This window comes from Scytonema sp. PCC 10023, assembly GCF_963920835.1.
Taxonomy (GTDB): Bacteria; Cyanobacteriota; Cyanobacteriia; order Cyanobacteriales; family Nostocaceae; genus Kalymmatonema.
The window spans coordinates 173,014-227,406 of sequence record NZ_CAWUDP010000003.1; the positions used below are offsets into that span (position 1 = coordinate 173,014).

At 43.3% G+C, this 54,393-nt stretch carries 45 protein-coding genes, 1 tRNA gene, 1 pseudogene and 1 CRISPR repeat array (1 of these 48 only partly in view); of the genes and pseudogenes, 23 read left to right on the forward strand and 24 right to left on the reverse strand.

The annotated features are described in order from the left end of the window. Positions 1-2,541: the 5' portion of a chemotaxis protein CheB gene (locus ACM0OZ_RS03375; RefSeq protein ID WP_414581408.1), read on the reverse strand. 447 nt of this gene lie to the left of the window's left edge; the window shows 2,541 of its 2,988 coding nt (coding positions 1-2,541); it begins with the start codon at positions 2,539-2,541; the stop codon falls past the left edge of the window. Between the two features lie 277 nt (positions 2,542-2,818). On the opposite strand from ACM0OZ_RS03375, the gene ACM0OZ_RS03380 reads away from it, so the two are divergent. Further along, complete coding sequence (locus tag ACM0OZ_RS03380; RefSeq protein WP_414581409.1) at positions 2,819-3,883, forward strand: chemotaxis protein CheB; 1,065 nt, start codon at positions 2,819-2,821, stop codon at positions 3,881-3,883. On the opposite strand, the gene ACM0OZ_RS03385 is transcribed toward ACM0OZ_RS03380, so the two are convergent. Next, a complete protein-coding gene (locus ACM0OZ_RS03385; RefSeq protein WP_414581410.1) occupies positions 3,880-4,542 on the reverse strand; it encodes a hypothetical protein in 663 nt (220 codons plus the stop codon). The two genes, ACM0OZ_RS03380 and ACM0OZ_RS03385, sit on opposite strands and share 4 nt — an antisense overlap. Before the next feature lie 347 nt (positions 4,543-4,889). On the opposite strand from ACM0OZ_RS03385, the gene ACM0OZ_RS03390 reads away from it, so the two are divergent. Beyond that, entirely contained in the window at positions 4,890-5,804 is a 915-nt protein-coding gene (locus ACM0OZ_RS03390; RefSeq protein WP_414581411.1) for a CheR family methyltransferase, read from the forward strand. 131 nt (positions 5,805-5,935) lie between these two features. On the opposite strand, the gene ACM0OZ_RS03395 is transcribed toward ACM0OZ_RS03390, so the two are convergent. The 4 genes from ACM0OZ_RS03395 to dndC all read right to left on the reverse strand — a co-directional run bounded on the left by ACM0OZ_RS03395 (position 5,936) and on the right by dndC (position 11,682). After that, positions 5,936-7,399: a DNA phosphorothioation-associated putative methyltransferase gene (locus ACM0OZ_RS03395; RefSeq protein ID WP_414581412.1), complete on the reverse strand. Its 1,464-nt coding sequence runs from the start codon at positions 7,397-7,399 to the stop codon at positions 5,936-5,938. Between the two features lie 71 nt (positions 7,400-7,470). Continuing rightward, the gene (gene dndE, locus ACM0OZ_RS03400) at positions 7,471-7,860 is read right to left on the reverse strand and encodes a DNA sulfur modification protein DndE (RefSeq protein WP_414581413.1); all 390 of its coding nucleotides are present in this window, start codon (positions 7,858-7,860) and stop codon (positions 7,471-7,473) included. Between the two features lie 55 nt (positions 7,861-7,915). After that, on the reverse strand, positions 7,916-9,907 hold the full coding sequence (dndD, locus tag ACM0OZ_RS03405) for a DNA sulfur modification protein DndD (protein ID WP_414581414.1): 1,992 nt from the start codon (positions 9,905-9,907) through the stop codon (positions 7,916-7,918). A gap of 104 nt (positions 9,908-10,011) precedes the next feature. Continuing rightward, the gene (dndC, locus tag ACM0OZ_RS03410; protein ID WP_414581415.1) at positions 10,012-11,682 is read right to left on the reverse strand and encodes a DNA phosphorothioation system sulfurtransferase DndC; all 1,671 of its coding nucleotides are present in this window, start codon (positions 11,680-11,682) and stop codon (positions 10,012-10,014) included. 306 nt (positions 11,683-11,988) lie between these two features. Here dndC and ACM0OZ_RS03415 point away from each other — a divergent pair, with 306 nt between their 5' ends. The 3 genes from ACM0OZ_RS03415 to ACM0OZ_RS03425 all read left to right on the forward strand — a co-directional run bounded on the left by ACM0OZ_RS03415 (position 11,989) and on the right by ACM0OZ_RS03425 (position 16,346). Next, positions 11,989-13,587 carry a DGQHR domain-containing protein gene (locus ACM0OZ_RS03415; RefSeq protein WP_414581416.1) on the forward strand — a complete coding sequence of 533 codons (1,599 nt, stop codon included), beginning with the start codon at positions 11,989-11,991 and terminating at the stop codon, positions 13,585-13,587. A 74-nt stretch (positions 13,588-13,661) separates the two neighbouring features. Next, positions 13,662-14,342, forward strand: coding sequence for a GIY-YIG nuclease family protein (locus tag ACM0OZ_RS03420; protein WP_414581417.1), 681 nt, complete (start codon positions 13,662-13,664; stop codon positions 14,340-14,342). Between the two features lie 6 nt (positions 14,343-14,348). Beyond that, positions 14,349-16,346: a hypothetical protein gene (locus tag ACM0OZ_RS03425; RefSeq protein WP_414581418.1), complete on the forward strand. Its 1,998-nt coding sequence runs from the start codon at positions 14,349-14,351 to the stop codon at positions 16,344-16,346. A gap of 52 nt (positions 16,347-16,398) precedes the next feature. On the opposite strand, the gene ACM0OZ_RS03430 is transcribed toward ACM0OZ_RS03425, so the two are convergent. The 7 genes from ACM0OZ_RS03430 to argF form a co-directional block, all read right to left on the reverse strand. Continuing rightward, entirely contained in the window at positions 16,399-16,860 is a 462-nt protein-coding gene (locus ACM0OZ_RS03430; protein ID WP_414581419.1) for a DNA phosphorothioation-associated protein 4, read from the reverse strand. A gap of 146 nt (positions 16,861-17,006) precedes the next feature. After that, complete coding sequence (locus ACM0OZ_RS03435) at positions 17,007-17,576, reverse strand: Uma2 family endonuclease (protein ID WP_414581420.1); 570 nt, start codon at positions 17,574-17,576, stop codon at positions 17,007-17,009. Positions 17,577-17,859: 283 nt separating this feature from the next. Then, entirely contained in the window at positions 17,860-19,932 is a 2,073-nt protein-coding gene (locus ACM0OZ_RS03440; protein ID WP_414581421.1) for an AAA family ATPase, read from the reverse strand. Further along, positions 19,929-20,117, reverse strand: coding sequence for a hypothetical protein (locus ACM0OZ_RS03445; protein WP_414581422.1), 189 nt, complete (start codon positions 20,115-20,117; stop codon positions 19,929-19,931). The genes ACM0OZ_RS03440 and ACM0OZ_RS03445 overlap by 4 nt, the downstream gene beginning before the upstream one ends. A gap of 360 nt (positions 20,118-20,477) precedes the next feature. After that, entirely contained in the window at positions 20,478-21,956 is a 1,479-nt protein-coding gene (locus ACM0OZ_RS03450) for a DNA phosphorothioation system restriction enzyme (RefSeq protein WP_414581423.1), read from the reverse strand. 261 nt (positions 21,957-22,217) lie between these two features. Further along, complete coding sequence (gene lexA / locus ACM0OZ_RS03455) at positions 22,218-22,823, reverse strand: transcriptional repressor LexA (protein ID WP_414581424.1); 606 nt, start codon at positions 22,821-22,823, stop codon at positions 22,218-22,220. 161 nt (positions 22,824-22,984) lie between these two features. Further along, on the reverse strand, positions 22,985-23,911 hold the full coding sequence (argF, locus tag ACM0OZ_RS03460; protein ID WP_414581425.1) for an ornithine carbamoyltransferase: 927 nt from the start codon (positions 23,909-23,911) through the stop codon (positions 22,985-22,987). 384 nt (positions 23,912-24,295) lie between these two features. Between argF and ACM0OZ_RS03465 the strand changes: the two genes are divergently transcribed. Then, positions 24,296-24,367: transfer RNA gene (locus ACM0OZ_RS03465), tRNA-Thr, on the forward strand. 371 nt (positions 24,368-24,738) lie between these two features. Next, a CRISPR array of direct repeats spans positions 24,739-25,208; the repeat unit is 38 nt; unit sequence CCTTTCAACCCGCCCTACACGGGGAGGGTTATTGTTAC. Between the two features lie 769 nt (positions 25,209-25,977). On the opposite strand, the gene cas12k is transcribed toward ACM0OZ_RS03465, so the two are convergent. Both cas12k and ACM0OZ_RS03475 read right to left on the reverse strand, forming a co-directional pair. Continuing rightward, positions 25,978-27,903: a type V CRISPR-associated protein Cas12k gene (cas12k, locus tag ACM0OZ_RS03470; protein WP_414581426.1), complete on the reverse strand. Its 1,926-nt coding sequence runs from the start codon at positions 27,901-27,903 to the stop codon at positions 25,978-25,980. Between the two features lie 128 nt (positions 27,904-28,031). After that, on the reverse strand, positions 28,032-28,235 hold the full coding sequence (locus tag ACM0OZ_RS03475) for a hypothetical protein (protein ID WP_414581427.1): 204 nt from the start codon (positions 28,233-28,235) through the stop codon (positions 28,032-28,034). A gap of 39 nt (positions 28,236-28,274) precedes the next feature. Here ACM0OZ_RS03475 and ACM0OZ_RS03480 point away from each other — a divergent pair, with 39 nt between their 5' ends. The 6 genes from ACM0OZ_RS03480 (at position 28,275) to ACM0OZ_RS03505 (ending at position 37,242) form a co-directional block, all read left to right on the forward strand. Then, entirely contained in the window at positions 28,275-29,777 is a 1,503-nt protein-coding gene (locus tag ACM0OZ_RS03480; RefSeq protein ID WP_414581428.1) for a type I restriction-modification system subunit M, read from the forward strand. A 106-nt stretch (positions 29,778-29,883) separates the two neighbouring features. Beyond that, positions 29,884-30,213, forward strand: coding sequence for a type II toxin-antitoxin system RelE/ParE family toxin (locus tag ACM0OZ_RS03485; protein ID WP_414581429.1), 330 nt, complete (start codon positions 29,884-29,886; stop codon positions 30,211-30,213). Further along, positions 30,206-31,312: a helix-turn-helix domain-containing protein gene (locus ACM0OZ_RS03490; protein ID WP_414581430.1), complete on the forward strand. Its 1,107-nt coding sequence runs from the start codon at positions 30,206-30,208 to the stop codon at positions 31,310-31,312. The genes ACM0OZ_RS03485 and ACM0OZ_RS03490 overlap by 8 nt, the downstream gene beginning before the upstream one ends. Before the next feature lie 7 nt (positions 31,313-31,319). Further along, positions 31,320-32,489: a restriction endonuclease subunit S gene (locus ACM0OZ_RS03495; protein ID WP_414581431.1), complete on the forward strand. Its 1,170-nt coding sequence runs from the start codon at positions 31,320-31,322 to the stop codon at positions 32,487-32,489. Continuing rightward, complete coding sequence (locus ACM0OZ_RS03500; RefSeq protein WP_414581432.1) at positions 32,486-35,455, forward strand: type I restriction endonuclease subunit R; 2,970 nt, start codon at positions 32,486-32,488, stop codon at positions 35,453-35,455. Before ACM0OZ_RS03495 ends, ACM0OZ_RS03500 begins: the two co-directional genes overlap by 4 nt. Positions 35,456-35,751: 296 nt before the next feature. Beyond that, entirely contained in the window at positions 35,752-37,242 is a 1,491-nt protein-coding gene (locus ACM0OZ_RS03505) for an ATP-binding protein (RefSeq protein ID WP_414581433.1), read from the forward strand. Positions 37,243-37,463: 221 nt separating this feature from the next. Here ACM0OZ_RS03505 and ACM0OZ_RS03510 read toward each other — a convergent pair whose 3' ends face one another. From ACM0OZ_RS03510 to kdpB, 8 genes are all read right to left on the reverse strand, one after another. After that, entirely contained in the window at positions 37,464-37,961 is a 498-nt protein-coding gene (locus ACM0OZ_RS03510) for a hypothetical protein (protein WP_414581434.1), read from the reverse strand. Further along, the gene (locus tag ACM0OZ_RS03515; protein WP_414581435.1) at positions 37,951-38,715 is read right to left on the reverse strand and encodes a helix-turn-helix domain-containing protein; all 765 of its coding nucleotides are present in this window, start codon (positions 38,713-38,715) and stop codon (positions 37,951-37,953) included. The genes ACM0OZ_RS03510 and ACM0OZ_RS03515 overlap by 11 nt, the downstream gene beginning before the upstream one ends. 400 nt (positions 38,716-39,115) lie before the next feature. Continuing rightward, positions 39,116-40,372 (reverse strand): DNA cytosine methyltransferase, encoded by a 1,257-nt coding sequence (locus ACM0OZ_RS03520; protein ID WP_414581436.1) that lies wholly within the window; start codon positions 40,370-40,372, stop codon positions 39,116-39,118. Positions 40,373-40,654: 282 nt separating this feature from the next. Further along, positions 40,655-41,815, reverse strand: a complete 1,161-nt coding sequence (locus tag ACM0OZ_RS03525) for an anhydro-N-acetylmuramic acid kinase (protein WP_414581437.1) — start codon at positions 41,813-41,815, stop codon at positions 40,655-40,657. 48 nt (positions 41,816-41,863) lie between these two features. Further along, on the reverse strand, positions 41,864-43,063 hold the full coding sequence (locus ACM0OZ_RS03530) for a universal stress protein (RefSeq protein ID WP_414581438.1): 1,200 nt from the start codon (positions 43,061-43,063) through the stop codon (positions 41,864-41,866). Positions 43,064-43,453: 390 nt separating this feature from the next. Next, a complete protein-coding gene (gene kdpC / locus ACM0OZ_RS03535; protein ID WP_414581439.1) occupies positions 43,454-44,050 on the reverse strand; it encodes a K(+)-transporting ATPase subunit C in 597 nt (198 codons plus the stop codon). Positions 44,051-44,107: 57 nt separating this feature from the next. Then, entirely contained in the window at positions 44,108-44,380 is a 273-nt protein-coding gene (locus tag ACM0OZ_RS03540; protein ID WP_414581440.1) for a potassium-transporting ATPase subunit F, read from the reverse strand. Between the two features lie 58 nt (positions 44,381-44,438). After that, entirely contained in the window at positions 44,439-46,535 is a 2,097-nt protein-coding gene (gene kdpB, locus ACM0OZ_RS03545) for a potassium-transporting ATPase subunit KdpB (protein WP_414581441.1), read from the reverse strand. 190 nt (positions 46,536-46,725) lie between these two features. Between kdpB and ACM0OZ_RS03550 the strand changes: the two genes are divergently transcribed. Beyond that, positions 46,726-47,142, forward strand: a complete 417-nt coding sequence (locus tag ACM0OZ_RS03550) for an RNA-guided endonuclease InsQ/TnpB family protein (protein ID WP_414581442.1) — start codon at positions 46,726-46,728, stop codon at positions 47,140-47,142. 224 nt (positions 47,143-47,366) lie between these two features. Here ACM0OZ_RS03550 and kdpA read toward each other — a convergent pair whose 3' ends face one another. Further along, positions 47,367-49,076, reverse strand: coding sequence for a potassium-transporting ATPase subunit KdpA (gene kdpA / locus ACM0OZ_RS03555; protein WP_414581443.1), 1,710 nt, complete (start codon positions 49,074-49,076; stop codon positions 47,367-47,369). Positions 49,077-49,896: 820 nt separating this feature from the next. Here kdpA and ACM0OZ_RS03560 point away from each other — a divergent pair. The 10 genes and pseudogenes from ACM0OZ_RS03560 to ACM0OZ_RS03605 all read left to right on the forward strand — a co-directional run bounded on the left by ACM0OZ_RS03560 (position 49,897) and on the right by ACM0OZ_RS03605 (position 54,345). Further along, positions 49,897-50,112: a hypothetical protein gene (locus ACM0OZ_RS03560; protein ID WP_414581444.1), complete on the forward strand. Its 216-nt coding sequence runs from the start codon at positions 49,897-49,899 to the stop codon at positions 50,110-50,112. A gap of 125 nt (positions 50,113-50,237) precedes the next feature. Beyond that, entirely contained in the window at positions 50,238-50,384 is a 147-nt protein-coding gene (locus ACM0OZ_RS03565; RefSeq protein ID WP_414581445.1) for a hypothetical protein, read from the forward strand. Between the two features lie 132 nt (positions 50,385-50,516). Continuing rightward, complete coding sequence (locus ACM0OZ_RS03570; RefSeq protein WP_414581446.1) at positions 50,517-51,005, forward strand: hypothetical protein; 489 nt, start codon at positions 50,517-50,519, stop codon at positions 51,003-51,005. 32 nt (positions 51,006-51,037) lie between these two features. Next, the gene (locus ACM0OZ_RS03575; protein ID WP_414581447.1) at positions 51,038-51,451 is read left to right on the forward strand and encodes a DUF4432 family protein; all 414 of its coding nucleotides are present in this window, start codon (positions 51,038-51,040) and stop codon (positions 51,449-51,451) included. 252 nt (positions 51,452-51,703) lie between these two features. Continuing rightward, complete coding sequence (locus tag ACM0OZ_RS03580; RefSeq protein ID WP_414581448.1) at positions 51,704-52,246, forward strand: type I restriction-modification system subunit M N-terminal domain-containing protein; 543 nt, start codon at positions 51,704-51,706, stop codon at positions 52,244-52,246. Then, the gene (locus tag ACM0OZ_RS03585) at positions 52,239-52,463 is read left to right on the forward strand and encodes a hypothetical protein (protein ID WP_414581449.1); all 225 of its coding nucleotides are present in this window, start codon (positions 52,239-52,241) and stop codon (positions 52,461-52,463) included. Before ACM0OZ_RS03580 ends, ACM0OZ_RS03585 begins: the two co-directional genes overlap by 8 nt. After that, positions 52,456-52,875, forward strand: a pseudogene (gene vapC, locus ACM0OZ_RS03590) (type II toxin-antitoxin system tRNA(fMet)-specific endonuclease VapC). The gene ACM0OZ_RS03585 and the pseudogene vapC overlap by 8 nt, the downstream one beginning before the upstream one ends. After that, positions 52,875-53,444: a restriction endonuclease subunit S gene (locus ACM0OZ_RS03595; protein WP_414581450.1), complete on the forward strand. Its 570-nt coding sequence runs from the start codon at positions 52,875-52,877 to the stop codon at positions 53,442-53,444. The pseudogene vapC and the gene ACM0OZ_RS03595 overlap by 1 nt, the downstream one beginning before the upstream one ends. 17 nt (positions 53,445-53,461) lie before the next feature. Beyond that, positions 53,462-53,689: a DUF4351 domain-containing protein gene (locus tag ACM0OZ_RS03600; RefSeq protein WP_414581451.1), complete on the forward strand. Its 228-nt coding sequence runs from the start codon at positions 53,462-53,464 to the stop codon at positions 53,687-53,689. A 155-nt stretch (positions 53,690-53,844) separates the two neighbouring features. After that, a complete protein-coding gene (locus ACM0OZ_RS03605; protein WP_414581452.1) occupies positions 53,845-54,345 on the forward strand; it encodes a type I restriction endonuclease in 501 nt (166 codons plus the stop codon). Positions 54,346-54,393 lie beyond the last annotated feature (48 nt).

Genomic DNA, 54,393 nt, shown 5'->3' on the forward strand with positions numbered 1-54,393 from the left:
AATCGTCCGATAGGGGCGAATTCGCATATCATACCAATGCCCATCTCGGTCTTGAATTTCCTGAGCCTTCAAGTTGAGCGTACGAATCACCTCTAAAATCTGTTGCTCTAAGTTAGGCACATTCAGCTTGTGATTAATATCGCTCAACGGTCGCCCTACATCGCTTGAAATCAAGTTGAAGATGCGTTCAACCGATGGCGTAAACTGCCGAATTTGCAAGTCGCCTCCCAGCATCAAAATGGGGATATTGATACTGCTGAGCAGATTCTGCAAATCGTTGCTCACCTGAGTCGCTTCCAGCGTGCGTCGGCGCAGTTCCTCATTCACCGTGTTCAGTTCTTCATTCGCCGCCTGAATTTCTTCTTTTGCCGTTTCCAGTTCCTCATTCGTACTTTGCAACTCTTCATTGCTCGACAAAATCTCTTCGTTGGCGGCTCTCAAGTCCTGGTTCGTGGCTTGCTGCTCCTCAATGATCGATTGCAGATGTTCTCTTGTCGTTGCCAGTTCCTGCTGGAGCCGAGCAATCTCAGTCGCTTCCCTTGTCTTGCGCTTAGAGGGGCTGCTGCCATCATTGGTTCCCTGTGGCAACGCCGGGATGAGCGGAGCATCTTCAAATAAAACTAAGAAACACTCTTGTGCGGCGATTTGGAACGGAATGACATTAATGGTAATCTGCCGGATGCTATCGCCGTGTCTCACCTGTAAACCTTCCCGTTTTATCGGCAGCTTTTGCTGTTTTGCCTGATAGATAGCAGTCTGTAGCTCTCGCCGCAATTCTTCTTTTGCCATTTTCAGCAGATTCAAGCTCGCCTTACCAGGAGCCGGTTCCAGATAAGGACTGGTTTGTCCCCGAAATTGCAGAATCTCCAGGTTGGTGTCAACCACGACGCCAGCCGGGGCATATTGATTCAACACGATCCGGTCTGCCTCTCGCTGCAATTCCACGTCGCTTGGGTTCTGCTCGCTCACAAGCGGTTGAGGGTGGATGATGATCGGAGAATAGGGACTGGCAGTCAACTCAATGTTGGGTCGAGTCGCTGTCAGCTTTTTGGCATAAATTTTGTTCTTTTTGTCGTGTAGGGTAAACAAGTCTGAAAAGTCACCCACCGTTTCCGAGGTGCCTAACATGAGAAAGCCCGTGGACTTAAGACCGTAGTGGAAGATTGGCAGGAGCTTTTTCTGCAAAGGGGTTCCCAGATAGATCAGGACATTGCGACAGGTAATTAAGTCCAGCCGAGAAAACGGAGGATCGCCAATCAGGTTCTGTCTGGCAAAAACGCAAACTTCGCGCACGGACTTACTGATTTGATAGCCCCCCTCAACTTGGACAAAGAACCGATACAGACGTTCAGGGGAAACATTCGCGACTTGGCTGGGCGTGTAGATGCCGTTGCGGGCATGCTCGATTACTGTTTCACTGATGTCGGTTGCATAAATCTGAATCGGCACTCGGGCAACCTGATCGGCTAAAAACTCTAGCAAGCAGATGGCAATCGAGTAAGCTTCTTCGCCTGTGGAACAGCCGGCGACCCAAATTCGGATAGGTGTCCCTGGCGATTTATCTTTAAAAATGACGGGAAAGACTAGGCTTTTTAGTGCCTCGAAGCTTTCGGGGTCGCGGAAAAAACTGGTGACATGAATCAAGGCATCATGATATAATGCCATCACTTCTGCCGGGTTGCTCTGCACATAGCGGGCATAATCCTCCAGTTGTTCCAGCTTGTACAACAGCATCCGCCGCTGAATCCGTCTATTTAAGGTGGTTTGTTTATAGTAAGTAAAGTCAACTCCTGTCCCCTTCCGCAGTAAATCGAAGATAATGGCGAGCGCATCTTGGCTTGCAGGCGAGGTGGGGCGAGCCTCTGATTCGGTTTTAGGCTTGGCGATGTAGGGATGACTGCTAATGTCTGCTAGCTTCTGGGCAATTTTGTCGGGCGGTAAGATGAAGTCTACCTGACCTGTGGCGATCGCTGTGTTGGGCATACTATCGACTTGTGCAGTACCGTCACATTGAGCAAAGGTAACACCACCCGCCGCCTTGATTGCCTCGATTCCCCGCGCCCCGTCAGAATCGCCACCTGATAGAATCACCCCGATCGCTTTGTTCCCTCGCTCCTGGGCAAGTGAAAGCAGAAACGTATCAACCGACATAAACACGCCGTTTGCCCTAGAGCGAGGCGTTAGCTTTAGCACTCCTTGAGCAATGGTCATGCCTGCATTCGGCGGAATCACGTAGACCTGATTCGGTGCCACAGCCATTCCATCCTGCACGTCATGCACAGGCATCCGGGTTGCCCTGCCAAGAATCAGACTCAACGCGCTTTCTTCGTTTGCAGGTATATGCTGAACGATGACAAACGCCATGCCCGTATTGGTTGGCAAATAATTCAGCAACTGGGTAAACGCTTCCAATCCACCCGCAGAGGCTCCAATCCCGACTACTGGAAATAATTTATCTTGATTGTCCTGCTGATTCTCACTAGGGACTTTGCCATCAGAGGTGTTGGGTTGAGATTTTTTGGAAGAGCGTCTGAGGTTCATGTCTTGTAGCTGCTGTCGGGCTGGCTATGCTGCGATCGCCTATTTATTAATATTGCAACAGAGTTAACTGTCGTTTTAACAGACAACGTGATATAGTCAATAGCTTATTGTAACTTAAATGATAAGGGGTAATGTAGTGAGCGCTTAAGCGCTTACTACAAACCCCGCAAAGTTTGTGTGGTGGACTAGTAGTCCTAAAGGAGTGTTGCACGCCAAGAAGGGCGTGTTACGGTGTTAAATACAGTTGCGCGGATATCTTCAGTACAAGGAGCATTGAGTGTTTAAGCGGGACATCATTGTCATCGGAGCATCAGCTGGAGGACTCACAGCGTTTGAAACACTCGTTTCTCAACTGCCCTCTAACATCCCCGCAGCGATTTTTATAGTTTGGCATATTTCCCCAGATTACCCAAGTATATTGCCTGAAATCTTGGCTCGGGCAACTTTACTGCCAGTCGCACACGCCATTGAAAGGGAGCCGATCAAACCAGGTCACATTTATGTTGCCCCTCCGGATCACCATCTGTTGGTCGAACCGGGGTATGTCCGTCTGAGTCGTGGTCCCAGGGAAAACCGCTTTCGTCCGGCGATTGATGTCTTGTTTCGCTCTGCCGCTCGGTATTATGGATCGCGAGTCATTGGGGTCGTTTTGACTGGCAGTCTCGACGATGGAGCGGCTGGGCTTTATGCAATCAAGGAGCAAGGCGGAATAGCCGTCGTTCAAGATCCGTCTGATGCGCTTCACTCGTCTATGCCTAGGGCGGCGATGCAAGCGGTGGCGGTGGATCATTGTGTACCCATCATAGAAATGGGAGCTTTGTTAGCGCATCTGGTTGACAAAGCGATTCCGGTAGAGGAGGTGAATCCGGTGTCTGAGAAAATGGATATTGAAGTTGGCGTTGCACGAGAAGATAACGGGCTAGAGATGGGCATTATGAAGCTAGGTGACGTTTCTCCCTATACGTGTCCTGAGTGTCATGGCGTACTGATGCAGTTGAAAGAAGGCAACCTGATCCGCTTTCGCTGCCACACCGGTCATGCCTATTCGCTCAATGCCCTTTTAACAGAAGTCACGCAGTCGATTGAAGAAACCCTCTGGGATGGAATTCGCACCATTGAAGCGAGTCAGATGTTGATGATCCATACGGCGAAGCATCTGCGGGAAATGAACGAGCATGAGGCGGCAGATCTCCTGTTGCAAAAAGCCGAAGACGCAAAACGGCGAGCTAATTTGGTTAGGCAAGCGGTGATGAGCAACGAAATATTGAGCCAGGACAATCTAAATGAAGAAATAGAGGAAGAACATCGAGGGTTCAGAACAGCTAATAAAAAAGAACTTTAGTCACCGTGGGGATGTCCTCTTCTGAGGTCAATAATCCTTGCCCCTAACAGTTTGCCAACAGCGACTGAGTGCCGCAGTGAAGCTCTCAATGCTTGACTTTTGGCAATGACTTCCTTAACCAGACGCTCTTGTTCAGTCAAATCAGTGAATATCACCGTACTTTGAGGTTGTCCTTCCAGCGATCGCGTACCACGCCCTATGCCTGAACCAGGTTCCGCTTCGCCCAGAAGGTTTGCGGAAGAAACGTTTTGGGCAAACAAGGGCGATCGCTCAAAACTGTCAGTCGCAAGCATGGGAATTTGGAGTGGAGTTTCATGCGGTGTTGATATCCCTGATGCACTTAATGAGTCAGTTGTTGCCGTGAGTTGCTCAAGCTGCTGCTGAAGCTTCTCAATTTGCCGGTCAATCTCCTTTAACTGCCGCCCACGAGCGATCGCTGCTTTGTAATCCTCTACTTCATCAGGTTTCAAGTGTTTTAGCATCTTGCCATCAAAGATTGCTTGACGGCTTCTGGCTTGCCAATATTTGCGATCGGTTCGGGCATTGCCTCCCGGCTTCACTTGCACCAACCAGCAGTTTTGTAAATACCAACCTTCACCAGCGATTCGTACTCGTTCCGTATTAAGGGCATCTAGGGCAGATTGAAGTTTTTCTAGCATGTGCATTTTGATTCGTACGCAATACAAATAATCTTTTTGAGAAAATTATTCGTACGCAATTTCCATTTTTCCTTATAATAATAAAAGCATACGAATCAGAGTTTGTTCATATGTCAAAAAATTTTTTTTGTCAATACGCCTATAGATATAAAAAATTGACGTAATAATACTTACAAAAAAAACAAGGGGTGAGAGGCTCGCCTCTCACCCCCTCTTTGACATTATCATTTGTTGCCCAGGTGTCGCAAACCGCCGTCTACAAATGCACGCAGCTTCTACAACAGCGATTGGCTGGCTGCTTTAAGTGCGTTCTTTGAGTCTAAGTCAGACGATCTAGAGGTTAAGGCATGGCTTTACAAGAGAAAACATCAACACCTGTCATCAATTCGCCCGAAGCTAACCCAGAATTTGAAGGGTTATTAGACTACCTCAAGCACAGCCAAGATTGTGACTTGACGGGCTATAGACGCTCTACCTTGATGCGACGGTTCCAGCACCGAATGCAAAGCATCAACATTAATAGCTATCAAAACTACCGACAGTTTTTGCAAAGCGAGCCAAGAGAATTGCTTGCTCTGTTAAACGACGTTCTGATTAACGTCACTGATTTTTTTCGCGATCGCGACACTTGGGATTATTTAGCAGCTGACATCATCCCCAAAATCATCGCCAGCAAACAACCTGATGAACCAATTCGAGTTTGGAGTGCGGGTTGTGCTTCTGGGCAAGAAATCTATACTTCCCTGATCGTATTAGCAGAAGCCCTGGGTATTGAGTCTTGCTTAAAGCGAGTTCGCTGTTTTGCAACCGATGTAGATGAAGCCGCCATTCGGCAAGCGCAGCAAGGCACATACAGTGCGAGAGATATTACAGGCATTCCTCCGGTTCTGCTTGAAAAATACTTTCAACATACTGAGAAGCGTTATGTCTTTCACCCACAACTTCGCCGCACGATCATCTTTGCTCATCATGACTTGGCTAAAGATGCTCCCATGTCTAAAATTGATCTGCTGATGTGCCGCAATGTGCTCATTTATTTCAACCCAGAGGCTCAAGCGTCTATCTTGGTTCGTTTTCACTTTGCGCTCAAAAACACGAGTTTTTTATTCCTGGGTAAGACAGAATCAGTAACCAGCCGCAGGGAAATTTTTACGCCTGTCAGTTTGAAGCACCGTGTTTATGCAAAAGGGCTAAATCTAGAACTGCAGGATTACTTATCCCTTATCAATCGTGACCGAAAATCGAAGGGCGCAAGCCCCTGACTTTAGGCATGGGGTAAGCCCGTAGGCAATTTTAATTGCCGCCAAAAAATGGAAACAAATAGAGACGCTGTCTGCGAGAATATAACATTTCTGGGTGCAGGTAAATGAACGAGGAAAACTACTGTTCGATCCTAAATGTCTTTAACTTGATAAATTTGATGTCCTCTAATTTCTACACCGTGTTCAGCGAGGCATTTTGCCCAACCTTCACGAGTTCCGATGTCGCTTTTATGCTTGAGTAGCCCTAATTCCTGTTCTTGTTGGGTGAGTTGGGCAAATTCTTCGTAGAGTGGGTAATTTGTTGTCACAAATGTTTCTTTACGGTGGAGAATTGGCGGATTTGCTCTTTGTTCGTAGTCTCGGTGAGTTATGTACAAAGTTTTTAAGTCAATCGTGATACTTGCTTTTAACGCGGGATGGGGATCAGTATCGAATTCAGGGTAGAACAGGTAGGAGATTCGCGGTTCATCTGTACAAAACTTGATCAATGTTGCACCATCGACACGCCCTATGGTGCGGCTAGCGCAGCCTTCGTAAATTCGCAGCAAGGGCTCGAGTTCACCAAGCGCACAAACATGGACGTAAAGGGCGCTGCGAGTGTGTTTGCCAATTGTACTTTTTTCGCAAGCAGTTTGAACAACTCTTGGTTTCCCTAAACTAAAAAGTTTGGCATCAGCGACTTGGCAAGCTTCCTCATAGCTGCCAAAAAAGGCTTTGATGTCATGGCGCATTTCTGGTGATAGCTTTTGCCATGCAGGGCGTTGATCCAAGTGGGTGAGAGCAAGATAAACTTGGATGTCAAGAGAACGACGGTAGGCGATCGCATCCCATTCTGCTTCGTCAGTGGCTTGCAAAACTACAGCAAAAGCACGGCGGAAGTTTCCAAATTCGCCTAGTAATTCCTGTTCGTTATCCAATTCACCTTTTACCGGAAGTCTCCCACGTTTGGTAAAAAAATCCATCAGTGGTTCTAGTTTTTCTTTGTAGTCCTCAAACCGTTTCGTAGGAATCCGTACTCTTGGCGTTGAGGTTCTGGAGAAAAAGCGTATCGCTTTAAATCCTTCTTTTTCGGCTTCATCTCGAAAAACAAAATAGACGCCCAGCGCCACTGGTACCGCATCTACATTCAAGGCTTCATCAATGTATTTTTTGAGTTCTTCTTGTTCGTAATATTTCTGAAAGGTATTACGGCTGGTAACGATGCCATCGCCATAAGCGAGTTGAGCCTTGCTAGGAGCATTTATCAGCACTTGTGCCGCGACAATTAAGACCTTGCGGGCGAGTTCCCATGCTTGGCAAAGAGCTTGGCGGCGTTCTTCTGGGTCTTCAATCACGTTCAGGACATAGCCCAAGTTAACCACATCAGCGGGAATGGGCGGAACATCGGGGTAGTAGTATGGATCCCAACCTGCACTGCTGTAGCCTAGGTTTGCCACTCGCTGCACATCGCCACCGTGTCCGCATCCGTAGTCAAAAAACGTGGTATCTTTATTTATGATTGCCCATTCTATTGCCAATCGCACAGGTCGAGATAAGTCAGTGCGAACAATCGCGGCTCTATGGCGTTCTATTTCTACGTAGCTCTCTAACGACATAATAATATTAAGAAGAACCACAGATGTTTTTTATCTGTGTCCATCTGTGTCCATCTGTGGTTTATTAATTCTTATATCTTGTTCGTCGCCAGTTCTATCAAATCTTCAATCTTCTTGATATTTGGATCGCCTGCTAAATAACCAATACCGCGATGCAGGTGGAGGCGAAATTGCGTGGCGAGGGTTTCTTTGTCTGTTCCGAAGCCGTCGTTGTAGCAGCGTTGCTTAAGGGCGAGTAGCAAAATATCGGACATTTCACCGCCAAAAACGCGCCATGTCATCTCGACGTTGCTATCTTGGGGAATTGGTACAGGTGAGGGTGGGGTTGGTTCAGCTAGGGAACGACAAAACGCCCAACGACAAAGAATATTCCATTGGTCGATTTTGGTGTTGCGTCTGAGTTTGAGGAGTTGGTCTTTGGCTGTTTGGGAGAGTTTGATACGATCTATTGGGGGTTCCATGTTTTTGAGAGAAATAAACCGCAGAGACGCAGAGGAAGCAGAGAAAGAGAGGAGTCTACCAGAAGTAGCCTGGTTCTACAGTAGTTTGGCGGGTGGATGAGTCGTATTTGAGGAGGTATTCGCGGGCGATCGCTTCGTTTTCCCGCAAGGCTTGCACTTCCTTTTGTCCGATTTCGGTGTCGGTGGAAAGCAGAATGACTTGATGAGAAGCTGAGGGAAAGTAACGTTCAACTAGGTTACTGCGGTGAGAAGAGTCTAAGCGTCCCAGCGGTGTATCAATGGCGACTGGTAGGCGGCGTCCGGAAACACGGGCTAATCCCCAAAGGAAGGCGATCGCGAGGAGTTGTTTTTCCCCAGCGGAAAGACGATGTTTGGGAACGGGTTTCCCTTGTAAATCATACAGCGACAGACTGAAGGTGTGGGTGTCGATTGCCACGCGATGCACTAAATCTGATTTGTGCAGGAGATAGCGGAAGCATTCGGTGACTTCGACTTCGAGTTTATTAAGTTTGCGGAGAGTGAGACGTTCTCGGAATAGTTTGAGGGTTTCTTGGACTTTAGCAGAAGCTGTAATAATATGCTCTCTATTTTTGCGGTCAATAGTTTGCACAGTATATTCTTTTAAGTCTTTTTTTAACTTTTCGATTGTATCTTCTAATTCCGTCACCCGACGGCGTGTTGCTTCCCAATTCGCGTTGACTTCAGCAACGTGATTTTGTGCTTTTTGAAGTGCTTGGACTAGCTTATTATAATCTTCTGGTGATGCAGCAGTCTGCACTTGTCGTTCCAGGGTGATAATTTCTTCTTCCTTATTTTTGAGAATCCCTAATTGCTGCTTGGCAAGATTTTTAGTATTTTGCAAATAGTAGAGAACATTACCCAATTGACTCAAAGTTTCAGCATCAGCTAATAACCAAAGTTCTTCAGGTTGTAGAAAACTTGAGTTCAAAGTTTCTACATCTTGGTCGAGAAAAGTTTTAATTTTGTCAACTTGTTCTTCTGAAATACCTACCTTACTAATCCAATTCAAGAGGCGTTTATCTCGTTCAAATAAGATATCCCGTGCAATTTGTGCTTGAGAGATGCGAAATTCTTTTTCTGCTTGGGTTTGTGCTTGAGTCAGTAAAGATTCAATCAACGCTAGCGGTAAAACATTAGCCGCTAATTCACACATACCTTGACGAGATTCCTCTGTGTCTGCCTTCTTTTGGTCACGCTGCTTTTCTAACTGGGTGCGTTCTGCTGCAATTTTACCGCCTTCAGAAATGAATTTATCAAAAGCTTCTTGCTGTTCTTTTTCCGCATCTTTTAGAGATGTTGCTAGTAACATCTCTACCTCTTTAGTTGCTTGGTATTCTTCTTCTTGCTGTTTCAGCTTTTGTTCAATTTCCTCTAAATTTGCCAAGTCTTTAGTATCTGCAAGTTCCTTACGTTTGCGATTGGTTATAATTTCTATATCAACTGCTAAACGTTCCGCCAATTCTAATCCTAAAAGGGCCCGAATTGCATCAACGACAATTGGTGGAGGAATTTCCTGTTCTGCAAGTTCTTTAACCTGTTCCCCATCAAAGAGAAACAAATTAGAAATTCCTACAGGCAGCAGATTTTCAATATACTCATCCCATGTATTAACTAAAGCTTCAAGAGGCCATGTATCATCCTTCTTATTAACAATACCCAAGCTATCTTTACCATCTTTTGGATTTTTTTCCCAAGTTCGTACTACCCTATATTGCACGGGCTTGTCGTTTTCTATGTGTTCAAAAACTATTTCAACACGGGTTTTATCATTTGGTGCAGTATGGCTGTTGACGCATTGAGTCAGAAAATCTCCGTAGCTAAGATTGCCACGAGTAGAACATTGTGCGCGAGCCCCATAAAGAGCAAGGCGAATGGCATCCATTAGCGTAGTTTTTCCCCCTCCATTCATTCCACCTAAGAGGATAATTGGGCGAGAATTTTCTTTATCAGTTTTTGGGTAAAGATTAATTACCTGACGACCACAATAGGGACCAAAATTTTCTAGGACAAGTTCAATAAAAATCATAATAATCTTTTATATTTCCGCCTCACGCATTAGACACCTAGAGAGTATCTTCCCACAGTCTAGATATCGCAAAGTGTCTGTTTGCATCTTGGGTGAAATTCTTATCAATCTTTGGCTTGGAATTTTATATCTGCCCAATTTTTCGGTTTTGCAGGAGATTGGTTGCTCTCTGTACTAGATGGGTTATCTGTAGCACTTACAGATAATTTCTCCGTTATATCTTTTACATCCTTTGTCTCATCCGTTGCCACGACATCCCCTAAAGTCAACTGCTTTACTTTTGCAACGTCGCCTTGCTCAACCGCTTTTTTCAACTTAAATTTTACGCGAGCATTATCAATTGCTTCCCTTCGAGAACGCGAACTTGTCTCAAAACATTTCTCCAACGCTTCGTATATTCCCACGCGACGTGCCATCTTGCGAAACTGCCGTTCTGTGTCCAAAAGCTTCACCATAAGTTCCAAATGCATGGTGTCATCTTCACAAATTTCTTCCAGCACTGCCCATTCATCGCTACCTAGTAAACTATAGCCAGCATCGGGACGGGGATCTTGGAACTCTTCACCAGTAACTTCCATATAAATGCGGGGCAAACTATCATCAAATTCGTGTTTTTCTTCTAGCCAAATGCGGCGAATTTCGCTCAATTCTTCTAAGGTAATTAGGGTTGTGTCGCGCATATTTGCTGGTGCTGTGCGCCGGATTTGTGTTTGCGCTTTTAAGACTCTTCTTAACCAATGCTCCCGCCAATATTTTGTATAAGGACCAGGTATTGGATCAACTGAAGTTTCACCGTTTTTATTGCGCTCAAAGAGTTGCACATCCCCCCAAATTCGTCTAAAGTCTCTTTTGTCATGGTCATCTTGCACATCTAATTCATTACGGATATCTAGCAGAGGCTGCATCCATTCTTTCTCTTCGTCATTTTGGATCATTGCCTCCATTGATTTATCTTTACTAACCATTGTGCAAACCCAGCAGCCAAAGCGGGAATCGCCACAACTGGGAGTAGAAGTATCAATCACAAGAGGGCATTCGTTATCTGCTGTTGCACCTCGATACAGATAGAATAATTCTTTATTGCTTTGTCCCCAAGGATTTTCACATTGATGAAGGTAAACCCAAACATCATTGTTACTCCAGTCTTCTATAGGAGTGTAGATTAGAGAGTTGGGTAGACTTGCGTTTGGGCTGAGGCGATCGCGTACTCTACCGACTTGATGCTTTTTCATCGTAGCAGCACGTTTGCTACTTTCAGCTTTACGAGTCCCTAAGACAAGAATTGTTTCACCATTAGCGCGAACTATCTCACGGATGAATTGATTCGCCGGATTGATTTTCAAACGTGGAGTACACCAGCGAAACTGGTTACGAGGAGCTGGGTAGCCTTTACCAATCAAATTTACCCAAAATGTGTCTTCAATGACTGGTTTTAGCAGATGAGGCTCAATTGGCAGACCCTTTTCTTTGGCGGCAAGCTTGAGCTGTTCCAATGATTTGCGAACCCAAGCAGAGACTACAGGGTTTTCTACCAGAGTATCTGTTGTAATGACATGGATTGTTTTCGTTCGTTTTTCAGTAGGCAAAGCGGCGATCGCATTCCAAACAAGCTGCAATACAGCACTAGAATCTTTACCCCAAGATACGCCTATAATCCAAGGTATTTCGTCTAGACAGTATAACTCTTGTATTTCAGTGGTCAGAGATGGGATATTATCTATCACCGTAGAAGGTGCTTGCTGACCTTGATTTTCTAGTTGTTGTGCTTTAGCCATTTCTCCCTACCTCTGGAAACACGGGCGATCATCACTTCATTTCTTCCAACCAGCCACTGACGCCCACTCCTTAGACGTTGGTATCGGTCTGCACAAACAAAGTCCGCGCTGGCGGACTTAATTGAGGTTGTAAAACCCACGTCGGCTGGTTTTGTTTGTGTGGCTATGACTCAAAGTTGTTTGTTGCTTAAGTCAGCATATAATTGTATCATATTTTCTTTGAATAGTTTTTAAAAACAGTAATATTAATATCGAATTTTTTAGACAATTAATCTGTGCAACAAACTGTTATTTTCAAAAACCACTATGAAGGACAGCGGATCTGACCTAACCACTGACATTGCTAGCGAGTACTTGCAACGGGAAATCAAAGATCAACAGCTACTCGCTTTACTGCTAGAGAAGTTCCTTGGCAGAAAGGATCGCATTCTCGTTCAGAAAACCGAGATGGGTGGTACCGAGGCTTATGTTGGTTCTGTCACTCTGGAATGGTTTGCCGGTCGGGTTCACTTCGCGTCTGGCTTACCACTGCTGCAAAAAAAGTACAATCCAGAGACTGATAACATCGAAATTGACGCGGATAGCATTGATGAAATTCAACAGCGTCCCCTTGATTGGTCACGTCAAGCACCGCTAGTGCAGTATTTGGCTGCGCGGAAAAATCACAAGTTTCCGCCAGTTCTCGTGGTGATTAACCAACCGTGGGTCGATAATCCTAAAGCTGCTGAGTGGGATAGTCAGGGACGCGCCACAAAATCTACCACCGAATTCACTGCACTGGATAAAGATGATAAAGTCGGTCTGCTAAATCTTTCTGAGGAGAATGTGACCATTTATGCTTTGGATGGTCAACACCGATTGATGGGGGTGCAGGGTTTGATGGAGTTACTCAAAACTGGCAAACTCCAGCGATACAGAAAGGATAAAACTGCTTACGAAACTTTCATTACGTTGGCTGACTTGGTAGAAAAGTACCACGTAGAACCAGCTTACCTGCAAAGCTTGCCCAAGGAAAAAATTGGTATTGAGTTCATTTGTGCGGTTGCGGCTGGCGAAACCCGCCAAGAGGCAAGGCGACGGGTGAGATCCATCTTTGTTCATGTTAACCTGATGGCTGCACCCTTGAGTAAAGGTCAGTTAGCACAGCTCAATGAGGATGATGGTTTTTCGATTGTTGCTAGAAAAATCGCTGTCAACCATCCGCTTTTGGAACAACAAGAAACGCGAAAGCCTCGCGTCAATTGGAATAGTGCGACAGTTGCAGCGAACTCAACAGTTTTGACAACACTGCAAGCTGTCAAAGAAATGTCTGAACGATACTTGGGGCAAAAGTACTCTCACTGGAAACCCTTGGATAAAGGTTTAATTCCCATGCGTCCAGAGGATGAGGAACTTGAGGAGGGGATACAGGAGTTTCACAAGTTATTCGATTATTTGGCAATGCTTCCAAGTTATAAGCTTCTTGAAGATGAAGGTACGCCTGCGTTGCGGCGGTTCAGCTTTGAGAAGGATGGCGGCGAAGGAAATATGCTTTTCCGTCCTGTTGGTCAAGTAGCGTTAGCGCAAGCTTTGGGTATTCTGGTTTTTAAGAAAGGTTTTTCGCTAGCAGACATTTTTAAGAAGCTGCAAAAGTTCGACCGTTCTGGTGGTTTTAGCGGTATGGAGTACCCTCAATCTCTCTGGTACGGTATTTTGTATGACCCAAACAAAAAGCGGGTGCAGGTTGCTGGACGGGATTTGGCGGCGCGGTTATTGATCTACATCTTGGGTGGAATTCAGGATCAGATGGAACGTGCTGAACTTCGCAAGGATTTGGCTAAAGCTAGAACTTTTGAAAATAAAACAATAAGTTTTGATGGCAAGTTTGTTGAACCGAAGGCGGTAGGGCTTCCACCCGTTCTGTAGTTACTAATGATGACTCGCCCATAGAGAAATTCTTATGCTACCTTGATACGTAATGTATAAAAGGAGTCTACTTTGTGGCATGGCTACATGGCAATGATGCTGTGCAACAGCTAAGTGAAAACGTCGTCTTGTACGACTTAGCACAGATGCGCGGAAATAGTGCTGTTTTAAGCCGCATCCCCGAAAATATCGGTGGTGTTTACGCTTGGTATCGGCGATTTGAGCTTGATCCTGCTGCTAAACACGATCCTGAAGTTTTCGTTCAGTATATTCTGGAGGAACTTTGTAAGGAGCATTCGGCTCCCAGAGAAACAAGACTTCCTCCAGCACACAGGATCAGACTCCAAGCGGAGACTTCATTTTCTAAAGAACTGTTGCTGAAAGAGTTAGCTGCTGATTCGTCCTTTCGTCAACTGCTGTGTATGCTTCTGAATAATTCCCTGATATTTCAGCAGCCATTATATATAGGTAAGGCGACTAATTTATACTCTCGAATTCGCAGCCATCTTCGTGAGAGTAGCATTCTACGCGAACGATTGGCGACTGCTGGGCACAAAATTAACCGATGCAGACTTTTAATAATTCACACTTCATATAGTACTTCAAACATTGCTCCAGATGCTATTGATGAGGATGACGAATTGGATAATCAAGTTGATGGAGATTATGAATGCTCTGAACAGGCTTCAGACAAGCTAATTGAAGATATTTTATCTAGGTTATTTATTCCATCATTTACTCTTAGATACGGTTGACACAAAATGCTAATATTCTCAAATAACGAAGGAAAAGCAAGGTTCAATAAACCTCTATATGGTTTAACTGGTATTTACACATTGTCGGAAGGTATAGCACTTCCTTACTTCCTTTCATTGATTGAAATAAACAGAGCAATTGATGAACTTAAAATCGCTGAACAAATTCCTGCATCATTAGATACAAAATGGTCATTAAAAGAACTTTTCCAAAGGGAGATTGATGAAAAAAGAGTAGAAGATGAAATTGTTAAAGGTTACCTTTTAGATCCAAAAAAGCTCAAATTTTTTAATGCAATTACTATTGTATTAATGCCAAAAGGAGCGGATGGTAAAATTCAAGATTTTTTCAATGATTCTACAAATATCGAGCCTCCTCCTATTCCTTGGGATGGTACTGATCCCGATGATGCACAATGGAATAACCCACAAACAAAGGTTTCTAACTTTGGTGGAGTTCAATTCGTTTCTTTTGGACTCTCTGCTCGACTTAGGTGGGATGAAGATCGAGTATTAGCAGTAGCTGTAGATGGACAACATCGTCTTTGGGCACTCCGTACTTTCCGTGAAGATCAAAAATTTAGAGGCGGTACTCTTCGTACAGTTGAACAACAAACTAAAATTCCAGTCTTGTTCGTTTTGCTTGATCCAAGTGCTGGTTTCGAGAATGTTCAGAGTGAAGCTGACTATTCGATTCGAGGAATTGCTCGTGAATTATTCACTGACTTGAATAAAAATGCTAAGACAGTAGATAAGGCTAGAGAGCTAATCCTTGATGACAAGAGCATTAGCGCACAATGTGTTAGAACATTATTGACTGAAAGTACAGCTAAAGATACGAAAGATCGGCTTCCTCTGTCTCTCGTGCGCTGGCAAGATGACTCAAATCGGTTTGATAGTTCCTACTATTTGAATTCGTTAGTCCATTTAGATTTATTGGTTTCGGCAATATTGGATCTAAAACCACCACGCGATCCAATGGAAAAGAAGCAAGTTTTCGATTTTATCGAAAGTATTGACTCTGCACTCGGTATAAATGATAAAGAAGTTCAGTATGAGGGGCGTTCTCTCAAAGAATATTATGTAGAAGACTACTGTGATGAAGATGGAGAACCAGTTACACCATTTGTGCGAATACCAGAAAATTACCTTGACTCCGCAATAGAAGGTTTTAAATTTAACTTTCGTCCCTGGTTATTAAAACTTTTATTAGAGTTCAAACCATACAGTAACTTGCTTGAGTATGCTCGTGAAAATAATTTAATTGAGGGTAACTTTGGGAAATTTCAAGCTCAAACGAGCAAACATAAAGGAATTATTCGGGAACAGGAAATTGCCAGAGATAGTGATTGGAATAAACGAGAAATACTAGCTCATCAAGATGCTATTACTCGGATGAAAGAGAATCAATGGGCTTTCAAAACAATATTTCAGAAAGCTATGGTTCGTCTGGGGAAAATAGTGGAATTTGAATCTAAAGGTAAAGATGTAAACTTAGGCAACATAGAAAATGTATTGAACTTTTTGGATCGGTTATATGACAAAGATATTCTTAGAGTAGATGCCAGTTTGCCAGGAGACTCCTATCCTCTATGGACATTTGTAGCTATCAACCCTGGAAATAACAAAATCAAGGTTGCAAAAGCAGTAGAAGATAGAATATTTTCATTATTATCCTTGTGGTACTTCGGTTCTCGAAAAACTGAAATTGATGCTGCTAAAGGTTATCAGATGTTAACGAGGCGAAGGCTACTAAATTTCTTTAATGCAGAAACAAATAAAGCCCAGTGGCCTGGTTGTACTGATGCTTATAAAGCATTACATAAAGGTTTTGATACTGTTGCCTTTTATGGTAGAGAACATGAAAAATTGAATGATAAGAAAAAAGAAGATATGGTTCGTGACAGATTTTCTGCTGTACTAGCTGCTGGTTTGCCTGAATTATATAATCAGTCTTTAGCTAAACAAACATCTGATGATGATGATGAGCTAGATACAGAGTAGTAGAGTAATGAAAGAAAAATTGTAATTTTACAGAGGGTCAAAATTAGTTTACTTAAGAAAGGAATTTGCTGAGGTCAAATTCCTCTTCTTGCTGTTCTTGCTTAAATCTTTGAGAACTAAGAATCAAGAGAAGCCGCTCCGAATAGTCTACTGCTCCACGCAGTTCATTTTGCAAAATTTCCAGTCCACCATTAGCATACTCTTCAAAAATATGGATGCGTTGCTCGTCAGCTACATCATCATCACCTAAAATCTTAATGTCTTTTATTTCGGTAATAGCCAATAAATTAATTAACAGAGCAAAGCTGCTGGTAAAATAATCCTGTCGTAGAGGAGATAAATCTTTTGCAACTGCCTCTAAAGGAACTCGCTTTTTATGCTTTGCCCCTAAAGCTGCTGCAAACACCATAACCTCTACATAAGTTTGGAAGGGACCAGTTGTATCCTTTGAAGCTACTAAAGCTTTAACTAATTCAACCTTATCTTTCGCAATTTTGATTCTATTTGCAGCCATAATATTGCTATCTAGTTTGTTGCCATCTTAACTGAAAGCTTGAAGCGATCGCACTCCAGAACGCACTATTTTATACTAAGCGACAAGCGATCGCCCTCTCTTCCCTCTGCGCCCTTGGCGTCTTGGCGGTTCGTTTAAAACTACGCCTACCTCGGAAACTGGACATCCTCGTAAACAAGGGATATGGGAAAGTGAAAATCAACACTGGTTAAGTGAACTTCATCCCCCTCTTCATAGGGATGTAATTCCCAAATACCTTTTTCATTCAGCCGAAAACACTCCACACTGATTTTTTCAGCATCGATGAGAACGTATTCTTTCAAAGTTTGGATGCGACGGTATTGGTAGAATTTACCGCCTCTGTCGTAAGCTTCTGTACTAGGCGAAAGAACTTCAACAATTAAACAAGGATACTGAATGAACTTAATAGCTTGTCTATCTCGTTCATCACAACTCACCACCACATCCGGATAGTGAAATGGTCCATTCTCAGATACGCCTACTTTTGCGTCCGCCATAAAAGCACGACAACCACGACGTCTGAGATGGCTTTTTAATGCCGAAGCCAGGTTTAGGGCAATGGTAGTATGAGGAATAGTACCCCCAGTCATCGCAAAGACTTCGCCGTTGACGTACTCATATTTGGTGTCTTGGCGTTCTTCCCATTCCAGGTATTCCTGGGGAGTCATATATCGTTTGTCTGAACTTGCAACCATAACCCAACACCTTGCTATTGTTTTAACTTTTACTTCTTAAACAGTCTCTTCCCTCTGCGTCCTTTGCGTCTTGGCGGTTCATTTCTCTTAAATTCTCACGCTAAGACGCAAAGACACAAAGTTTTTCTTAGTACAGCATTTTATTAATTCGTAATGTTTTTAAACGCAGAGGAACGCTAAGTAAGCGCAAAGGGACGCAGAGTCTTGGTTTAAGTTTTCGCTATGAAAGAGATGCAATCATGTACTTAGCGCCTTTGCGCCTTTGCGCGAAATTTTCATATCCCTACCCCTCGCGGTTCACCTCAACAATCACCGTATACTCAAACTCATTTGGACTTTGCCTAACCAAAGGATAGCGTTCCCCACCCAACTCAATAGAATCTTGTTCACAATCAGGCTTAGAAGAATAATAAGTCAGCACATATTCCCTACCAATTCTTTCTGCCATCTCTTCTTCGACTTCACCGCGCCACTGCGTCTTACTCACCAACACAATCAACTGATTTGCCAATTTAGGAATTGTCTTGGCAATTTGTCGCCGAGAAATTTCATCCAAACTCCCAAAGGGCGAATCCATGACAATTGGGAAAGTACTACTATCGGGAACCAGCAGAATTTTTTTCTTTTCACTCCAATCCCGTACCATATCGATAATGCTGGCAATAAAAGATAAACTGAGAATTTGATTCTCTCCTGTAGAAGCTGCAACTGGCATTTCTAAACCAGCAGTATTTTCTACAAGCGTCAGTTCATATTTATCGCTGATTTTAGGAATATATGGTGTAAATGAAATTTCGCTGAATATCTCTTGGACTCGCTTTTCGAGTTGCCAGCGAAACTGCTTTTCTTGACGGTTTCTGACTTCCGTGAAACGTTCAATTGCATCTTGAGTTGCGGCTATGCGTCGCTGCGCCAGTGCTTGTCTTTCCTCATTTAGTTTCTGTTTGGCGATTTGTTTTCTCAAAACTTCCAACTCAGTTTTAAGAGTCGCAATTTGCTGCTGATTGGCACCCTGTTCTAATATTAAATGTCTGATTTTCTCTTCAATCTCATCCAACCGCTTTTGTAAACTGCTAATTTCTTCATTGGCATCTTTCCGCAAGCGTTCTTGAATATTATCTAACTCACCTTCAATTTGCGAGATAGTTTGCCTTAACTGATTAATCCTCGCTTGCTCTCTGTCAACTTCTTCCCAAAAGCTGACTGCTTGCTTGTCAATTTCATCCACTTGAGCACTCATGCGGATGGCTGTTTCTTGCACCGCCGAAGAACCCGCTTTATCCAATATTTTTCTGACATTCTTGTGCGAGTGACTTCCATCGCGTAAGTCTGCACCACAAATACAGCGTTGAGAGTCAAGTAATTCATTCACAAATTCCCGTGAAATTCCAGAGGTTAACTTCCCTTGCTGCTTCAAATCATTTATAATTTCCCGAAATTGTGCTGTTGTTTCTGAGAGCAATACTGTATAACCGCGTGCAGAAATCGCTTTTTTGATTGCTTCCTTACTTTCTCTCAGGTTTTCCTGACTTGAAGCTTTCTGTTTTTCTAACTCTTGCCGTCTTTCTTGCAATTCCTTGGCAGCACTGAGTTCTCTTAAAAGGTTGCTTGTCTCTTTTTTAAAAGTTTCTTGATATTCCGACTCTTGTTTAATTTCTGTTTGTCGCTTGCTGATGCGCTCAATTTCCTGTTCTAGATTGTCCTGCTGTTTCAAAAGCTGTTTAATTTCTGAATCACCAATTGCCTTTAACTCATTTTCTAAAGTTTTTTTAGCTTCCTTGAGGTGAGTGATGGAACGGTTGATGACTTCCACACCTAAAAAAATCTTTGTGGCTTCAGCAATTTCCGCTTTCTTATCAGAACGGACTATCTCTTCAATACGCTCGCCGTCAAAGAAGAAATATTGATGTAAACTAATAGGTAAAATTTGGGCTATCACTTCTTCTGGTTGCTGAGGTGGAAAATACCAACGTCCATCATCCCCAGCTACCTGCATACGCAATTCTGTTTTGGTAACGTTGACGTCGGTTTCATTTTTATAAACCCGACACACGCGTTTCACGTTGTAGCGTTTGCCTTCATGTTCCCACTCCAACTCTACCCAACATTCTACAGCTTGCCCTGGTTTTGCTTCGGCGATCGCCCGCTTATTCACCAACTGTTCAACTGATGCAAAAGCTGCACTAAATTTCTCATACAGCACCCAAGTAAACGCATTCAAGAGACTGGTTTTTCCTGAACCATTATTGCCGTGAATGATCGTTGTGTTGCAAGTTTCTGTTCCCGCAAGGATGATTTCCGGCGTTTTGCCATAAAAAGACCGAAAGTTGCAAAGCTTAATTGAAGTCAGCTTCATCGTACCGCTTCCTTCACAATCGCCAGAATATCATCATTAATATGGCTGTTAATTTTCTTATCTAGTCGGCTTTTTTCTAGTTGCCATACGCGATCAATAATTTGCCGCACTTCTGGGGGAGCACTGGTAATTGGCTCCTGCACTTCATCTATATTATGTTCTTTATTATTATCTTCTTTATTCATTTTTTTTCAATAAAATTTTAGTTATATTTTAACCAGTCTACTGGGCTTATTGCATCTTAATATATGTAAGTTTTTAATTTTTCAAAATTCGCGCATTTTATTTCATAAAATTTTCAAAAAATGCTTGATTTTTGGGTCTTTCTGAGATTATCATATTAGTTAATATCATTTCTATTATAATGAAAATTTTGCTTACTTTAAAAAAATAGTCAATATTCCCATTATCTTAAGTATACCCCATTGCCCCGCTCGGTAGATCATCTATTTATAATAATTTAAATTTTTTCTTGCCCAGATGTGAAAATTATTTCACGCCAATCCGCAAAGTTTTTCTTGGCGGATTGGCGCGATACTCAAAAATTAAATATCCAGTAATCCGTATCGCTTCTGTAAGTTCAATAGCTTGATTCTAGCTTCACCTGCATTATCAGCTAAATCAGCAAACTCAACAAATCTAAGTAATTCCTTTCGCAGTAAATTGCGCTCAACTTCTAAAGTTTTCCTGTCTAAATCTGGTGGCAAAACAATCATGTCAAATATTGTGGCGCGTTCCTTTTTTGGGTGAGGACGCAAAACTCGTCCGCGCCGCTGAATGAACTGGCGAGGATTACCAGAACTTGCCAAAATCACAGCCGTCTGAATTGCTGGAATATCTACCCCTTCATCTAAACAACGAATTGCTACTAAACCTTGCAATTCGCCGCTTTCAAATTGACGGCGTAAAACTTCTCTTTCTTCTAAAGATGTTTGGGCGGTGTAGGTGCTTACCTTGTAACCAAGTTCTACCCCCAAAATTTTGGCGACGGCTTTTAGTTGGTGCAAGCTAGAACGCTGTCCCACGTCTTGTGAACCATCACTGCAATAGAAAAGCGTGTGAGTCGTTTCGCGGCGAGTTGACATTAACTCACGCAAAGCATTTAACTTATTTTCTGCTGCACCAATTAACCTGGCTCGTTGCATCAACAACGGCTTCAAATCTTCGTTATCTTCAAAATATGCCGATTCTACATTTTCTCGTTGCCGATAAAGTAGCGCCCGTCCAATTTTTTGCGTTAATTTAGCATAAGCGCGGCTTTCTGTATCTGTTAATTCTACTAATATAGGATAATAAAGATAATGTACCAAAGCATTTTGAGCAATTGCATCTCTTAAAGTTAATTCTGGTTGGAGAACAGGACCAAAATAATCAAATAAAGATTGGGTTCCCCCTTCATCAAAATACCTTTCTGGCGTAGCAGACAAAGCCAGTCGCAAGCCAATACGGCGAGGTAAACTTTCTTCCAACCTGGGTGCGCCTAAGTTATGTGCCTCGTCTCCAATAATTAAAGTTTTTTCCGGAAAATACTTGAGTTGAGATTGGAAGCCATCTCCAATTAAGGTAGAGTTGCTAGTAATCACCGTGAGAAAACGTTGAGAACCAGAACGTATATTATAAAGTTGTGTAGAAAGTTGGCTCTGCCAATTGCGTACGTTTTCAAAAGCTAAAATAGGTTGCAAATTAAATTTTTCGCATTCTCGCGCCCATTGAGTGACAAGATGTCGGTAAGGACACACCACCACCAAGACTTGCAAGTTAATTTGCTTGTATAATTCGCAGGCGATCACCAACGCCGTGATTGTCTTCCCACTACCAGTTGCCATTTTCAGGGTACCTCTGCCGTTATTGGCAAACCAGTTGTTAACGGCTTGTTGCTGATATCCCCGCAATTGCAGAGATGGTGGCATTCTGGGGCATCCTGGTGATGGTTGTGTCTGATAACCGCCCCTTGTTTCACCTACAAACGGTAATTTGAGTTTGAAAGTGGGCGGTTGCTTAACTTGATTCTTTGTTAAATACATAAACTAATTCATTGATAAGGGAAGTGGTGAGTGGGGAGTGGGAATTGTTAGTGGTTAGTTATTGGTTGTTGGTTGTTGGTTGTTGGTTGTTGGTTGTTAGTTGTTGGTTGTTGGTTGTAGAGACGCGCTGTTTGAAGCGTCTCTACATTTGTGAGTTGTTGTTTCACTATCCACTATCCACTACCTACTACCCACTACCCACTATCCACTAACTACTACCCATTACCCAATCCCTATTCCCTACTCCCTATTCCCTATTTATCAGTTGTAATTGCGCCAAATGGCAACAAGGGAACCTTGCACCTGCACTTGAACAGCGTTCACTTCTATGGGATTGTATTTGGGGTTTGCAGGTTTGAGGGTGACGCGATCGCCTAGTCGATAAAACCGCTTTAATGTTGTACCATGTCCATCCACTCGTGCGGCGACGATAGTCCCATTTCTCACCTGATCAGGTTCTGGTACTGGGCGCAGAAATACCAAATCTCCATCGACAATAGAATCTTCAATCATGCTATCGCCAGTTACCCGCAAAGCATAAGTTTGGGGAGGTAATGACAAATTAGCGAAATCTACATTTTCTACAGCCTCGGTGAAGGGTTCTATTAATCCACCAGCGGCGATTGTTCCCAAAACTGGTACACCTTGTTTTATCGCTTGCAGAACTCTAATTGTCCGCGCCTTACCTTCATTCCATTCAATATACCCCTTGGTGCGTAAATGTTCCAAGCGACTTTGAATTGGTGCAGGCGATTTTAAATTCATCGCCTGCATCATTTGTCGAATTGAAGGTGAATGCTGATGGACTCGTATGTATTCTCCTAGCCATTCGTAAAGTTCTCTTTGCGCTTCTGTGAGACGTTCCATAAATTTGTAGGGAGGTAAATACAAATGTTCTTAGAACATTAGTACTACAAAAAACCTCCCTATGCACTATATATTTTGGGATTTTTGATTTTTTATCTAAGAATTTACAACAGAGGAGTTAAAAGTGAGGAGTAAATACTTAGCAACTTACTCGTCTTCACTTAAAATTCCTCTGCCCCTAAGATACTTGCAAGTAAAGCTTTTTGAACGTGCATCCGATTTTCTGCTTGGTCCCAAATGCGTGAGTGAGAACCTTCCATCACCTCATCGGTAATTTCTTCACCGCGATGTGCTGGTAAACAGTGTAAAACAATTGCCTCTGGGTGAGCAAGGCTCATCAGTTGTTCATTGACTTGATAAGGTTGGAAAATTGGCATGCGATCGTCTGCTTCTGATTCTTGCCCCATACTTGCCCAAACATCAGTGTAAATGACATGAGCACCTTTTGTCGCGACTTCGGCGTCATGAGTTAAGAGGACTTCGGTTTTATTGCCAGCAATGGAACGTGCTGTTTCTATAATTGCTGCATTTGCTTCAAATCCACTAGGTGTGGCAATTCTCACATTCATTCCCACCAAAGCACAGCCTAACAGCAGGGAATTAGCAACATTATTCCCATCTCCTACATAAGTTAAAGTCAATCCAGAAAAAGTGCCAAAGCATTCTTGAACTGTCATCAAATCAGCGAGTACCTGACAGGGATGCTCTAAATCAGTGAGAGCATTAATAACAGGAATTTTGGCATAATTGGCAAAAATTTCTAATTCTTGCTGTGCAAAGGTACGAATAGCCAAAACATCGAGGTATCTATCCAAAACCCGCGCTGTATCCTGCACTGGTTCACCGCGACTCACTTGAGTGACATTAGGATTCAAGTCAATCACTTGTCCACCCAGTTGGTACATTGCTACAGTAAAACTCACCCTTGTCCGAGTTGAAGCCTTGGAGAACAACAGCCCCAACACCTTCTGACACCGCAACCTCAGCTTTTGTGATTTTAGCTGCGATGCCATTTGCAGAAGTTCTAGAACTTCCGTTGGACTAAAGTCTGCCAGACTTAAGAAATCTCGTCCGATCAACGCTGCCATGCTTCTGATGATCTGTAAAAAACAATTCTGTCTTTTTGTTCAGTGTACCTAGCCGTCTGAAAAAATGGTGCCTTAAAACTGTACCAGATCTTTTTGTGTCTAGCCCATAATTTAAGGTGGCTTTGGTCTATGATTTAGTTTATCAACATCATCAGTGAAAGAAATCACAAATTTCTTTGAGTTTCATTACACTTGCTGCGCTTAAAAATATGTTTCAGGTCGAGAAATGAACAGTATCAGAACAATTAGCTATTTTCAGTGCAATTTAGACTGATACTGCTCTTCAACTACATGTTGCACAATCAGGTAGCTTGTGATATAATCATGAACTAGTGTGATGCTCAAAAAAGATAAGGTAGCTCTTATCGTAGAAGAGCCAAGTACGCCAGCATAGCACAGTGGTAGTGCATCCGACTTGTAATCGGAAGGTCGTCGGTTCAAATCCGACTGCTGGCTTTGTTGTACATTCGCAAATTAAAGGTCGCTGTTGTTGTACTGTACATTCACAAATTAAATGTCGCTGTTCACAGATTAATGTCGCATTTCACAAATTAATGTCGCATTTCACAAATTAACGTCGCATATGCATTTTCTGTAGCCGTTAACAAATTAAATGTCGCTTACTTTGATTTTGATTTAGCTGTGTAAGAATTGCTACAGCATGCGTTGCTAGAAACAAAGTTAGAGCGTAATTTAATATTTTAACCTTAAATAAGGTATTGCAAACAAAGCAGACGGATTTGAACCCTTTCAACCCATCCAATTTCAAATATAAATAAATCCCTGTTTGTATATTTTTACTTGGCTAAAATATTTTGACAGCAATTCCTTTCAACCCGCCCTACACGAGGAGGGTTATTGTTACAGCCCCAAAGTGGGAGGTTCCAACAGTTTGCCATTGCTTTCAACCCACCCTACACCAGGAGGGTTATTGTTACGCAACAACTTGCATAGGATCAGAGTTGCGCTTACACTTTCAACCCGCCCTACACAGGGAGGGTTATTGTTACTTCAGTAGTTCGGCTAGTGAGGATAGGGCAGACCTTTCAACCCGCCCTACACGGGGAGGGTTATTGTTACGGTTCAGGTAAGTCAGAATATAGCTGGAGTTGCCATAGCCTTTCAACCCGCCCTACACGGGGAGGGTTATTGTTACGATCGCAAGCTAGGTAAAAAGCCAGCATTGTCCTTTCAACCCGCCCTACACGGGGAGGGTTATTGTTACTTCCTCTGTTGTTTCCCTGGATGCAAAGCAAAAGCCTTTCAACCCGCCCTACACGGGGAGGGTTATTGTTACTCCTCCCCCTTAAAACCCTTGTTATGCGGATGATTCCGGGGTGTGTAGCGCGGATGTGTTTTTGTCCTTCCCAAATTACCATTAAAAAGAGCAATTTTTGGTGCTACAAAACCCTGGAACCTTTGTAGCGCAAGAAAGCGCGGATGAATTGAGAAATTGTTCTCTTTTGAAATCGCTAAAAACAAGGATTGGGATGGGTTCCCCCTTGGTCGGGGGCTTTTTACTGTTAGCTAAAATTTTGGTATATCTATGCATAACTTGTATTATGCAGAGATATAAGTGGCTTATTCAGCCAATCCCTTACGGGTAATGTTTGCCTCGACAATGATTATTGAGCTTGTTAGGAGGGTAACACTACAGCTATAAACCTGTTCGCTGATTCCTTAATTACCCTCGACAGAGCTACAAGCTGGCGTTTACTTGTAGGTGTCATGACTCAAAAATCGTAGACTTCTAGAGTCTTAGTCTGCACGCTCCGACTTTGTACAGATTTACCTAGGCTTGCCTAGTTCTGCATAGGTTTTTCGGAGCGGTGATTTGGTAGCCACTACAGCAGTATATCCGCGCCCTTTTTGCTGGGAGCGCACCTAATTCCTGTCCGCAGACAGCAGCATCGGGGTGAGCAGCTACTAGGGTCAGAAAGCAAGACTATCTTCCAATAGTCAAACTAACCCAGATTTTTCACAGTTCAGCGGTTCCTAAGAACATGAACTGCGGCGCTATTACTTATTTTATTTTCAAGGTTCGGTATTTTTGCTCAATCGAGAGATTAAGATTTATTTTGACGAGAATGGTAAGCTGCGATCGCTAAAGAACGTGCTTTTTCTTGGGGACTGCCTCGAATGGGTTGGGGTCCTTGTTCTAGGGGAATTTTTGCCTTAGCTGCTTGAGTGTGAATGCAGTCAATTAATCTGCTGTAACTCCAACGGTGGATATTTTGACGATATTGCTTGGCATATTTTTGTTGACCCTCCTTGAAGTTGGGACATTTGTTCTCGGCTTTGGCTTCAATTTCGCTGTGAATAACCTCGCGCACATTTTTGATATTGGGTACAACGATGCTGCCTGCCTGGTAAGTTTGAGCCAGAGTAATAATTGACTTAGCAAGCAAGTTATCTAGATGTTTTCCTAGTTCGGATTCCGATAGTTGATTTGGTGTGCTGCGTTTTTGGGCTTTGTGGCGTTCGTGAGCGTTTCGTTGTTGCTGTTGTCGTTGGCGGTTAAGTAATTTATAATTCTCGCTGAGTAACTGTTTAAGACTACGGTATGCAAGCACTGTGTTGGTGGAAGCATCAACGACTGCTGCGGTTGCAGGTTTTTCTAAGCCAAGACTGACACCAACGAGGATTGATGTTTGACCTTGATACAAAGGCTTGCTAGGACGTGGGTAAGGATTGTTGATTTTGGTTAGCGTTGAGCTAAGGCGTTTGACATAATTTTGCTGATTTGGGTTGAGGTCGCCTTTCTCTTGCATCTTGGTTAATTCTTTGGCTACCTCAGCAGCTTTGTCTTGGCTTACCGTTTCTGTTCCCTCAATTGTCCATAAACGAGTATCTAAGGAACAGTAGAGAGTCAAACGATGAACATTCCAGAGTGCGGCTGTCGCCGCGCTACCGCGAACGCCTCTGCCTTCGTTTTCTTGCCAAGCCAAGCAACCCGAACATAGGGTGAATAAACCACTGGAATAGTGGTCTTTGCCGCTACGCTTGATTTGCTGGTCTTCTAAGAAGCGTTGAAACCAATGAAGTTGTCTGCGATCGCAATACACTTCAAATATATGCTCGCCCAAACCGCTGAACTTAACGCAGATACGACCGTTTTGGTTTTTTGACCAAACCAAGTCTTCCTTGGATGTAAATTCGACTGGGAATGGAATAGAGCTTGGTTTTTTGAGAAGACTACTTTGCCAAGAACGGGCTTCTTCTTCGCTTTCAGGGACAGTTGTTGTAGCAATAAGCAACGTTTGCAACCATTGTTCTCCGGTTAAATCCCTACCATGAGGCATTCGACTAGCTAGTTGCTCTTTAAGACGTTCAATTTCTTTTTCTTTTTTGCGACGACGCAGAGCAAATTTTTTTTCATCTTCCTCTTCTTCTGTTACCTGGCAGTTATTTTTCAGTAAGTAGGTGATAGCGCAGCGCTCTAGCTTATCCTCTGTTTGGTCGTAAGTCTCAAATAAGGTAGTTGATAGCTTGGAAGAAGCTTTGGAATTACTAACTTTTTTACTTTTTTTCTTCTGCTGTTGCTGATTACTGGAATAAGTAGTTATTCTCACTAGGATTTCGAGGGCTTTAGCTCGAATATTTTCCAGACTACAACCGCTGATTTCGACCAGTTCAGCATCACTTTTGAGCATAGACAACCAGCGGGTTTTTCCATCTACTTGCTTTTGTCGTCTCTGTTGCAAAGCTAACCAGGATTTGTAGATATATTCCGTTAATTCGATAGCTGATTTATAAAACCTTTTGGGTTGGTTTGCAAAACACTCTTGGCTTACAAGCGAGTTACACAAAGGTCTTACCACTCCGGGTGGAAGTTTTCCTGCTTGTAACCATTTCTCAAAATCAGGGTGTTTCCCTACTTGCTTCAAAAGCTCGTTAACCAGAGGTGTATTTTTCTCTGCCATAATCTGCCAAAGATAGCGACGGGTGGATTCGTTCGCAACCAGGCGACATTGAATTGTGATAATGCTCATGTCGTTTTACGCAGGAGTGTCGATTGGAGGAATGATTGATAGAGTTTTGAGAAAAAAAGTTATTCGTCCAAAAGTTCTAAGCAAGAAAGAGACGTGAATTTAACCACGCCTCTAGCTGAGGGAAAAACTTATGCAACTTGCTGCGCTACATCTGCTACTAGCAACCCACTAACAGCAATGATTAATAGTTGTGCTGCATCAGGACTTTCACAACTAAGTCGTTCATCTCGATTACACGGTTGCGCTATCCATCTTAAAGCTTGATGTATAACAGCATAGAATAAGGGTTCTGTCCTATAATGGTCGTCGCTGTATTTTGGTGTTTTTAACATCAAGACAAAGGCTGCTCGTTGATTTCAGTATGGAAACCCATGATCCAGGGAACACTGTTTGATGCCCCCATTACCTTACAAGAGCTAGAGTCCCATCTATGGGAAGCGGCAAACATCTTACGTGGCAGTCCTGTGGATCGTACTGACTGGAAAAGCTACATCCTGCCGTTGCTGTTCTTCAAGCGCATTTGTGATGTCTGGGACGAAGAATACCAAGCAATGATAGAGGAATACGGAGAAGATTTTCCTGACGAACACCGTTTCCAAATCCCAGAAGGCAATCACTGGAAGGATGTTCGTATTGTTGCCAAGGACGTAGGGCGTGCTTTGCAGGATGCCATGCGGAAAATTGAAGCTGCTAACCCAGGTCGGTTGGATGGGATTTTTGGGGATGCACCGTGGACAAATAAAGAACGTCTGCCCGATTACACTCTGAAAAACCTGTTAGAGCATTTTTCCAGCGTGGTGCTATCTCTGGCAAACATCCCTGAAGATGAATTGGGCAATGCCTACGAGTATCTGATTAAACAATTTGCTGATGATAGCGGACACACGGCACAGGAATTTTATACCAATCGTACTGTGGTACATTTGATGGTACAGATGCTTGCACCGGAACCAGGCGAAAGCATTTATGACCCCACCTGCGGTACGGGAGGGATGTTAATTTCAGCACTTGCGGAAGTTAAGCGCAAGGGAGGTGAATATCGTACTCTCAAGCTGTACGGGCAGGAACGCAACCACATGACCGCTTCCATCGCCCGGATGAATCTGGTGCTGCATGGTGTAGGTGATTACCAAGTGATGCGGGGGGATACACTGGAACGTCCTGCTTTTACTGAAAGCGATCGCCTACGAACGTTTGATGTAGTCCTGGCTAACCCGCCCTACTCCATCAAACAGTGGAATCGGGAAGCGTTTCAAACTGACCAGTGGGGGCGTAACTTTTTGGGTACACCGCCTCAAGGACGTGCTGATTACGCTTTTCTCCAGCACATTTTAAAAAGCCTTAACCCCAAAACGGGACGCTGTGCGATTCTTTTCCCGCATGGAGTGCTGTTTCGCAAGGAAGAAGCTCAGATGCGGCAAAAGCTGGTGGAAGCAGATTTGGTAGAATGCGTGCTGGGGCTGGGGGCAAACTTGTTTTACAACTCACCAATGGAAGCTTGTATTGTTATTTGCCGTACCAGTAAACCCCGCGATCGCCAAGGGAAAGTACTGTTTATTGATGCGGTTCACGAAGTCGCCCGCGTACAGGCACAAAGTTTTCTCAAGCCGGAACACCAAACACGCATCCTCAATGCTTACCAGCACTACAGCGATGAACCTGGTTTTGCCACAGTTGCAACTTTAAAAGAAGTCGCCGCCCAGGACTATAGTCTGTCCATCCCGCTTTATGTCCGGCGGACAACAGCCAACAACCAAACCCAAGAAGTAAAAACACTGGCTGAAGTTTGGGCTGACTGGGAACAAGGCAGCAGAAACTTCTGGCAAGAGATGGATGCCTTAGTTGATATGCTAGATTCTCTAGAAAATAACTAATTTATTTACCATTTTGGTAAAGTTTTCTTGAAACTAATAATGATATTTTCAGGGATCTAACAAATTTGTTTACCAAAATGGTAAACTTGTATTAGTCTACTAAAGCATGGAAATCACTTTCGGCGATCGCAAACTGCAAAACCTATGCGAGCAAGAAAAAGTAGCACAAAGAAACTTGGGTGCAAACTGTGCCAAGAAATTGAGAACTCGGTTGGCTATGCTTGCTGCGGCTGGTTGTGTCACTGAATTACTTGCAGGTCGTCCCCATCCTTTAAAAGGAGATAGGGCAGGTGAATTTGCAGTAGACCTAGAAGGTGCAAAACGACTTGTATTTAAGCCAGATAACGACCCCATCCCCTTTACCGAGGATGGAAGCATTGATTGGTCAAAAGTTACTGCTGTTTGTATTGTTTTCATTGGGGATTACCATGACTGAGACAACCCGAACATTCACTCCAGATTGGGTATCTCCTCCCGGTGATACCATCGCTGATTTATTAGAAGAGCGTGATTGGACACAAGCACAGTTAGCAGAGCGTTTAGGCTACACCACGAAACATATCAGTTTGCTCATCAATGGCAAAGCACCCATCAATGAAGAAACAGCCCTAAAACTAGAACGGGTTTTGGGGAGTACAGCAGCATTTTGGCTCAGATATGAAGCTCAATATCGCGCTGCTCTAGCAAGCAAAGAAGAAGAAACCCGCTTACAAGGGTGGACATCTTGGTTAGATGGATTACCAGTCAAAGACTTAATGAACCAAGGTGTAATTCCCCAATGCCGTTTAATTGCCAAGAATAAACCAAGTTTGGTAAAAAAGTTACTGCATTTTTTCGGTGTGGCTTCGCCGGAAGAGTGGCGAAGTTACTATGCAGGTATGGAAGTTTCCTTTCGTCGCACCCGCCAAGAACAAAGTGATGTTGGTGCTATTTCGGCTTGGTTGCGTTTGGGTGAAATAGAGGCAGAACAACAGGACTGTCCGAAGTATAGTAAACCAAAATTTGAAAAAGCGGTGCGGGAAATTCGCACGTTGACAGTTTTACCACCAGAGGAATTTGAACCACAGATGCAACAGTTGTGCCGAGAATCGGGGGTTGTGCTTGTTTTAGTACCATCAATTTCCAGAGCGCACGTCAGTGGTGTAGCCCGGTGGTTAAACCCGCATAAGGCACTGATTCAACTTTCACTGTACGGTAAAACTAATGACCGCTTCTGGTTTAATTTTTTCCATGAAGCAGGACATATCCTACTACATGATAAAGAAAATATTTTTTTGGATGAATGGGATAGTGGGGAAAGTTTGGAATCGGAGCCAGAACGCGAAGCAAATCAATGGGCGCGGGAATTTTTGATACCACCTGAGTATGAGGGAGAATTAGCGGCACTTAAATCTAAAACAGATGTTATCGATTTTGCCCAGCGTATCGGCATTCATCCCGCTATTGTTGTGGGACGGCTGCAACATGATTGTATAATTCCTGTCTCTTGGATGAATGCTTTCAAGGAGAGTTTTTGTTTTCAAGGGGTAGAATAAGTACACGATGATACAAGGCGATAAGTTAAAACCAGGGTGGCAAGTTTGGCGGTTTGACCAGATAGCAACTAATGTCAATGAACGCATCGACAATCCAAGTGAAGCTGATGTTGAGTATTACGTTGGGTTAGAACACCTTGATCCAGATTCGCTAAAAATCCGGCGATGGGGTACGCCGTCTGACGTGGAAGCAACAAAGCTGTGCTTCCGCAAAGGGGATATTATTTTTGGTCGCCGTCGCGTTTATCAGCGTAAAGTTGCGGTTGCTGATTTTGACGGTATTTGTTCGGCACACGCTTTAGTCCTACGTGCCAAACCAGCAGTTGTTGACCCAGGTTTTTTACCTTTCTTTATGCAGAGTGACTTGTTTATGGAACGTGCCAAAGCAATTTCTGTAGGGTCTTTGTCGCCAACCATCAACTGGAAAACCCTTGCAAAGGAAGAGTTCGCCCTCCCACCACTGGAGGAGCAGAGGAAGGTAAGCGAAGTTCTTTTTGCAGTAGAAAAAACTATTGAGTGTTATGCAAAAGCAATCCTTACGGCGAAACGCAATCGAGAGTCCGTTGCTCGTCACCTATTCCTGGCTGATAAGAGCGTGCAAAATACTCCATTAAAACATGTAATAGCAGATTCTCGCTATGGTCCCAGATTCAGTAATTCGCTTTATGACGATAACGGAGAGCTTTATCAACTTCGGACGAGTGACATAGATGGTGATGGCAATATTAATTACTGCACCATTCCGCGAGTAAGTCTAAGTGTTGATAAATACAAGGAACATTTATTGAAAGATGGAGATGTTGTGATTAGCCGCAGTGGCACATGCGGGATTACAGCAGTTTTTCGTTCTAATAATATCCCCACAATTCCTGCGGCATTCCTCATTCGGCTTAGACCTAACAGCAAGATGCTTGCAAATTACTTAAACGAATTTTTATCATCCCCTGTAGGACAGCAGCTTACGTCTTCTCTAGCACGAGGGGGTGTTCAGAAAAACATTAGCGGTTCACAACTTTTGGCACAAGATGTCCCATGTCCCAATATTGAACGACAAAAGCAGGTAGTAACCACTTTATATGATTTAAGGTCTACTGAAAACCATTTAAGAGATAGAGTAATTTATTTACAAGAGCTTAGGCGTATACTTATAAACTTTATTCTTGTAGATTCAGTATGACTACCTTCAACGAAGCCAACACCGTCGAAGCCTTTGTGCGTGACCTCCTTTGTGGCAAGGTCACAGCAATCGCACCCCCTGCCCCAGGCATATCACGTAAAAGTAACAAACTTAACGGTGTCGGCTGGCACTTCCTACCCGCCCAACACATCCCCCGCCAGCCGCAAGATGTCTTCGTTGAATCCTTCCTCCGCGATGCCCTCATCCGTCTTAACCCAGAAATCACCGCTAATCCCAACCGTGCTGAAGAAGTATTGTACCGCCTGCGGGCAATTGTGCTATCGGTGCGTAGCGATGGGATTATCAGGGCAAACGAGGAATTTACCGCCTGGTTGCGTGGCGATCGCTCGATGCCGTTTGGCGAAAACCACGAACACACCACGGTACGCCTGATTGATCCCACAAACCTCGATAACAACCAATATATCGTAACCACCCAGTACACCTTCCGTGCTGGTCCCGCTGAACGCCGTGCTGATTTGGTATTGCTGATAAATGGCTTGCCCCTGGTGCTGATTGAAGCCAAAACCCCGGTGAGGAAAGCGGTAAGTTGGGTTGATGGGGCATTACAGGTACATGACGATTACGAGAAAAACGTCCCGGAACTGTTTGCCTGCAATGTGTTCAGCGTCGCTACAGAAGGCAAAGAACTGCGCTATGGTTCTATCAGAATGCCCGTTGAGTTATGGGGTGTGTGGCGGTTGGATGATGACGCACCCCCATCAAGCCTTGCGTCCCTCAAGCACACAATTACCTCCCTGCTACGCCCCTGGGTGATTCTGGATATTCTGAACCACTTCACCTTATTCGCTACAGACAAGAAAAAGCGCCGTTTAAAAATTGTTTGTCGTTATCAACAGTATGAAGCCGTCAACCGTATCGTTGACCGCGTGGTAGCGGGTCAACCCAAGAAAGGGTTAATCTGGCATTTCCAAGGGTCAGGAAAATCTTTGCTGATGGTGTTCGCCGCGCAAAAGATGCGGCTGCAAGTACAATTACGTAACCCAACAGTATTAATTGTCGTAGTTCGCATTGACCTTGATGCCCAAATCAGCGCCACCTTTCACGCCTCAGATATCCCTAATTTGGTGAAAGCAGAAACCCGTGCGGAGTTAGGAAAGCTACTCAAACAGGATACCCGCAAAATCATCATCACCACAATTTTCAGGTTTGGCGAAGCCGATGGTGTCCTGAACGACCGTGATAACATCATCGTACTGGTAGACGAAGCCCATCGCACCCAGGAGGGCGATTTGGGTATAAAAATGCGTGCTGCCTTACCAAATGCTTTCTTGTTTGGCTTTACCGGAACACCTATTAATCGCAGCGACAGAAACACCTTCTACGCCTTTGGGGCAGAAGAAGACGAACGCGGTTACATGAGCCGTTACGGCTTTGAAGAATCCATCCGCGACGGGGCAACACTACCACTGCATTTTGAGCCGCGCTTGCTGGAACTGCATATTGATAAAGATGCCATTGATCAAGCCTATGCCGAGTTAACAGGGGGCTTGTCCGACTTAGACAGGGAAAACCTTGCCAAAGCAGCCTCTAGAATGGCAGTGCTGGTTAAAGTACCCGACCGGGTTGCAAACATCTGTGCCGACATCGCCCAACATTATCAGGAAAAAGTCGCCCCCAACGGTTTTAAGGCAATGGTTGTCACCTATGACCAGGAATGCTGTCTGCTGTACAAAGCCGAATTGGACAAACACCTGCCCAGCGAAGCCAGCGAAATTGTTATTTCCGCCACGGGCAAAGATGAACGCTTTAAACCTTATAATCGCACCCGTGACCAAGAAGAAAAACTACTAGACAGGTTCCGCGACTCCAACGACCCGATGAAAATCTTGGTAGTGACAGCCAAGCTGCTGACCGGGTTTGATGCGCCCATCCTGCAAGCGATGTATTTGGATAAGCCCCTGAAAGCGCATACCCTCCTGCAAGCGATTTGCCGCACCAACCGCACTTACGGCGACAAGAAAACCCACGGATTGGTGGTAGATTACCTGGGTGTGTTTGATGATGTTGCACAAGCGCTGGAATTTGATGAACAAAGCTTCCGGCAAGTCGTATCGGGTATTGCCAAACTGAAAGACCAACTTCCTGGTGTAATACAGAAGTGTCTTGCCTACTTCCCAGGAGTAGACCGCACCTTGACGGGATATGAAGGACTTATCGCTGCCCAAGATTGTCTGCCCAACAACGATGTCCGCGATACCTTTGCAGCTGATTACAGCTACCTTGCTGATTTGTGGGAAGCACTATCACCCGACCCCATCTTGCAACAACATGAGGTGGATTACAGGTGGCTGTCTCAAGTTTATGTGTCCGTGCAACCAACAACGGGCATGGGTAAACTGATTTGGCACGCCCTAGGGGCAAAAACCATCGAACTGATCCACCAAAACGTCCATGTGGAAGCGGTGCGTGATGATCTTGACGAAATTGTACTAGATGCAGAACTGTTAGAAGTTGTCCTTAATTCCCCCGATCCGCACAAAAAATCTAAGGAAATTGAAATTAAAATCGCCCGTCGCCTTCACAAGCATATCGGTAATCCGCGCTTCCTGGCATTATCAGAGCGTTTGGAAGCCCTGAAAGAACGGCACGAGCAAGGGCAAATCTACAGCGTTACCTTCCTCAAGGAACTGCTCGACCTAGCCCGCGATTTAGTCCTAGCAGAGAAAGACACACCCGTTGAGGAAGACGAAGACAGGGGTAAGGCAGCACTGACCGAATTATTTATGGAAGTCCGCAACGACCAAACCCCGAAAATGGTTGAGCGAATTGTCAATGATATTGATGAAATCGTGCGTTTGGTCAGGTTTCCCGGTTGGCAGCAAACTAGCGCTGGGGAACGGGAAGTCAAGCAGGCATTGCGTAAAACCCTGTTGAAGTATGCGCTACATCAGGATAAGGAGTTGTTTGGGAAGGCTTATGAGTATATAAAACAGTATTACTAAATCGGTAGGGGGAGAGAAATAAGTGCGCTTTCCAGTAGTCATGCGATATAATTAATAACTAATTTTGTAGTTTAATCCGTACAACCACAGCTTCTAAAATTTTAAAAAATGCTGCTTTTTTGAAGATATATTTATCTGTCTAATTAACAATTATTGATTACTATCTCAAAAACTATTTGAGTAAAGCAGAATAAATAGTTTTTGAGAGATGGAAGTATTTCAAATAACGCTTTACATCTCCGATTTATAAGTACTTTTACTGGTTTCTCGTTATTTAGAATTTTTGAATTAACAAAATGGACACAGGTTATTTAGAATCATTGCTTTCAGGGTTAACATCCTTACCCCACGAAACAGAATGGGTTGAATTCAAAGTAAATAACAGTAGTCCAGATGATATAGGCGAATATTTGTCAGCATTATCAAATTCAGCTACTTTGCACGGCAAAAATACTGCTTATTTAGTTTGGGGTGTAAAGAACGATAACCATGAAATCATCGGTACTACTTTTAAGCCTCGATTAGAAAAAATTGGAAATCAAGAATTAGAAAATTGGTTAGCGACACAATTATCCCCTCGAATCAATTTTAAAATACATGATTTTCCTTACGAAGGTAAAGATATAGTAATTTTTGAAATACCCAAAGCGACTCACGTTCCTGTAGGTTTTAAAGGAACTGAATATATTCGTGTAGGAAGTTGCAAACAAAAACTTAGAGATTTCCCTGAAAAAGAACGACAACTATGGGTTTTATTTTCTCTTGAACCATTTGAAAAAGGAATTGCTTCAGAACATTTAACGGCAGATGAAGTAATAAAAAATATAAATTATCCAGCCTATTTTGATTTAACCAAACAATCTTTACCTGATAATAGAGATGGCATTATAAATCGACTAGTTTCAGAAAAGCTTATTGTCAAAAGAATCGATAATAAATTTGATATAACAAATTTAGGTGTTATCCTCTTCGCTAAAGACTTGCAAGTTTTTGAGCGTTTGTCACGTAAAGCAATCCGGGTTGTAATTTACAAAGGAAAAAATCGGATTGAAACCCAGCGAGAGCGAACTGGCTTTAAAGGCTACGCTATTGATTATGAAGAAATAGTGGAGTTTATTAATGACCAATTACCTAAAAATGAACGGATTGGTAAAGCTTTTCGTGAAGAACAACGAATGTACCCAGAAATTGCCATTCGAGAATTAGTTGCAAATGCAATTATTCACCAAGATTTTAATATAACTGGAACTGGACCAATAATTGAAATTTTCTCTGATAGGATTGAGATTACCAATCCAGGCGTTCCGCTTATCGATACAATGCGGTTTATTGACGAACCACCTCGTTCTCGTAACGAAGACTTAGCTGCTTTCATGCGTCGTATAAATATTTGCGAAGAGCGGGGAAGCGGTATTGACAAAGTTATCAATGCGGTAGAACTTTTTCAGTTACCAGCCCCAGAATTTAGGGTGACAAATAATCACACACAAGTAACTCTTTTTGCTTACAAAAAATTGACTGATATGGATAAAGCAGATAGAGTTCGAGCTTGTTACCAACATGCTTGCTTACGCCATGTCTCAAATGACCACATGACAAACTCATCATTACGAGAGCGTTTCTCCATAAAAGACGAAAATTATTCGATGGCTTCCCGTATTATTTCTGACACAATCAATGAAGGCTTGATCAAACCCTACGATCCAGAGAATACATCTAGAAAACACGCCAAGCGCCAAGTATGTACCATTTTGGGCGTGAATCCCCTAACCGCTAAATATGTATAATTCTTATGTGACTGTCATGTGACTGAGAAGGCTGATCGGCATTATATTTCAAAATGCAAAAACCTTGAAACCCATACTTGAAGCCAGTTTGCGCTGTTACCTCACTTGTGATTCTTATGTGACTGTTATGTTTACACTTGGCTTTAGTAAGAGCCAAAAGCCGTATTTTGCTACTATGGCTTTATTAAAGGGAACGGCGATCGCTATTCTTCAAGCAGGCTTTAATAATGCTTTTGATACTTTGCCATTTCTGCAAAGGATGTAAAACATCGCGGACAATGCCCTTCCACCCATAAAGCTGGTATGGTAAAAGGCTTTTCACAAATAGGGCATTTTGATAGCAAGCGTAACTTGTGGCGAGCCTCTTTCAGAGGAGCTTCGCTAACGCATCCTACCGTTACTTTAAATTGCCACTCAATTTGATGACATGGCGACTCTGCATAACAGTGTCCACATAATCTAATGGGACTGTGCTTCATTCCTACACCAGGTGGAGGTAGCATTTCTCGCAATCTATCAGCTTCAACTTCTACTACAGTTGCTAGCGCTTCTAATTCTTGATGAGTAGGAAAAGGATTGAAATAAAACTTTTCCCAACGTGCTAACACCGCCCCAAGCCCTGCGACATCACCCAATCCACTAGCGGCAGAAAATTTATTTCCTTTTTCTCGTCGAAATCTACCTAAAAAATGGCTGATACTTTCTCCCTCATAAGGCATCAATTTGGGAACTAGGATTATCAAATCCCAAATAAAACCCTACTAAGCAACGGGAGTAGGAGTCGATAACAATCGTTAGCCAAGGACGATCTAAAACTCCATACTCGTCTACAAGCCTCACGTCTAAACGAGTATGGTCACATTGCCAAACATCATTACTGCACTCTACCTCCAGTTCTCGCCCATCACGGGTCATGTGCGTTAGTCGTTCCCCTAACATACCTGGGCTTCGTGCTTTTAACTTTCTCTGCTTCTCTTCGATATATTCATCAAGAATTCGATAGACTGACTGATGGCTGGGGTATTCTCCTTTGTTCAGGTTAAGTTGCTTGGCTCTGCCTTTGACCCTAAGAAAAACTTGATGTCGGGTCATCCGCTTGCTACCTTCATTGCCTTTCTTAAAAGTATCAATAATAAAATCAATCCATTCTTGGTCAAGACGATACTTTCCTTTATCTGATCGCGTAGTCGCTAGCCCAACCAATCTTTCTTCTCGCCATTTCTTCAGTAAGCGCTCTACTTGGCGAATTGACACACCTAGCTTTTCGGCAGCTTCTTTCTTTCTAATCGCATAGGTTTTGCGATCGCATGGCTCAGTCAAACTTTGAATGACCTCCATCCGGAAATTAACTTCATCTGTAAGCAATTCGTTAGATGGAAGCTTATGGCTGTTTATCAACTTACCCTTATACCTGACTTGAGGATGCTCATCGTCCGTATCCATCACAAGAGAATTTTGTGAATCCTGAGACATTTTCCACCTCACAGCAATAAGTGGAGGATTTCTCGCTCTTAATAAAACTAATGTACTATCAAACGTCTCACTTTACGACATTTAATTTATGAAAAATAATTAAGCGTATTTTCCGCTTATCCAAATAAACGACATTTAATTAGTGAAAAAATACCGTTAGCGACTTATAATATGTGAAACTAACAAAAAGTAGCCAAAATCACCTTCAAAATAAAACCTTGCATGGCAATGGTTTTAGGAATAAAGCAACGACATCAAATTGTGAAATAGCGACATTTAATTTGTGAATGTACAATTCTGAACTACGTCCCCACCAGTAGCCTAACGGTTGCGTTCAGCGGCGGTAGACAACCTTTGCTACCCCACAGGCGGCTTTCGTCCGTCCGCTGCAACGCGATTGTTAGAAGGTGCTACGACTATATTTAGAGCGGGATCTGCTTGGTTTTTGGCTTGAACAACTCGTGTAGATTTGAGAATAGATGGACCGGGCTAACTGTAAAGCCAGCAAAGGTGGTACTGCATTTCCAACTTGTGTAAATTGACGCGCAGGGGGACCACAAAAAACGAAATCATCAGGGAATGTCTGTAGTCTCGCTGATTCCCTAACAGTTAAAGTGCGAGGACAGATGGGATGCAGATGAGATCTTCCGCCACCCTTTGTACCTCCACTTATTACCGTTTTAGATGGCAGATTAGGATTTAATCGATCAACTCGTCCAAGCTTATCTCGTCCTCCATAACTTAGCTCCATATACCTAATTATGGATTCTGCTTTGTGCTGTCGCGTTGCATGATTTTCTAAACCGTCTACTGGTTTTTCAAAGACTTTATAGCAGGGAACAATGTTTGAGCTTGGTTCAGGGAATACGAATTGGTTGGCTGTACGATGACCAAATACGAAAAGACGATTCCGATTTTGTGGTACACCATAATGTGCAGCATTTGCTACCACAGGTTCAGAGACGTTATATCCAGACTCTCCTAAAAGACTAAGTGCTTCGGATAATTGAGTCCCACTGTCTATGTCTAGTAAGCCTGTAACATTTTCAATCAGGAAAGCCTTTGGTCTAAACTGTTGAATGTACCAAACAAAGTCGAAGAGAAGATTTCCAAGTTCAGAATGAGAAAAACCAACTCTTTTAAAGTTTTCTCCTTCTTTCGAGAATCTTTGATTAGCAGCAATGCTGAAAGGTTGACAAGGTGGACCTCCTGTAAAAATTCCTTCAAATGGAATTGAGATACCAAGCATTAACTTCAGGATTGTAAAAATTTCTTTTCTATTTCGGACATCCCCGCTGTATTCAGGTGGCCCTATCACAACCCAATCAGGTCGGTTCAACCTAATTGTTTGGCAAAAAATCGAGTTGACTTCGATCGATGCTAGGTGTTGAAAGCCTGCAGATTCAAAGCCAATATCTAAACCACCTGCACCAGAGAAAAAGCTAACTATTGGAACACCATGATTTTCAAAATCAAAATTATCAGGCGTTAGAAATTGAGCAGAACTAGGAGTAACAGGTGTGTTCTCTCTATATCTGAGAACGTCATAGCTTAACCCAAGACGTTCTAATTCACTGTGAAGATCTATTTTTTTTGAAATACATTTATTTAAAATAAATAACTGCTCATCAACAGAAAGTTTTGCAGCCAAGTTCATAGCTGAATTGCCTCCTTTGCTGATTGATATACTTCTCTAGCTTCATCTTTAGACAGAAAATCATTAATTGAACTTCTTTCAAACCATCGTTTGTAATATACGTGAACGCTTCGATGACAATTAGGGCATAAACCTACAATGTCTTCTAGGGATGTTCCTTCACCTGTAATGGAGTAGCCTCTTGCAGCAACTCTTGAAGAGCGATCGCACCTCTTCAAAGTTCTCTGTTTTAATGAGAAACGCCATAAATTAGATTGGCGTAGGTTAAGGTTACAGAAAAAGCTACGGTAAGTACACCTCACCCAGCAGCACTTCTTGACTTGCCCCTGTAGCGGTTGGTAAGTTACCAGGAGTACCCGATTGTCGCCAGTATGCCAAAACTGCAAAGGCGATCGCTTCTTTAAAATCGGCACTCAAACCAACTTCATCTGTTGTTAAGACTGGTACTGATGCCAACAGCTGTTGTAACCGACTTTTCAGATAAAGATTGCGACTGCCACCCCCGCACAATAACACCCGCTGTGGCATTTGTGGTAGAAAAGTGCGGTAACTGTGAACAATCGAAGCTGCCGTTAGTTCTGTGAGAGTTGCCAAAAAGTCGGCTGGACTGAGTTGGTATGCTTCGGCGTCTTGTAAACACTGTTGCAAATATGTTACACCGAATAACTCTCGACCCGTAGATTTGGGGGGTGGTAGATGAAAGTAGTCTTGGCTTAGCCATTCTTCTACTAAGGGATAGCAGGGAGTGCCACTCGCCGCCCAATTGCCATTTTCATCGTAGCTTTTGGCACCATCCGTTAAATGCTGCACCGCCAAATCCAAAAGACTATTTGCAGGTCCTGTATCCCAAGCGCGAATTTTTTCTAACCAGTTGTCCCGACGAAGTGGTATGTAAGTAACATTACCAATACCTCCAAGATTTTGTATACAACGTGCTTCTTGAGGATGGCTGAGTAAAGCCGCATCTATCCGAGGTACGAGGGGCGCACCATGACCTCCCACAGCAATATCCGCTACACGCAGGTTACTCACTGTCGTTATACCTGTCAAATTAGCAATGACCGCACCGCGACCGATTTGGAGGGTGTAACCGAGTGGGGATGAGGAAGTATTTGCTCCCTTATCTCCCCCGGTGGGTGGTCTATGGAAAACGGTTTGACCGTGAGAACCAATCAAAGTGGCTTTTTCGTGACCAATTTGAATATTTTGCGCTGCTTGGGCAAAAGCAAAGGCGATCGCATCATCTAATTCTGCCAACTCTGCCATTGAGATGGCAACGCCTGCACACACTGCTAAGATGCGTTCTCTGAGATCCGCTGGGTAGGGATATGTTGCACCAGCTACCAACTCAATTTTGATATCTAAATTTGTACCAGAAATATCTACCAAGGCAGCGTCTATACCATCTACAGACGTGCCACTGATTAAACCTATTACAATCATTTAATTTTAAACCGCAGATGGACGCAGATAATAATTATCTCAAAATTATCATTCCTGCATCGAACGATTGAACCCATTATTTCTCTCAACGGATTTCTCAGCGGAAATAATATGTAAATCGATGTTTTTCAGCAAGCGCAGCAATTTATGGGTTAAAGACCCTTTGAGGAGGATTTGCCAACGTGTACGCTGACTTGCACCTATAACAATTTGGGTGATGCGGTATTTTTCAGCGACTTGGGCGATCGCCTCGGCTATGTCAGTGCTGGTGTGACGAATGAATGTACCGTCAAATTCTTTACATAACTTTTCACAAGTTTCTATATATAGGCTTTCTTCCTTTGTGAGGAAGCGGTCTGGCTCGGCAACGAACACAACATATAGAGGGGCATTCATGTAGCTAGCAATTCTAGCTCCCCGTCGTAACAATTGTACTGAGTTGGGATAAGTGGATACACACACCAAAACCCGCTCGTGAATATTGCAAAATAGACCTTGTGGAGTCGAGGCAACGGCATTTTCCTCAATGTTGTCCGCCACTTCCCGCAGTGCTAACTCTCGTAAAGCAATCAGGTTGCGGCGTTGGAAAAAGTTATCGAGCGATTGTTGAATTTTTTGCGGTGCGTAGATTTTGCCTTCTAGCAAGCGTTCTTGCAGCGTTTCTGGTGTAACATCTACTACGACAACCTCCGAAGCTTCCTCTAGGATGCGGTCAGGAATGCGCTCTCGTACTACCACCCCAGTAATCCTTGCTACCAGGTCATTGAGGCTCTCCAGATGCTGAATATTCATTGTGGAGTAAACATCAATACCTGCTGCCAAAATGATTTCGACATCTTGGTAGCGTTTTTCTCGTAGCGAACCTGGGACATTGGTATGTGCTAGTTCATCGACTAACACTAACTGAGGCGATCGGGCTATGATTGCATCTGTATCCATTTCTGTGAGAATCAACTCACCCCGAGGAATTTCCTTGCGCTTTACTATCTCCAACCCTTGAGCCTTTTGCGCCGTTTCCTTACGTCCGTGAGTTTCCAACAGCCCAATCACGACATCAATACCTTCATGTTTCAGCGAATGGGCTTCTTCCAACATCCGGAAGGTTTTGCCTACTCCGGGAGCCATGCCAATGTAAATTTTGTGTTTACCGCGCCGTGCTGGACTCAAGTCATAAGGGGCAGAAGGTACGGATTTAGTGCCTGCTTCTTTTGAGTTATTTTTACCGAGAAGCTCATGCTTATCAATCATGAAAGTGTTGACTTATATGCTTTAATATGGTGGCACTGCTACCAACGAATAGTCCAACAAAACTAATGACTCAAAATTAATGAGTAATGTAGAGACGTTGCATCCGAAAGTTCTACATTAATGACCGAAGAAAGACCACATAATAGGAACTCAGTAGTCAGAATAGTAAAAGGATATAACCCGGTTAAACAAGTTAAAAGTTAAAAAAAATATTGAATTCTTCTTTCTTTTTACTTTTTACTTGTTGTGGGGTCTTTTTTAAATCCCCTAACGTTTCGGCTTCGCTCAACGTTAGCTTCGAGCGTAGCCGAGGGGCTAAATTTATTTATGGGGATGCCGTTCCTGTGTTCTGTGTTCTGTGTTCTGTGTTCTTCTTAAGACTTATCTATTTTACTGACGGTTAAACTCATCTAAATCAAGGGCGTAATTTAATTTTAAAACATTAACTCCAGGCTCTCCAAAAATGCCTAAAAATCTGCCCTCGGTATACTTATTAATTAAAGGAAGTATCTCATCTGGTCTGACACCACGAGCACGAGCAACCCGATCTAACTGCTCCCGTGCTGCTTTCACTGAAATATGCGGATCTAAACCCGAGCCAGAGGTGTAAATTAGCTCTGCTAAGGGTTGAATATTTTCATCTTTGAGGCGATTTGCCTCTTCCACAATTCGCTTCAGTAATTCTGGGCTGCTAGGAGCGAGATTACTCGCCCCAGAAATACCAGTAGGATTGCCTTGTTTTCCTTGGCTATATCTAATAGTACTGGGACGACCATGAAAATACTGTTCAGATCGGAACTGTTGACCAATCAAAGCTGAACCAATTTGTTCTCCCTGAATATTTTGCACTATGCTGCCCTGTGCCTTGTCTTTAAGGAAAGGGACTTGACCGACCAAAAGTATGAATAAAGGATAAATGATGGCGGTTAACAACCATAAAATCAGAGTGATACGAATTGCTTTAGCAATTTCTCTAAGAATAGACATACAAATTTTTCTACACCCTTTCAAATTTACTTTAAATAATCAAGAAAATTGTGTAGCTTAAAAGCGTTCTGGCTGAAAAACAACAACAAATAAGTAAACGATAACTGCCAAAGTCACCAATCCTAAAACGCCAATAGCCCAAGCAGAACGGCGTTCTAAAGTACCATCGGCAGCAGCATAAACTATGGGGGCAATGAGCAAATTCAGGCAAAGTGCCACAAAAATTGCAAGTGGCAACTTTTGAGAACGCCATTCCGACCAGACAAAAGAAATTGCCTCAACTATATTCATTGACAAAAGCTTATCCAACATATGAACTTTATTTCTCATATTCCTCTGCATTTCTCCTTCCTCTGCGTTCTCTGTGCCTGGTGCGGTTCCTTTCCTATTAAGCCAACCCCACTGCTGCAATCAAAATATCAATCAACTTAATCGCAATAAATGGCGCAATCACACCACCCAAACCATAAATCAAAATATTTCGTTGCAAAAGTTGATTAGCAGTCAAAGGTCTAAACTTCACACCCGTCAGTGCCAAAGGAATCAAAGCTGGAATAATCAAAGCGTTGTAAATTAAAGCCGACAGCACAGCAGAATTAGTACTAGCTAATTTCATGATATTCAAACTTCCCAGATTAGCTGAGGAAAATAACACCGGGATAATTGCAAAGTATTTAGCAATATCATTGGCGAGGGAAAAAGTTGTCAGCGCACCGCGAGTAATCAGCAATTGTTTTCCAATAGCAACAATATCAATCAGCTTTGTGGGATCAGAGTCCAAATCCACCATATTGGCGGCTTCTTTTGCCGCTTGAGTCCCGGTATTCATTGCGACTCCAACATTTGCCTGGGCGAGTGCTGGCGCATCGTTGGTACCGTCTCCGGTCATCGCTACCAGTTTGCCCAGCGCCTGTTCCCGTTGAATCACGGAAATTTTGTCTTCTGGGGTGGCTTCGGCAATAAAGTCATCAACTCCAGCTTCTTTGGCAATCACAGAAGCGGTAATGCGGTTGTCTCCAGTCAGCATAACGGTACGCACTCCCATCCGCCGCAACTGGTCAAAACGTTCGTGGATTCCTGGTTTGATAATGTCTTTGAGATAGATGACGCCGTAAATTTCACCATCAAGGGCGACTGCTAACGGTGTTCCTCCCAGTTGCGAAACTTTTGTGTATACTGCATCAAGTTCTGGTGAGTCTCGTCCATCTCGGGAACGGACAAATCCCTTAATGGCTGATACCGCACCTTTACGCACTTGACTTCCATTCGGCAAGTTTGTGCCACTCATGCGGGTTTTTGCTGAAAATTCTATGGCTTGGGACCTTTCGTGGTCAAAATCAATCTTTGCCCCTAATCTTTCTGCCAGTCGGACAATTGATTTTCCCTCAGGTGTATCATCAAACACACTCGCTGTCAAAGCCACATTGGCAATTTCCTCTACAGAGTGTCCGTTGATGGGGATAAACTCTTCTGCCAAGCGGTTGCCCAAGGTAATTGTCCCTGTTTTATCGAGAACCAGTGTATTGACATCACCACACGCTTCTACAGCTCGTCCGGAGGTGGCTATGACGTTAAACTGGGCAACTCGGTCCATACCAGCAATACCGATCGCACTCAGTAACCCTCCAATGGTAGTGGGAATCAACGCGACTAACAAAGCAACCAATATCGCCACACTGATTGGACTTCTGGCATAGCTGGCGATCGCACTCAGACTCACCACGACAAACAGAAACACCAAAGTCAGAACCGCGAGTAACACCGTCAGGGCAATTTCGTTCGGTGTTTTGCTGCGTTCCGCCCCTTCTACCAAGGCAATCATTCGGTCAATAAACCCTTTACCAGGGTCTGCACTGATGCGGATAATCAGCTCATCGGAGATAATCCGCGTACCGCCGGTGACAGAACTGGCGACATCTGAACCTGTTTCCTTCAGCACTGGCGCAGATTCCCCGGTAATTGCCGATTCATCCACACTGGCGACACCCATAATCACTTCCCCATCGGCGGGGATCACATCACCAGCAACCACGTACACCGTATCACCCTGCCGCAAGCTGGTGGAAGAAACTTCACTCATTGAACCATCAGGAGCGAGTTTTTTGGCAATTGTTTCTGACTTGGTTGATCTTAAGGCATCCGCTTGGGCTTTACCCCGCCCCTCTGCCACCGCTTCGGCAAAGTTGGCAAATAAAACGGTGAACAACAGAATTACCGTAATCAATCCGTTAAAAAGTCGTAGGTTCTTGCCTGAAACTGGACCAAACAAATAAGGGTCGATGGTCACAAGTAAGGTGATAATGGTGCCAACCCAAACTAAGAACATGACTGGGTTTTTGATCGCGTTTTTGGGATTGAGCTTGACAAAAGCATCAATGATTGCTCTTTGGTAAAGCCCTTTCGTGTTTACCCGCGATTGTTTGCGTGCTTGGCGGCGATCGCTTTTACGAGGAGAAGGTTTGGATGAAGGGTTTGCGGAATCCATAATATTAGATTAGCGATTAGCGATTAGCGATTAGGGATAGTCAACAGTACCAGCCGCAGTGAACAGTACCAGCATGGTACTTGATAACTGAAAACTGGTAACTGATAACTGATAACTGATAACTGTCGCCAGTTCCCAGTCCCCAGTCCCCAGTTTCTTTATCTTTTGGGGGGTTCTTTGCGAGTCGAGTGTGGCTCACCGAGACAGCCACTTGCTCCACTTGGGCAAAGCCCAAGACCGCAGTGGCTCACCGAGGCAAGCATTTACTAGAGGTATTGCGTCTAGTAAATGTGGTACAATCAAAAACACAAGGAAGGACTTTCATTTTAAAGTGGCCCACACTCTTTGCGTTGCTGGCGATATGGTCTTCATGGAAGACTTGGACTATCGCACCAGTGCCAAAGGGATGCTTGGAAAACATATGCTTGATGCTGGGTTTGGTCAGTTTAGAACCATCGTCAAGTATGTATGCTGGAAGCGTGGAAAGTTCTTCGGTGAAGTTGATGCGAGGGGGACTTCTCAAGAATGTCCCGAATGCGGTGTTGAAGTCAGAAAAGACTTGAGTATTAGAGTTCATCATTGTCCTCCGCAGTGGGTACAGAACTGATAGGGACGTAGCAGCAAGTCAAAATATTAGAAATCGAGGTATAGCCCTCATTAGTACCGCAGGGCTTGCGGGAAAGGAAACTGCTTGTGCAGACGAGCTACCGGGGGTTGAGGTAACTCAATCTAGGCAAGTGTCGAAATCCCACAAGGGAACAACCAGGAAAGCCAAGAAGTGATTCGAGGATACGCCCACACTGTAATCAAAGATTACAGTGTGGGAGGATGTCACTTAATGGGACTAGCAAGGTTAAAACCTTCGGCTATTGGTCCTAAAGCCAAAACGGGGAAAAATGTCAGCACACCCAAAATCAAAATGACACCAGCTGTGACAGTCGTAAATAGCCTAGAGTCGGTTCTCAGGGTGCCCGGGGTTTCGGGTACTGGTTGTTTGCGTGCCATGCTGTCTGCTAAAAGCAAAATGGCAATAATCGGAATGTAACGTCCCACTAATATGCTGAAACAAGCGCTTAAGTTCCACCACAAGCTGCTATCGCCTAACCCCTCTAAGCCAGAACCATTGTTGGCGCTAGCTGAGGCGTATTCATACACCACTCGCGAGATGTTGTGAAATTCCGGGGAACCGGTATATCCAGGCGGCGGAATTTGAAATGCTAAGGTACTGGGAAATGCCAAAGCAATGGCAGTGGGAATCAAAACCGCAATTGGGTGAATCAGCAGCACTACGCTAGCAAGGACAATTTCTCGCTTTTCTATTTTGCGCCCCAAAAACTCTGGTGTCCGCCCTACCATAAGTCCTGTAAGAAACACGGTGAGAATTAAATAAATGAATAAGTAGGCGGTTCCTGTTCCTTGCCCACCCCAAACAATCTGCAAAAATAAGTTTAATAACGTGGAAAACCCTCCCGCTGGCATGAAGGAATCGAGCATTCCATTGACTGCACCACACATGCTTCCGGTGGTTGCGATCGCCCACAATGCCGTTTGTGACCAGCCAAACCTGACTTCCTTGCCCTCTAAATTCGGCTGTTCCAATCCCAATGTGTTATTAACAATGGGATTGCCTTGATACTCGCCAACCGCTGTAATACTCAGCAAAACCGCAAAGATGGCAAAAACCATCCAGAAAAGCAGCCAAGCTTGCTTGGTGTTGTTGGCAAACAAACCGTAGGTGTAAATCAACGCCGCTGGAATACAAATCATGGCGATGATTTCTATTAAGTTAGAAGCACTATTGGGATTTTCAAACGGGTGTGCCGAATTCATCGCAAAAAAGCCGCCGCCGTTTTCTCCTAACTGTTTGATTATCTCAAATGTTGCCACTGGACCTCTGGCTATATATTGCGTTGCTCCCTCCAAGGTTGTCACCTGTAAAGGACCATTCAATGTTTGCGGTACACCCAGTGTGAGCAGTGCGATCGCACCTACAATTGAAATTGGCAGTAATATGCGCGTAATTGAGCGCGTCAGATCCACGTAGAAATTTCCCAGTGGTCTACCTGTCAAACCCCTAATAAAAGCAATTCCTACTGCCAACCCGGTAGCGGCTGAGGTAAACATCAAAAAAGCTAAAGCTGCCGTTTGGCTGAAATAACTTAAGGTTCTCTCACCAGAGTAATGCTGCTGGTCGGTATTTGTTAAAAATGAAATCGTGGTGTGCAGGGTGATGTCCCATTTAGGAGCAGCGAATCCAAGAGGATTCCAGGGTAAGAATTTCTGAAAAGATATGAGCAGAAACACCACAACACCCATAATAATGTTGCTGTAAAGCACTGCTTTGGCATACTGCCAACCCGTCATCTCGTCTTTTGTGCGTATACCAGCTAATGTAAAAATAATTCGTTCTACAGGTTTCATGACTGGGTCAAGCAGCGTGTTTTCTTCCAAGAAAACACGCGCTATATATCTGCCCAATAGCGGAGTTATTGCTATCACTATACACAGCGTTACGCCAATTTGAAAAAATCCTTGTCCCATTTATCTAGCCAAAATTATAGATGGAGCATCTGAAATATTTTTGAAGTCAAAATGACTTCAAAAATCTCTTGATTACTTTGAGCTTTACTTATAAATTTAATTTCTATTTTTAATTTGCTATATCATCTCTCCTAATTTCATTTTCTGCTTTTTTTTAAACTCCATTTTCTGCTTTTTTTATTTAAAATTTATTTTTTGCATCTGTCTTTAGGTATACTATATTTTCTATTATCAACAAAATTTTGACTAAAAAATACATATTTTTGAATTTTAGGTAGTATTGCGCTCTACTTATAAGCAAATCAAATAACCACTTTTTAGCACAAAATGAGCTTGCTTATTAACTCTGTTCTTAAGAGATATCACATTTTTACCAGAGCCAGCAATTATCTATTTGGTATAACGATCTATAGATGTGTTGATATAGGTGAAAGCAAGGTTCTATATATATTGATATATAGCGATCCGTGCAGGAGTTGTGAGATATCTATTGAAAGCGTAGACGCCCAGCGCCGTACCGTAGGCTAGAGCGCAAAGAAAGGAGAAAAAGAGGGTTCTCACGTAGCCGAAGGCAGCCCGTAGGGCTTATGATTTAGGATTGCTATAGGTCAGAAAAGGATGAGAGTATAAAGTATAAAGTGAAAAGTCCTTAAAAGGATTATTAGAGGGGGTGACAACAGGGAAGATTTTTCGTTTGATAGCAATAGTATTTAAATAAGAATTCCAACTCAATGAGATTATCAGTCAGATTGTAATTTATCTCATTCTTTATTAAAAGCTTACGATGTGGTTTTGGTTATTGAAAATCAAAGAAAATATCTTGACGAAGAACGAACGAGGACTGATTTACGGGTTGATAACTGGTGGATTTGCCGTAGTGATGACGCTGGAATATTTGACGCCGCCTGAGTACGTGTTTGGCTACCTGTACACCGGAACGATTTTGTTAGCAAACTCCCGATTAACTCGCAAGGCTGTCTTTGGCGTGACGCTAGCGGCGGCTGGATTAACACTGTTAAATTTGTTTCGTCCCTGAAGTGGAAATGATTCATGCGCCAAGAGTGGTAAATCGGTTAATTGCTGTGATTGTACTGCTGGTAACCGGAGGCGCGTATAGAAATCGTAGCCAAGAAAGTGCCAATTATTAATGACCTTTAAAACGTGACCGTCTGTTGGTACGATGACGGTAACCCTAACCCCAGCCTAGAGCGGGTGATGAAGAAAGCTATGCGCTCTTGTGAGCCAATTTTCTTGTACCGCTATGGTGGTAAGGTGAGCGACCTCCCAATGGTCACTACTGGCGAATGATGGGGGAACACCCATCAATGAGGATTTATCAGTTGGAAGTTAGGGACGATAAGTGATTTTTCGGTTGTTCGCTTCCCTGTTTAAGTTACTATTTTTCCGGGATGACGATAAAAAATATGATAAATTTTTGGGATGATAATCACGCTTAAAAATTCCGAAATCAAACTGACAGTTAGACCAGACCTCGGTGGTCGTATCGACCAACTGCAAGACGTCCAAACTGAACACCAATGGCTTTGGCATCCAGAAGGCTATGACGAGTCGCAAACGAGAACGCTTGCATTAGGCGCGTCCTTCGACGACAATTGGACAGGTGGCTGGGATGAGATTTTTCCTAACGATGCAGCAGGTATGTTTCAAGGTCGCCACCTGGTTGACCACGGGGAGTTATGGTCACAGGCGTGGGAGATTGTTGAAACGTCCAATAAAAGCGTGAAGATGGTGCGTTCTTGTCAAACTGTGCCAGTGAGGGTAGAAAAGATAATTCTACTTGATGAGAACAAGCCAGAAGCCAAAATTGAGTACCTGTTCCAGAACGAGTCCGATGAAACGATTCCGTTTTTGTTTAAACAGCACGCGGCGATTGCCCTTAGGGCAGTGCGCTCCGCGCAATCGCCATAAGAGAGGGCGACGAAATTCTGTTACCGGATTGTGTGATTGAGCCTGCGGTTCTTGAATTTAGTAAAATCATCGGTCGTCAAGAGAAAACCCGCTTTCCCAAAGCTTTGGCGGCGGATGGAAGGGAAATTGAAGTGCAGCGCACACCACCGCGTTCTTCACAACTACAAGAGTTTTATTACAGCTCAAATTTGGCTAGAGGAGAATGCGGGATTCGCAATTCGCGATCGCAATCTGCTCTACTCATGAATTTTGACACCACCGATTTTCCTTATGTCTGGGTATTTCAGAGTTACGGTGGGTGGCACAATCATTACGTGCTTGTACTAGAGCCTTGCACAAATATTCCCTACGATTTAGAGATTGCTTGCCGTAATGGCACTTGTGCACAGCTCTTACCGCATTCGGCACAACGTCGTACTTTGACCGTTCGCTTACAGCACTTTTAGGAGCGTGTTGTTCGCCGCCTTGCATGAGTTTAACTCATGAAAGCCGTGGAAAAACTACAGTTCAGCTAAAAAAGGTAACTTATAAGCGAGAGTGAAGATGTGATTGAGCGATTAGATCCGAGTTACCTACAAATGAGCTTGGAACGGGGTTAAGTAGGTCGGCGTAAATAATTATCGTTGGGATAAGGCAGGGAGCAGGGATTAGAACCGACTAAGAAAGCTGTACTTGAGGCGAAGGCGAAATATTCGGCGATGGGTTTAGAGGGGGATGCTTTTGAGAAAGCGATCGCTAAAGTCGCAATTGGAGGCGATGCCTACGGCACGCTGCGCGAACGCCAACAGCCGTTGTATAACCTTAGTGAATTTACGTTTCAGAAATTATTAGAGGATTCGGAGGGGATTGCTGATAATCTTAGAGCTTATATCAATGGGTTTTCGCCTCTAGCACGGGATATTTTTGAGAAATTTGAGTTTGATAACGAAATCCAGAAGTTAGATGAAGCTAACCGTCTTTTTGAGGTGATGAAGGCGATCGCTAGTCCTGAAGTTGATTTATCTCCGGCGAAACTCTCTAATCTACGAATGGGTTATCTGTTCGAGGAACTGGTGAGAAAGTTTAACGAGCAGGCGAACGAAGAAGCCGGAGATCACTTTACACCGCTTCATAAAGCATGGACAAATATGCCCAGCCTTGGTGGTCAGTCGCTGAGATTAGTTAGATTTGGTAACTATGTGATACGAAAACCGCCTCGCCACCGCCTCAAAGAGAAATCTTTCTTGGGTATGAATGGATAAGGCGGTCTTGTGGTTAATTAATTTTGATGAATTAAAGGATTTACTAGATTTTGCTTCTGATGCTGAACTCAAGGAATTTTTGAAACAGAAAAATATTATTCATTCTGCGGGGTTACTCAATTTATATGGTGCTTGTGCTGATATTGATTTTGCAATGGATGATTTAGGGATTTCTCCTGAAACAGATGATGATTTAATCGGGATTTTTGATGAATAGTAATTCTTTAATTTCTTTACTAGATACGAATGTTTGTATCATGTATCTCAAAGGGAGGTCATTGAGCATTAATAATCATATTGATAACCTATAAGGTGAAAAAATTGCGGTTTGCTCTGTAGTAAAGGCTGAGTTATTTTATGGCTAGATGCGTAGCAATAATCCTCAAAAGAGTTTAAATATACAACTGTTGTTTCTGTATCAGTTTGTATCTCTACCATTTGATGATAGCTGTGCGGAAATTTATGGCAAGATTCGGGCAGATTTAGCAAAGGCTGGAACTCCTATTGGCTCAAATGATATACAAATTGCTTCTATTGCTTTAGCAAACAATTTGATTCTAGTCACTCACAATGTCAGCGAGCTTAGTCGAGTTGAAGGGTTACAGATTGAAGATTGGGAAGTTATGTAATGGGTAAGTATCAGGGTTATGAGAAGTATAAGGATTCTGGTGTTGAGTGGTTAGGGGAGATTCCTAAACATTGGAAAACTATCCGATTGAGAAATGCTTGTTCAGATATTTTTTTGGGATTGACAGGAAAGGTCGATTATGTAGATTTTGGTGGATTCCCACTTGTAAGAGCTATTAATATTAAGAATGAAAAATTAGATTTTTCAGATATTCGTTTTATTTCAGAAGAACAACACAAGTTCTTAACAAAAAAACATAAAGCAAAAAAAGATGATGTATTATTAACTAAATCTGGAAGTATAGGAGTCGCAGCTTTAGTTGACACAGATCAAGAATTTAGTATCTATGAAAGTATTTTTGTCTTAAGGGCAATTCAGAATATTATTCTTCCAGTATTTCTTCTTCGTTTTATTACAAGTGATTACTGTACAGCAAAATACAAAAGAAATATTGTAGGTATGGGTGTAGGACACTTAAATATGTCCGATATTATAGATGTAACTATCGCTCTACCACCACTAGATGAACAACAAGATGTCCTCAATACGAACCAAAACAAGCCAACTTAGTCGAAGAGGCACAAATCATGGAAATTGTCACCAGTTGGATGCAGAAAGAAATTGAACAAGGAATTGAACAAGGAGAACAAAAAATTGTTAAAAAGCTAGTAAAACGGCGATTTAATAATATTGATTCCGCCTTGGAAAGTCGTATTGACTCCTTATCTTTAGAACAAATAGAAAATCTAGCGGATGCAATTTTTGATTTCCAATCTTTAGAAGACCTCATCAATTGGTTAGACCAACAAAATTAATTTACTCTTTAGAGGATCTTTTAAAAGATGTAGGGTGTGTTGTCGCACAGCGCAACGCACCTTGAATTGTTTACGGTGCGTTAGCCTACGGTATAACACACCCTACATTAGATTAATTCACGTTTATACTTAATTATGTTTATACTTCACACCTCATGCACACGGAAGAGAAATTTGAGGACATCATCGAACGGGAACTCCTGCAACTGAGTGGCTATCACCAAAGTAACCCAGCCGACTACGACGCAGATACAGCCCTTTTCCCCACAGAAATCATCAACTTTATCCGAACAACCCAACCCAAACAATGGGAACGCCTAGCGAACACTAGCCCCAGTGATGCCCAGAAAATCATTATAGATAGTCTCACCAAAGAACTCAAAAGCCGAGGAATGCTTGATGTCCTCCGCAATGGCTTCAAATGCTACGGTAAAACCCTGCGAGTTGCCTACTTCCAGCCAAACACAGGTATGAACCCAGAAACCTTGGCACTCTACGAAAAAAATCGCCTCACAATCACCCGCCAAGTCACCATCAAAACTGGACGTATTCCCGATATTCTCCTCAGCATCAACGGTTTACCCATCGCTACCATCGAACTCAAAAACCCCTTCACCGGGCAAACCTACCAAAACGCCATTCACCAATACAAATAGTGCGACTCGTTTCTGGTAGGAGCCTCTAGAAAATAGAGGGGTATGACC

Coding starts and splice junctions, on each gene's coding strand:
- ACM0OZ_RS03385 (WP_414581410.1), bottom strand. CDS start 4,542: ATGCTAGAAAAACTTCAATCTGCCCTAGATGCCCTTAATACGGAACGA.
- ACM0OZ_RS03390 (WP_414581411.1), top strand. CDS start 4,890: ATGGCTTTACAAGAGAAAACATCAACACCTGTCATCAATTCGCCCGAA.
- ACM0OZ_RS03395 (WP_414581412.1), bottom strand. CDS start 7,399: ATGTCGTTAGAGAGCTACGTAGAAATAGAACGCCATAGAGCCGCGATT.
- dndE (WP_414581413.1), bottom strand. CDS start 7,860: ATGGAACCCCCAATAGATCGTATCAAACTCTCCCAAACAGCCAAAGAC.
- dndD (WP_414581414.1), bottom strand. CDS start 9,907: ATGATTTTTATTGAACTTGTCCTAGAAAATTTTGGTCCCTATTGTGGT.
- dndC (WP_414581415.1), bottom strand. CDS start 11,682: ATGGCTAAAGCACAACAACTAGAAAATCAAGGTCAGCAAGCACCTTCT.
- ACM0OZ_RS03415 (WP_414581416.1), top strand. CDS start 11,989: ATGAAGGACAGCGGATCTGACCTAACCACTGACATTGCTAGCGAGTAC.
- ACM0OZ_RS03425 (WP_414581418.1), top strand. CDS start 14,349: ATGCTAATATTCTCAAATAACGAAGGAAAAGCAAGGTTCAATAAACCT.
- ACM0OZ_RS03430 (WP_414581419.1), bottom strand. CDS start 16,860: ATGGCTGCAAATAGAATCAAAATTGCGAAAGATAAGGTTGAATTAGTT.
- ACM0OZ_RS03435 (WP_414581420.1), bottom strand. CDS start 17,576: ATGGTTGCAAGTTCAGACAAACGATATATGACTCCCCAGGAATACCTG.
- ACM0OZ_RS03440 (WP_414581421.1), bottom strand. CDS start 19,932: ATGAAGCTGACTTCAATTAAGCTTTGCAACTTTCGGTCTTTTTATGGC.
- ACM0OZ_RS03445 (WP_414581422.1), bottom strand. CDS start 20,117: ATGAATAAAGAAGATAATAATAAAGAACATAATATAGATGAAGTGCAG.
- ACM0OZ_RS03450 (WP_414581423.1), bottom strand. CDS start 21,956: ATGTATTTAACAAAGAATCAAGTTAAGCAACCGCCCACTTTCAAACTC.
- lexA (WP_414581424.1), bottom strand. CDS start 22,823: ATGGAACGTCTCACAGAAGCGCAAAGAGAACTTTACGAATGGCTAGGA.
- argF (WP_414581425.1), bottom strand. CDS start 23,911: ATGGCAGCGTTGATCGGACGAGATTTCTTAAGTCTGGCAGACTTTAGT.
- cas12k (WP_414581426.1), bottom strand. CDS start 27,903: ATGAGCATTATCACAATTCAATGTCGCCTGGTTGCGAACGAATCCACC.
- ACM0OZ_RS03475 (WP_414581427.1), bottom strand. CDS start 28,235: ATGTTAAAAACACCAAAATACAGCGACGACCATTATAGGACAGAACCC.
- ACM0OZ_RS03480 (WP_414581428.1), top strand. CDS start 28,275: ATGATCCAGGGAACACTGTTTGATGCCCCCATTACCTTACAAGAGCTA.
- ACM0OZ_RS03485 (WP_414581429.1), top strand. CDS start 29,884: ATGGAAATCACTTTCGGCGATCGCAAACTGCAAAACCTATGCGAGCAA.
- ACM0OZ_RS03490 (WP_414581430.1), top strand. CDS start 30,206: ATGACTGAGACAACCCGAACATTCACTCCAGATTGGGTATCTCCTCCC.
- ACM0OZ_RS03495 (WP_414581431.1), top strand. CDS start 31,320: ATGATACAAGGCGATAAGTTAAAACCAGGGTGGCAAGTTTGGCGGTTT.
- ACM0OZ_RS03500 (WP_414581432.1), top strand. CDS start 32,486: ATGACTACCTTCAACGAAGCCAACACCGTCGAAGCCTTTGTGCGTGAC.
- ACM0OZ_RS03505 (WP_414581433.1), top strand. CDS start 35,752: ATGGACACAGGTTATTTAGAATCATTGCTTTCAGGGTTAACATCCTTA.
- ACM0OZ_RS03510 (WP_414581434.1), bottom strand. CDS start 37,961: ATGCCTTATGAGGGAGAAAGTATCAGCCATTTTTTAGGTAGATTTCGA.
- ACM0OZ_RS03515 (WP_414581435.1), bottom strand. CDS start 38,715: ATGTCTCAGGATTCACAAAATTCTCTTGTGATGGATACGGACGATGAG.
- ACM0OZ_RS03520 (WP_414581436.1), bottom strand. CDS start 40,372: ATGAACTTGGCTGCAAAACTTTCTGTTGATGAGCAGTTATTTATTTTA.
- ACM0OZ_RS03525 (WP_414581437.1), bottom strand. CDS start 41,815: ATGATTGTAATAGGTTTAATCAGTGGCACGTCTGTAGATGGTATAGAC.
- ACM0OZ_RS03530 (WP_414581438.1), bottom strand. CDS start 43,063: ATGATTGATAAGCATGAGCTTCTCGGTAAAAATAACTCAAAAGAAGCA.
- kdpC (WP_414581439.1), bottom strand. CDS start 44,050: ATGTCTATTCTTAGAGAAATTGCTAAAGCAATTCGTATCACTCTGATT.
- ACM0OZ_RS03540 (WP_414581440.1), bottom strand. CDS start 44,380: ATGAGAAATAAAGTTCATATGTTGGATAAGCTTTTGTCAATGAATATA.
- kdpB (WP_414581441.1), bottom strand. CDS start 46,535: ATGGATTCCGCAAACCCTTCATCCAAACCTTCTCCTCGTAAAAGCGAT.
- kdpA (WP_414581443.1), bottom strand. CDS start 49,076: ATGGGACAAGGATTTTTTCAAATTGGCGTAACGCTGTGTATAGTGATA.
- ACM0OZ_RS03570 (WP_414581446.1), top strand. CDS start 50,517: ATGATAATCACGCTTAAAAATTCCGAAATCAAACTGACAGTTAGACCA.
- ACM0OZ_RS03580 (WP_414581448.1), top strand. CDS start 51,704: ATGGGTTTAGAGGGGGATGCTTTTGAGAAAGCGATCGCTAAAGTCGCA.
- ACM0OZ_RS03585 (WP_414581449.1), top strand. CDS start 52,239: ATGGATAAGGCGGTCTTGTGGTTAATTAATTTTGATGAATTAAAGGAT.
- ACM0OZ_RS03595 (WP_414581450.1), top strand. CDS start 52,875: ATGGGTAAGTATCAGGGTTATGAGAAGTATAAGGATTCTGGTGTTGAG.
- ACM0OZ_RS03600 (WP_414581451.1), top strand. CDS start 53,462: ATGGAAATTGTCACCAGTTGGATGCAGAAAGAAATTGAACAAGGAATT.
- ACM0OZ_RS03605 (WP_414581452.1), top strand. CDS start 53,845: ATGCACACGGAAGAGAAATTTGAGGACATCATCGAACGGGAACTCCTG.